The sequence below is a fragment of the Leucobacter sp. cx-328 genome (assembly GCF_014530035.1).
GTDB lineage: Bacteria > Actinomycetota > Actinomycetes > Actinomycetales > Microbacteriaceae > Leucobacter.
The window spans coordinates 344,569-389,847 of record NZ_JACVMX010000003.1 but is presented as its reverse complement, the minus strand read 5'-3'; the positions used below and the strand labels follow the sequence as shown (position 1 = coordinate 389,847).

Here is a 45,279-nt window from a genome sequence, read left to right as displayed (position 1 = left end):
GAGATCTCCGTAGACTTCGGTCTGTGAGGCTCCCAGTAGATGACTGGGTTGATAGGCCAGATGTGGAAGCGCGGTAACGTGTGGAGCTGACTGGTACTAATAAGCCGATGACTTGATATTCTCCCTCATTAAGTTGAGGGGCATGGATTTCGGGATTCTTAAACGATATTGTTCGCGTTCACTTTGTGGTTCTTGATGTACGAGAAGCCACGCCAGACAGCATGTCTGATTCGCTCTTGAGTGGGTGGGTTGGGTATTCTGGTGTGGTTGATATGTTCATAGAGTTACGGTGGTTATAGCGTCAGGGAAACGCCCGGTTGCATTCCGAACCCGGAAGCTAAGACTGACAGCGCCGATGGTACTGCACTCGGGAGGGTGTGGGAGAGTAGGTCACCGCCGGACACCTTTTGGTGGGTGAGAGGGGATAGCCTTTCAGCAATGATTGCTGGGGTTGTTCCCTTTCGCTATTTTGTAGGGGGGTTCGCTTCCTGGGGTAGGCTTTCGGGTCTGTTCTAGGGGGCGGGCCCCCCTTTTTTTGTGCCCTAAATCCGGGCACCTAACCAGGGAGGTGTGAGGCACTGCGTGCGATGACAAGGGGACGGGCTTGAGTGAGCTCCACGAATGTTCCTGCAGCGTTCTGTTCGCTCGTGCCCCTGTGTGGCCTGTTCGGCCTCTTAATCTGCGACGGTGATGCCAAGATGATCAGCGAAGGCTGTGGTCATGTACATGAGCTGCTCGTGCGAGAGAACTGCTCCACGCAAGCCTTCGAATCCCTCGAAAGCTTCGAAGTCGAGACCTCGGAGATCGAGGTTCTTTGCCTGTGCTCGGTTGAGAGTGAGCTTTCTCGTGCGGCAGTTCTCGAACTGTACGCGGTCGACTTTCGCTCCGCCGAGGTCGACTTCGTCGAGCGTGCAATTGCGGAAAATGACGTCGCGAACGTTCGCGCCACGAAGATTGACCCAACCGAGCTTCGAATCAACAATGAGCACACGTCGAACCTCTGCATCAGGTACGTCCACTGCGCCCAGGCGCGAAGCCGTTATCTCGACGTCACGCCAAGTGCTGCCTGCGGCTGCGAGACCGGGTGCTGCGAGGCGATTGAGGTGCGTCTGGATCATCCGTCCACCACGAAGCTGTAATCGCTCCACAGCGCAATCTACGAGCTCGCAGTCGAGGAAAGAGGCGCCCGAAAGGTCAGCGGGAAGCTCCTCCTTCGAGAACTGGAGGCCATCAAGATCGCAGCCGGGCTCTAAGTCGCCGGCATAGCCTTCCGCGAGGTGTGGAAGTTGAAGTGGGCTGACCTGTGGAGTTGTGTCTTTCGCGAGCTTTGGCATGGGTTTACCCTAGCGGTAGCCTCCGACACTGCTGAACGCTGTGTGGGTTGGGAGATCCGCTCAGAGAAACCAAATGGCCCTGGCAGTCGCCTGCATCGTAAGTGATGCGGCGGCCGCCAGGGCCATTGTGGGCTGTACCGGTATTACGCCTGGGGCGGGTACTGGTACGGGGCCTGCTGTGCAACCGGCTGCCCGTAGCTGAGGTCTCGGTCAAAGCGGCGTCCTGCTGCCTTCGACGGCAAGATGAAGAACACGATCAGCGCAATGCTTGCGATGTAGCCCAGGTACGGGATGAATCCGGCAAGACCGATGAGCCAAAGAGTTCCGGGGAAGTTGCCATCGTGCAGACGGCGCCACGAAATCGCGATCTGGGGCACGAGGGTGCCGAGCCAGAGCACGAGAAGCATAATTCCGCCGACGACCATCATGAGCACACCACCCGCGCTCGGTACGCCCATGTACGGGTTGCCGTAGCCATTACCGTAGCCGTAGTCATAGCTGTAGTAATCCATGTACGACAGTGCTGGCAGCACCATGAACATGCCGATGGTGAAAATGATCGTCGGGATGATCGCAAGCAACGATACGAACAGGTACGACCACCAGTACTCGCTGCGCGATGCGCGGCCCGAGAACTTGGCGTAGGACTTGAAGTAACGCTTGATTGCCTGACCGAAGGTCGCGCCATACAGTGGGCGGCTGAGGTCCATAGGGTCAATCGCGCCGTCGAAGGGTTCACCGGGGCCGGGAACGCCAGCGCCCTGCGGCTGCTGATACGGGTAACCGGGAGCAGCCTGCTGGTACGCAGGTGCGCCATAAGCGGGAGCTGCAGGAGCACCGTAAGTCGGTGCTGCGGGTGCTGCAGGTGCTGCGGGTGCTGCATTAGCCGCGGGGTAGACAGCCGGTGCCGTGTAGCCAGCATCTGCCGGAGGCGCGCCGTAGGCCGGTGCTGCCGGTGCTGCCGGTGCGGCCGGAGCCGCAGGCGCATCGTTGGCCGGAACCGCGGGTGCAACTGGTGCGGCCGGTGCAGCCGGGGCTGCAGGTGCGGTTGGAGCCTCGGGCGCAGTCTGGTCAGTCGCGGGAACTTCGGGAGCTGCAGGAGCGGCCGGTGCCGCGGGAGCCGCCTCGGGGGTGACCTCGGGTGCGTTCTCGTCAGGGTTCTGCGGGCCCTCGGGTGGCAGGTTCGTCATGGTGCTTCTTCTCCTTGAGTGAGAGCGCGTGCATGGACAGCCCGCACGAAGCCGGCTGATACTTCAAGCGTACGCATGTTTCTGTCATCTGTATGGGAATCCTTTGCGTGCGCCGTCAATTGAGTGATTTCTCTTGGGAATCCACAGGCGCGCTGCACTTGTCGGTGGTCGTAGATAGACTCATCCACATGCGCCTCGGAGTCATCGATGTCGGATCAAATACTGTCCACCTGCTCGTGGTCGACGCCCACCCGGGCGCGAGCCCCAACCCGTACCAGAGTGAGCGCACCACGCTACGTCTCATGCGGTACCTCGATGCTGAGGGTGCAATTACGGGGGAGGGCGTGCAGCTGCTCGTTGACGCGATCCGCAACGCAGTTCGCGTTGTGCGTGAGATCGGCGTCGACGACCTGATTGCTACTGCGACGAGCGCGATCCGCGAGGCGGCCAACGGTCCAGAGGTGCTTGCTCGCATCGAGCGGGAGACCGGTATCCCCTTGCAGGTCTTGTCTGGCGAAGACGAAGCGCGGATCACGATGCTCGCGGTACGTCGTTGGCTCGGCTGGTCCGCAGGGGAGATCCTGCTTTTTGATATTGGTGGCGGCTCATTCGAGATCGCGCAGGGCGTTGACGAGTATCCCGAAGTGCAGGTTTCGCTGCCGCTGGGTGCTGGCCGCACGACTATTAACTACTTGCGGGAAGATCCGCCCTCACGAGAGGCAGTGTCGGCGTTGCGCGCCCATGCGCGCGCAGAGTTCACGAAGGTGCGTGATGAGCTCTTCGCAGACCGTCCCAATCCGAAGCGCGTCGTTGGTACATCGAAGACGATTCGATCACTGGCGCGACTCGTTGGCGGGCCGCCCGATCCGGTCACCGGTGACCTTGCTCAGTTGCACTATGCGGGCCTGCGTGAGTGGGAGCCGACGCTGCGTCAGATGCCAGGTTCGGTGCGCGAGTACCTGCCGGGTATCACTCCTGAGCGCGGCTATCAGATCATTGCTGGTGCGGTGGTGCTGCGCACTGCGATGAAGGTGTTCGGTGTTGAGACGCTGACCATCTCGCCCTGGGCGCTGCGCGAGGGTATCGTGCTGCGCTACATCGATGCGCTCGATGGCCGCGGCGCTGATCCGGTCACTGAAAGCTTCCGTGGCGTGCAGTCATGACCGAAGGCGCCCCTGACCTCTTCGATCAGTTGTACGCAGCAGCCGTGAGTGCGCGCGTTGATGCCTATGCGCCATATTCAAACTTCACCGTGGGTGCTGCAGCGCTCGTTTTCGGTGGTTCTGGTCATGGACTCGGCGTCCCACGCATCGTGACCGGGTGCAACGTTGAAAACGCGTCATACGGGCTGACCCTGTGTGCCGAGTGCGGCGTTGTGTCAGAGCTCCACGCCTCGGGCGGTGGCGAGCTCGCCGCGCTCATTTGCGTGGGTGGTGATGCTGGCGCTGATCCGCGCATCGTGATGCCGTGTGGTCGGTGCCGTCAGCTGATTTCTGAGCACGCGGCTGCGAGCTTTGTCTTGCAGGGTCTAGATCGCGAGTACTCAATGGAAGAACTCCTGCCAGCGGCATTCAGTGCAGACGAGGTGCGTCCCGGCTAGCTCCGGTGCGCGTGACCACAAGAGACACAGAACGAGAGAAGGACAAACTTCATGCTTGAACCGTTTGATGCAGTTGATGTGATCCGTGTAAAGCGTGATGGCGGCGCCGTGCCTGAGGCGGAGCTGCGCTGGCTAGTTGACGCGTACACCCGTGGGTATGTCTCGGATCCACAAATGGCGGCGTTTGCAATGGCGGTGTTTCTCAACGGGATGGCACGTGAGGAGATCCGCGTACTCACTGACGCAATGATCGCGTCGGGGGAGCGGATGTCGTTTGGTGCGCTGTCAAAGGTGACCGTCGATAAGCACTCAACGGGTGGCGTTGGCGACAAGATCACGTTGCCCCTCGCGCCGCTCGTTGCTTCGTTTGGAGTTGCTGTGCCGCAGCTGTCCGGTCGCGGACTTGGTCACACGGGTGGCACGCTCGACAAACTCGAGTCGATCCCCGGCTGGCGTGCGGCGCTGACGAACGAGGAGCTGTTCGCGCAGCTCGAAGACGTCGGGGCAGTGATCTGCGCTGCCGGCTCCGGCCTCGCGCCCGCAGACAAGAAGCTGTATGCGCTGCGCGACGTGACGGGTACGGTGAACTCGATCCCGCTTATCGCCTCGAGCATCATGTCGAAGAAGATCGCCGAGGGCACTGACTCGCTCGTGCTCGACGTAAAGTTCGGTTCAGGCGCGTTCATGCAGGACTACGCGCTCGCGCGTGAGCTTGCCGAGACCATGGTGGCGCTCGGCGTCGACTCCGGTGTGCGCACGACAGCGTTGCTCACAGATATGAATACCCCGCTTGGTCGCGCAATTGGCAACGCGAATGAGGTGCGGGAATCGGTCGAAGTGCTCGCCGGTGGCGGTCCAGCCGACGTCCGTGAACTCACGGTAACCCTTGCTCGGGAGATGCTTGCGCTCGCGGGGCAGCCAGACGCTGACGTCGAAACGGCACTCGACGATGGACGTGCGATGGATGCGTGGCGGCGGATGATCCGCGCCCAGGGTGGTGACCCAGATGCCGCGCTGCCGATCCCGCGCGAGACCCACACCATCGTCGCGCCGATGACAGGCGTGCTCACAAGGCTCGATGCACTTGCTGTCGGAGTAGCCGCATGGCGACTCGGGGCAGGTCGAGCCCGCGCGGAAGACGCCGTCGTGTTCGCTGCAGGAATCGATCTGCACGCAAAACCGGGCGACCTGGTGACGGCCGGTCAGCCGCTGATGACCCTATCTGCTGATGACGGTGGTCGCTTTGCGCGTGCGATCGAGGCACTTGAAGGCGCATGGGACATCGATTCTGGCGCGGATCTGCAAAGCGTTGCCCATTCCCCGCTCGTGCGCGACCGTATAAGTGAGTAGGGCGTCCCCGCCAAATCGTTGAGAATTCAACGCAACGCGCGCGGGAAACGCGCAGAAGGGGCCTCGATTTTGCCGACAGGCGTTCCAGTGGGTAAAGTTATATCTCGTTGGAGCGGTTCGAAAGAGCTTCTGAAAGACAACAATCCACATTGGGATATGGTGTAATTGGCAACACTACGGTTTCTGGTACCGTCATTCTAGGTTCGAGTCCTGGTATCCCAGCCACATACGAGTTTGTCGAACCATGGTCAAATGGACTGGTCAAGCTCGTTACGGTTTGAGAGCCCTTCGAATTCGTTCGAGGGGCTCTCGTCTTGCTCAGAACTGGTTGTTTGCCCGTTGTTTCTAGGTTCTGGAGGCTGTGTACGAGCCTAGTCGCCTCATTTTGCTGGGGGATCGCTTCGACAATGCCCTCATCTGCGTCGATGAAGATCTCGCTATAGAGAGCAATCAACACATCCCGACGTACGTCGTCAGGCGCATTGGCGTAGATGGTGCCAGTGTCTCCAAGTAGGTCGAGGTAAGCCACCGTCATTTCGACGCCGTACTGCAGTCGCTCGGCGGTGTTTTTGAGCTTCTCCGCGACCGCCGCTTTCTGAAGAGACACCTTCTCGAGCTGTGTGTGTACTTTTTCAATGGCAGCTGTCCCTGTTGCTGCGAGATTGATTAACCGTTCCTCCTGCGCCTCGAGCTTGGTGAGTTGTTTGCGCAGGTGAGCTTTCGCTTCCTTATCGGACATGAGGATGCTATTCACTGCATCGACAACCAGCTGTTTGAGCTGATCAATATTGCTGGGCGCGAACCCCTCGGAGATGATCGCTTCTTTGACGGCTCGTTCAACAACTTCAATGCGCAGCCATGGCATATCGCAGAGGCGACGCTGCTTGGCTGTGCAGACGAAGTATTCATATACCCCACCGTTGCCCGCTGCTTGGCTATAAAGCAACCTGCTGCGGCGACCGTTCTTTTCGCAGCGGGCGCAGTAGATGATTCCTTTGAAGTAATGAAAATGCGTGACGTCTTTGTCCCCACGTTGTGATCGCTGATCCAGCAAGGTTTGAGCTTTGAGAAAAACTTCCTTAGAGATCAGCGGTTCGTGTCGCCCGGCGTAGAGTTTGCCCTTGTATCGGTTAACTCCCGTGTAATAGGGGTCGCGAAGAATCCCCGCCAGACGACTATGGCTGACGGGCCGCTCTGCCCTTGCGGGGGATGCCCGAGTCGTGAGGCCTTGCTCCTCCATGATGTCTCGAAGTTGGGCTACTGAGTAGTTGCCGGTTGCATACTGCTCGAACGCCCACGCAATTAGTGGGCCTCGGATCGGGTCAACATCGATTGTGTTCACGAGTCGGCCACTGAAGTCCTTTCGGACGTTGAGATAGCCGAGCTTGGCGCGACCGACCGAGCCGCCTTGTTCGACTTTGTGAGCCATCTTGACTTTGACGTCCTCGCCGTTCATCCTGACTTGGACTTCATTCATGACGTCCGTGATGGCTTCCATCGCGTCGGCCATGTACCCCTCGCCGAACTCCTCTTTCGCGGAGATCAGGCGCACGCCTTTTTCGAGGAGCTGTCGCTTTGTGATTGCCGCGTCGGTGAAGTTACGAAACACACGTGAACGCATATAGATCACGACGAACTTCACCTCGGGATGTTCGTCGAGATAGCGCAGCAGCTTCTTAAACTCGGCGCGCTTGCTGATCGTCTGAGCGGACTGACCGGGTTCAATGAATTCCCTACTTACAGTTGCACGGAGTTCGCGTACCTTCCGCATCGCCTCGACCCGTTGAGTGGCGATACTGTTGCCGTCCTCGTCGAGGTCAGCGGCCGTGTGAAGTTGACGCGGCGTCGAGACGCGAAGGTAAAGCACGGCTTGAGAGGTCATCGTATTTGCGCTTGTGCTCGGCTCGTCGCTCCATGCTGTCGCAAGGTGTTCCAGGCCGGTGATGGAATTCACTATCGGTTTCGTGGTGGCACCCTCACTGCCTAGTGGGGCTTCTAGATCTTCGAACATTTGCAGGCTCCTTTCCTCTTATGACTCTTCGCATTGACGCTCGATCTGGGCAAGAAGTCCAGTCCAGCTACCTATTCCAAGGCAAACTCATCGGGTTCACCCCCGAAGGCTCCACGATGTATCTTTTACCTCGGCCTATGGCCAAAAGTGCCGTCATCATCTGCTGGAGATATGTTCTCCTGAGTGTCAAACTCGCTGCGCCGACCCCGCTCGTGCGCTGCAAGATTCAGTAGCGCTCGGGCAAGCAAGCGAATATCCGGTTTTTTCTTTCTGACCAGGGTCGCCCGGGCTACACGCTTTGTTCGTGTAGAGGCGTCGAGCTGTGGCGGAGACTTATCCAGACGCCGTCTATTTGCTGAAGACATAGACCCTGCCCTCTTCCTCAACGAAGTCGTATCCCTCACGGGCTTCGTCAATGAGTGCTTCGAAGTCGGGCTGAATCGTGTCGAAGAACAAGTGCCGTTCGCTGGCGTACTCAGTGACCTCACGTTCACGCTCATCGACCTCGGCCAGCTCGTGCACGGCGTCCTCAATGTCGCGGTATGTTCTGACGTAGTGCTCGTCAAAGTCCTCCATGATTCTGCCGCTCATGGCATTCACGTCAGGCAGGGAGAGAAAGGCACGGAGCCCGGCGTCTTCGTGAGCTTGCAGCTCCAGAAGGGTTTCGCCAAGGTCTGCGATAGCGCTGCTGCCGTAGTTGCCGGGCACATGAGTGACGACCGCCCGGTCATCAACAACCATAACGGTCGGGACGAGGAGCTTTTCGAGTGTGAACGGGCGTTGCTCCCAGTGGTCGGTAGTCTGCGCGTTTGGGAAGTCGCGGTGGATGAGGAATGTGCCGAGCCAGTCGATCTGCTCCCTGGCCCAGGCTGGTGCATCAGGGTCTTGGTAGAGGGTGAGGTATTCGTCGCGGATGCGTTCGTAGTCACCGTCGCCGGTGCGACCGAAATCAGCCAGTGCGCTCATCCGTCCGATACCACGGCCGAGGACATGTGCGATCGTGCGAGCCGTACCCTTCTCGATATCGGTGCGCTGCTCCACTGCCTTGGCAATACCGCCCGCGATGAAGTCGCCAAACCGGTGTGAAGCGACCTCGATCCGACGCCAGTCAGTAGTATCTGACTCCACCGCTGGACGTGGTAAGTACTCGCCACTCCGGGTGAATTGTTCGGGGGTGTTCATGACTGGCCTCCCTTCGTGAAGAGGATGTGTCTGGCGAGGGCATCGACCCAGGCTTCCTGCTCGAATGGCACACGTACATCGTTCAGTTCATCGAGCACGGACTCGGCATCGAGGTTTCCGGTTGCGGCGAAGCGTTCGAGTGCGGTGCCAGGGCCGTCGTGCAGAGTAGCTGCGATGATCCTGGCGACCGCAATCCCCTGGGCTTCGGGTTCGAGGAGAAGCGCCAGCTTAATGATCTGGGTGGCTTTCTCGCTCTGGTCTGGTGCGCTGATTTGCGTTGACGGAGTTGTGGTGGTTGATGGTGATGAGTTCATGGTGTTTCTCCTTCCTCATACAGTTGGTGAATACGGGGCGACAATGGGGAGCGTCGTTGTGCTGGTGCCGGTGCGGAATAGGCCTGGCGTGAGGGTCTGATCCTTCGAGATGACCTGCTGGATTTTGCTCGCCCGCACCTCATCTGGGGTCACCCAGACAATGCCCGGGTAGAGGCCGTCGTGTTCGGCTTGCACGGCACCGCTTTGGAAGTGCTGCTGGTAGAGACGGCACTTGCGAATGATCGCCGGGAGATGCTCAGTGTCGAGGTCGATCTCCACGAAGCTGTGCGTCTCGGACTCACTGTCTGCGGTGACGACATACAGGTCAGGCTTGAGGGTTTGTGCGCCGCCGTGCGCGGCATGAAACTGCTGCCACGTTGCCGGTTCGGCCTGTAGCTCGAGAATCTCGAAGCTGCCACTTCTCGCCTCTTCAATGAGGCATGCGGCGAACCGGGCGACCGCCAAGGTGTGGGTTTGGAAGCCGTGGGAGGGGTCGACGTAACGGCGACGGCCACGCACGCCCCGGAGGGCGCGTAGGAGCCGTTCTCCGGTACTGCCGAGGTGCCATACGGTTTGGGTTGAGCCGTGCCCGACACCGCCCACACGTCGCCCGACGCGGGAGGCTAGGCCGTGCCCCTCCAGCCGCGTAAGTACCCGAAGCGCCGTCCGCGTGGCGGAGCCCTGGGTACGGTGTGGGCCACCCTCGTACGCAGGGAACTCCAGCCGCTGCACCAGCCGGGTGTCAAGCAGCCGGAAACGTTCCAGTGCTTCGAGCACGCGCAGGTCACGGTCAGTGAGCTGAGCACGCAACTCGGTGATCTTATAGGGGGATCGTTCTGGGGCCATCTCGGCACCTCCTTTCAATGAGCGTCAGTTATGAATTGTCAAAGAACAGCAAGTCACTCAGGTCTGAACTACGGCACCCCTTCTCGCCTCCCAGCTCGGCTCCTTGGTCGCGCCCACTGGTGGCCCCGCGCCCCGCTCATCTGAGCGGGAGTCCCATCCCTGTTCGGCCATCGGTCGGCGGAAGTATGGGAATAATTGGCTGCTGTCGAGGGAGTGGCTGGAAGTGTGATCGGAATAGCGCCGACACTTCTCGCTGTCGCGAGATTTACCACGGTTCTGCGAGTGTGCGCATTCATGGTCGCCTCCGTTTCCGCTGGTTCCCAGGCGGTGCAGCAGCGGCGGAATCTGTCCTCGGGGTCTGTAGCGTACCCTCCGTATTCCCTGCCGGTTGTCGTTTTGACGACTGCTGCGGGGACGCTGGGTCGGCCCCGAACGCTGCACGGTAGGCAGCACGAATCTTCTTCCCTTGCCCGGTCAGTTTTCTTGGTGGCAAGGTACGGGCGGAGAACCAACCTGCCGGTGCGCCGTCGACCACGAGATTCGCGTAGATCTCAAAGCGTCCAAGACTCTGGAAATCTTCACGGGTGAGCTTGGTAGTGGTCTTCGCGAGCGCGGTCGCGTCGTTGGGGCTGGCCGCGAAAGTGATCTGGTTACGGGCATTCAGCTCCAACGCGAATGCCAGTGTCTTGGGGAGCTGCGATCGCCCCTGAGCGGCAAGATGCCATCCAACACCATAGGAGCGGCTCGTTGCCAAGGCATCATCGATCGAGGTCGGCAAATGGAGATAGCGCTGCACTTCATCGACAAATACCATCCCTGGGCGCTTCTGCGGATGCTTCTCGAGGGCACGTTCCTGGGTGGCGAGCCAGAGCTCGGAGACGATCAGCCCGCCAAGAAGCTGCGCGGCACCCGGCCCAATGAGGGCATCATTGAGCGGCACCAAGACAGCAAGGTTGCTTTTCCAAATGTCTCGGAGCCGAAGCTTGGGTCGGGGCTGCCCGAGGATCGCGGCGATGTTCTTTCGCAGGACATATTTGCGCAGCTTATTGAGCGGCGCAGCTGTGATGGAGGCACGGTGCGCAGGACTGAGCCCGTTGAAGGTCGCCCAGTAGGTAGCGAGCGTCGGATCATCGGCGACAGCCCCGATAACGCTGCGTCGGTAGCCGTCATCCGAGATCAGTGGCAGGAGGTCGAGGAGCGTATGAGGTTTCCCGCGCCGCATTCCGCTAGCACACAATGAGTGCAGGGCAACATGCAGCAGATCCTCCGTTCGGGGACCCCATCCGTCAGCGAAGACCGTCTTGAACACCTCGAGGATGCCGTCAACCACCGGGCCAGGATCTCGGTCACCGATATCAAGCGGGTTGAACCCGACAGGACGATCATCTGCCGCATCGATCACTACGATTCTGCCGATCGCTTCCTTGGATGCGCGGGCAACGATTGCGTCGACCAACTGCCGCTTCGGCTCAATCAACACGAGCGGCCTCTCCGCTGTAATATCTGCGAGGGAGAGCAGCGCAAAGATTTGGCTTTTGCCTGATCCGGTGCCGCCAGTAATAGCGAGATGCTGCAACCGCGATGCCGAGGTCAGCCCAACCTGTTTGTCAATTCCTGGTGCTGTAGTGACGGCGAACACTGATTCATCCGTTGTCACGCCTTTGGGCGGCGGAAGAAGCTTCGGGTGCTGTGGTGGCAGCCCCGGTAACGGGAGCCCATCAACTGGCCAGCACAGTAGTGGCGTGAGTACCGCAGCACTCATCGGGATACCCCAGAAGGCTGGACGAGCCGTCACCCACTTATTTGGAGGTTCGGGTGTCAGCGAGAGCTTCGTACCTGGGGCTTCCAACTGCGCGAGCGCCCCAAGCAGCTGACCGCGAAGCATGCGACGACGCTCGGGCGTCGCCGCACTCACCCCGACTCGGACGGTCACCTCGATTCTCGGTGCTGCCGCATGCGCAGAAACACGCTTCCGAGTCTCCGTCGGTGCCGTGCTGCCCCCGCGCAGAAGCAGTTGGGCTAGAGACGGTGCCGGGTCTGCGATCTTGGCAGGCACCGTCATTGGCCGGTATCCGCGGCCAAAGACGACCTGGAGAGCGATTGTCTCGCCGTTACGACGCCCTGCCAACGCGCCATAGAGGGCATGCAGCGTGGCTTCGAGTGCACTGTCGCTGAGGGGTATCGCCCGTGGGGATGCTTTGAGCCTTGCGACGCGATCCGGCGGAGTGGGTCGTTTGGTGCGCAGTAGCAGTGAACCAGGCAGCTGGGCACGAATGAGGGTGCGTAGCGGGGCCTTGCCTGAAGCGTCGCGACCAATGAAATGACGGATACCATCGTCGCCGGCGTAGGCTTCAAAGACCAGCGGACGGGGTGTTCCGGCAGGGCTCAAGAGATCGAGCAGCCGATACACCTCTGCCGACGTGGCTTCGGGGGTCGGCAGAAGCCGGATGAATGAAATGGGGTCACGCATGGCACACCTTCTTCCGGAGAATCTCCGGCTGACGATTACGTACGGTCGGTGTAGGTCGTGCGGTGAGCCCCATGAGCGGGGTCCGGCCAGTTATGAACGATTCCACGGGGTCTGTCAAGCGTCGTTGTGTATTCCACAACGACATGACAGAGGCGAACATGGTCATGCTTCTCACCAGCCGCCCCGCCGCCACCGCCACACGAGAATCCCCAGCCAGGTCGCGAAGATGACGAGTCCAGCGGCGACGATCCCTACCCAGAACTGGGCGAGCAGACAGAACGCGAGATACAGCACGATGATGCCTGCGAGCACAGCAAGACAGAACTTCAGGAACTTCATCCCCACTGGACTCATCTCCCTTTCGATGGACTTGGACGTTGAGTTGTAAGGCATTAGTCATCACGAGGCCCTCCACCGCCGGCCTCAGGCAGTTGCGTGAATTTCGCGTCACTGGGTACCGGGTATCCCGGCAGCATGAAATCGGAGTCAACCTCGTTGCCCCACACCAGCCACTGCGAGCGGGAATTCGGACGGCGTCGGGCAAAGAGTTCCGCGTAGGGTCCGTCGAGAATCCGCTCGATAAGGGGAATCATCTCGTCGGGCTTCCTGCTGTGCTCAGTGCGCGGGAACAGCAGCGTAGAGCGCTGCGCCCGGTACTTGAATGGTGCTTTGCCGCGCACTCCGTGCAGCAAGGTTTCGTGACTCGAACGAAAATACGTGCCGAGTCCCATGTAGTACTTATCCCACGCTGCGTGAGATTTAAACTCGAAGCCCCAATCGCGGAGCACGTCGAGCCCGGCCGGAAGGGCCGCGTTCGTCACCCACATGAGCAGCGTCGCGTTCTCGTCACTGAGTTCTTGGATGAGCGGTCCCATCTGTTTGATGCGCTCCAAGGTCATCAGGTCGTAGTGCTGGATCGCGCCGCGCTTCCCTTTTTGGGCGATATCCCAGGGCGGATCGACGTACCAGACACGGATCTTGGTGTCGGTGCCAAAGCGGGCCAGTCGTGCGCAGCGCTCTGTGTCGGCAGATGAACTGGTGGTGTGGGTGGTGGTCATGTGAATGTGCTCCTTTCAAGGCCCTCACGCTGTGTAGCGTGGGCGGCTTGCAGATGAGTTATGGATGAGCGGCGCGGAGGGGTCAATGTTCGGACCGGGAACCGCAGCCGACAAGACATGAGCGAGCGGAATACCGAGCCCTGCCCTGCACCGCTGACGCCAAGGTGTAGAGATGGCGGCATTCCCGCATGTTGTGAAATGAACAACGCATGGCCGAACCGAAGTACTGCTAGTCGGCCCGCTTGATAGTGCCGGAGGTGAGATAGGCGGCCCGAGTGAGAGCCCGGGAAGCTTCGTCGCGGTCAACAGCCAGCTGCTCGGCGAGTTCGAGGATCGTGTGCCGAAGCTCTTCTTGCGCATCGTCGAGGTCTTCTTCAATGCGTGCGAGTTTCCGCTGGTGACGAGACTGCCGCCAGTCACCGAAGCCTTCGAGGAACGCTTCAATGCCGAAGACGACAGCACAGCCGATAAGGAAGCTGACACTGCTGGCTGCTGCGATCGTCACGATGAATTCTGCGGGGTGCATCAGAGCAGTCCTCGCTGAGAACGATGGATCGCGCCCTGCGCATACCCGGTGACAATTGCCTCATACAGGTGTGCACCCTCCGGCGTAGTCTTTGCGTGGGACTTGGCCTGCGCCACCAATGCGGCAGTGTTACTGAGCGCAGTCGCTGTGAGATAGGACTGGGCGTGTTCTTCCGCCGCGCGGAGCGTCGCCTGGGAAGCGAGTTCCGCCTGCCGGAGCTGGTGACGCATCGCTACACCAGCGATCGCGACTTGACCTCGTGCCTGCACCTGCTCGACGTCACGGCGCACCTGACGAGTGGTCGGTGGGGAGAACAGTGGGCCGAGCGCCCCGCTGCGCTGCTCCCCAAAAAGAGAGATTTCGTTCGACATGATGAATCCTTTTCTGTTTGAAAATGAGGAGGAAGATTGTGGACTTGGGGTGGACGGCTCGGACCGTCCACCCCGTTCTGGGCTACTGCTTGGCGGGCCAATCCAGCGGATGTTCCTTGAGGTGTACGAGGTAGTCGTACAGTGCGCTCAGCTCCTGCAAAAACGGCTTGGATGCGGCAGCCAATGCTGCGCCGCGCTGGGGTGACACCAGCGACAGATCATCCCTGAGCTTGGTCATGACGTCCAGATACCTGTGCATCTGATCGGCGAGATCACCACTGAACTCGTAGACAAGACGGGTGCGGAACTCGTCTGGGTGGATGCCCTGCTTCTTGGCGAGTGCGGCGAGCCTGGTGAGGGCTTCTGCCTGGTCGGTGGCGAGGGGGTTAGCGTTCATTGGTGTTCCTCCTTGAGTTGCTGAGAGTTCAACAACATCAGCGCGAACGCCGAGAACTGCACATAGGGGATGTAGGGAAAGATAGGGAGCGCTTTTGAATGACAGAATGAGAGCATGACGATCGCCGATGATCTTGTGCCCGGTTCCACCCGATGGATGAGCAGTGTCAATCAGATGCAACGATTGCTACTGGGGGTGGTAGATCGCCCTGCGGAAGGAAACGCAACCTACCAGCTTGCTACGGGAATGGGGCGATGGGCGGAACTCCACGACACGCTGTCGGAATATGCGCACTTTCGACTCGGCCCTAACGAAAAATGGTCAGTTGAACGCAGCTGGGAGTTACTCCTTAGCGTCATCGACGATGCAACTCCCACCATCGATTCTCGAGACTTCTTCGCCGCTCGAGTGCTTCTCAACCTTGTTAACGCCCCAGATGAGAACGAACCTATCCCTGGCACTCCACCAAAACATGGAGAAACATTGGCGCAGCTTCGTACACACGCTGGGGTCGCGAAAAAGTCCAGCTTTTCGCAGGCTGTCACGGTTCGTAAAGCGTATTTGCTGGGTCTCTTCGAGCTCGAGGCTGTCCGTAGTTTCAGCTTGAATCAGGGGCCGATGCCGGACATCGCCGCAACAATCTTTGGGGTAATGCTCGCTGAAATTGATCGTATCCATGATGAGCGAGCGCAGGCACACTTGCTCGACGTGCCTGGTGCCACGGTCATGGGAGGTTGGGGTCCGCATCGCGAGATGTTTTCATACAAGGACGGCTCTCCGTATGTGGCGCTCAATAGTTGTAGTGACAACCCCCATATCGGAGATGAGCGCTGCTTCGTGGCGCTCAGGCAGGTACCTATTCCAGGCTGGGAGGTGCCGAATGTGTGGAACAGCGACGTTTGGGCACGTAAGGATCAGGAGTATTTCGTTCGTATTTACGTGAGAAATTGCTGTGACACGGACGCGAGTGATGGCCCGGCAACGTGGGCGTATGGGGTTCGTGTACGTGTGTTTCTTATTATGGAGCGCGACCGAGCGGCAGTGTTCGCCGTCGTTGGCTCTGATAATGCAACCAAGATTTGGGATGGTGCGACGGTGCACTTCGATCCGGGAATCATCCCGCAGTTCGTAGCGGGGAGTGCAAAGCTCGAGAATAACGCTCACCCGAATGGTGGCCGTATACTTGGAGAAGAGATCTTCTCACCTAGCGGGACTCAGATTGGGTACGAGCAGATGAACGGCATTCTCCCCGCTGGATTTCCTTACGCTGGCTACATCACGGTCAGGTTCAAAATGGTCAAGGGAACGGTGACTTCCGAGGGGTCCGGCGAATAGGAAAAGCCTGCTCCGGATGGAGCAGGCTGGTGGTATGTTTGGTGGCTCCTACTTACTTGTTGGTGCGCAGTTCTTGGAATTGCTCGAACTGTCCCTGACTATGGGCCATAAGCACGATTCATTCACGAGGTAGCGCGTCGTAGTTTTTACAACGTCCCGAACCGAATATTGACTCCCTGCCTTGCTGCGCCATACTCAGGGGACCTCGTTCCTGTCCAGCGGCTACGACATGATCTACACCGGATCGTGGGCCGCAAGCATGAAGGAGGTGCTCGCTATGAGCGAAAGCATCAACGGGCAGGGCGCTGCCTATAAGGTACTCACCGTCCGCACCAGCGAGGACACTCGGGCGCAGCTCGAAGTCCTTGCTCTGCTCAACGAGCGTAGCGTCACAGAAGAGACGAGGCTCGCGCTGGAGCACTGGGTCGAGAAATCCAAGTCCGACCCTGCTGTACTCAGGCGCGCCGAGCAGGTGCGTGACGAGATTGAGCGCGAGGCAGAGACTAAGCGCAACGCTATTGCGGCAGTGCTTGGCAAGGACAAAGGAAAGGCCCCTGCTCGGTCACCCAAGCAGGTTTCTCCGGAAGCCTGAACATGCAGCGGCAGCCTTGCTCGGAGTAGATGATCAAAGGGTCGTCCTCCGGGTGGGCTGCCGCGTCTCACATTATTAGTGGTAACTTTCGTAGCCCGCGACAGACGCCCCGGAGGATAACTGCTGCGCTGTGATTCTTGACGGTTTCGTTGGTGTACATCGTAGACGGCAAGAACCAATGCTTGGGGTCTATATCACCGGGTCACCCGGAACCCGACGGATCCGTTCGAGTTCGAGAGTGCGGTGCTCAGAGCGAGTGCCAGCACACCTGTGCTCGACCCATTGCTCCAGTACCCACCCCGCTGGAACGCACGAGTACCTGTATCAGCGAAATTCGCGTACACCTGGCCGATTCCCTTCGATGCATTCCAGCTAGTGATGCTCGAGAGTTCAGCTGTCGCTCCAAGTGCAACTGAACAAGACACCCTTGATCCACTCACCCCCCCCCCGAACAGCTACTTCCAGACGAGCCCGGGCCGAAACCCGTTGACTTGAAGCCCTGCCTGGGCGGATTGAGCACCAATGGCCCGAATGGGCGGTAGCCTGCACGGTGAGGCTGCGCTACGGTTACGAAATGGAGATTCATCCGCTCCCGGAAGACCAGAGCTATCGCACCTGCGCGAGTTGTGGTGCAGACTGCGAACCTGAGCCCATGAGCGCTGGAGATGGCACATTGCGGGTTGCGTTCATCTGCCTACGTTGTGGACTTCACTCGGTGGTAGATCCGTTCGAGCATCTCCGGTGAGCGTCACCCCTGCTGTCTGTAGTTGTCAGTACTCTCGGAGAAGTAGGTATCGCGTGAGTAGATGGGAAATTTTGGGTTGATTGATGTTGCAGAGCTCGATTACTCCCTTGTCTGGCCGAGGGAGCTTTTCGAGTGGGAGGCCAGGCGGATCCTAACCTCTAAGGGAAACGCTTCTGCCAAAATTGAAGCGCTCTTCGGTGAGGCATTTGCAGATGTCGACGTTGCCGCTGTGGTTGCGCCTGCGCCTCGGGGGTATGGCGCTGCACCGCCGAGTGATGCAGAAGATCGTGCACTCCTTCAAAGCCTGATCAGCAACGAAAGCCCGGTTCGCCCATACAAGCGGGCACAGTACTGGCTGGAGCGGCAGAAAGACTCAGAGCCAAGAATTCAGCGCAAGCGCTTTAGCGAAGCCTTTCTCGAGCTTATTGATGAAATGCAGGATCTGGGTTACTTCCCGAAAGCTTTGCCTCGAGGGTGTGTCGATGATCGTGGTTCTTGGGGTTTTGACCTTAGCGCGGAGATTAGTAAGGCCATCAAATGCAATATCGTGTGGCCAGACGATCTGAAGCAAGAGTCGTTGTCGTTCCCTGATGATGTTCTCTACTCCGTCATCGAGTATTTCCATGACCAGGCTCAACGCCCGCGAACTCGATCACTGCATGAAACATTTGGGTGTGGATATCACTACGAAAATTTCAGCAAGGCATCGGGTGGAGTTGTGTACAGGTGGAGAGTAAACGAGTTGCTCGACTCCTACGATGTTGGCCTGAGGCTTGGCAACCAGGGAGATGAGACTGGCAAGCTAATTCAACACGCGGCTCTAAACCTCGACGAATTGGGTGATCAAGCCATAGCAGTCGATGCATTTGATCGTGATAGAACTGTCGCCGATGCTATCCAACTCTATCGCAAGCGGGCAGCCACGACTACGGACCGGCGAGCGGCAATTGCGCAGCTTGCCAACTATCTAGAGCTGCGCCGGAGTGAGCTGAAGAAGGTGCAATTCTCGTCGGGTGATGAAAGCGCCTTGTTTCAGATCTTCAATAAGTTCATGATCCGACATGGTGACTCTGCCCAGCGTGGTGACTATGGCGATGAGTATTTGGACTGGATCTTCTGGACTTCGGTGTCGGCGATTCAGCTCGTTCGAGCGCGCACTCAAGTCAGCTGACAGGCTCGTCTTGAACCTCGATCAGAACCTTAACTCTTCACGAAAATACCTGATCATGAGATAATCACAGGAAGATCGCAGTGTCCGGTTGCAGCTCTACCTAGTTCCCGGCTGCATCGACTCGCTCGGCAATGTCGGTAGCCACCGATAATCTGGCCAAGTACGTCCGGTGATCATTTTTTGCTACCGCTATGGCGCGGAGAAAGGAGCACACATGTTTAACGACACAGACCGCATTCGTCCTGTATTAGTATCGCGTGCTCTGGATCGTTCCCAGTTCACCCGTAAGAATAGGTATATCGCGTAGTGGCTGCATATCTAAGTGACTACCAAGCGAAGTACTTCGCTCATGAGCTCCAACGGAGCTATGCCAATGACCACGTTGGCAAGCTCGCCGGCCTTCTATTTGACGCTCAGGTCGAGCCGAAACCCCACCAAATCGATGCTGCGCTGTTTGCCCTGCAGACCCCGTTCTTGCCAGGGGTTATTCTGGCCGACGAGGTTGGCTTGGGTAAGACCATTGAGGCTGGCATCGTCATCTCGCAGTATTGGGCAGAGCGTAAGCGACAGATACTTATCATTGCCCCTTCTAGCCTCCGTCAGCAATGGCAGCAGGAGCTGTATGAAAAGTTCATGATCTCGTCGAAGATCCTTGACGCAAAGTCAAAGGGCAGTTTGCTTGCTCGGTCAGCAGGTCGGTCGACGGATGTGCTCATCTGCTCTTACGAATTCGCACTTCGTCACGAAGCTTCCCTGCTCAAGTCGTGGGATCTGGTAGTTGCCGATGAGGCGCACCGATTGCGCAGTTACTGGAACGGCAAGGCGAAGATGGCTTCCGCTGTTGCAAGTATCGCTCGCAATGCGCACAAGACAGTCCTACTCACCGCGACACCACTTCAGAACAAGCTCGAAGAACTCTACGGACTTGTATCGATCTTCGACCCGGACTACTTTTACTCCCTCGAAGCGTTTCGTGAGCGTTACATCAAGAACCGCGATCTCACGGGGGACGATGACCTCGTCGATCGTGTGGCCACCATTTCAAAGCGCACGCTTCGCAAGGACGCCAGTAAGTACATTCGATTCACAGAACGGATGGCGATCACCGTTGGCTTTACGCCGTCGGCTGATGAGCTTCGGCTGTACGACCTGGTCAACGAGTACTTACAACGCGACGAGCTGTTCGCATTTGCTGGGTCGCAGCGTCATCTCTCCGCACTAATTATCCGCAAGCGGCTTGGATCATCCACATATGCAGTAGCCAGCACCCTCGAGAACATTGCGAACCGTCTGGCCGATGAAGTTGCGGCAGGCAAACGACGTGATAATCGCGGCGGCTTGTTCGTTGCAGATTTCGATGTGGACGACGAAGTTGAAGAAGAGGTAATTGAAGCTGCCGAACAGTCAGTCGAGGATACGCACAATGTCGCGCTCGACGAGGATATTCTCCGGCGCATGCGTGCTGAGGTTGATGAACTTCGTGAATATGCAGCCCTCGCCCGCTCAATCCAGGTGAACCAGAAGGCCGTCAAATTGCTGGATGCGCTCGACATGGGCTTTGAGCGGCTTAGCGAACTCGGGGCGGCTCAGAAAGCAATCATCTTCACTGATTCGACCAAGACTCAAGACTACATTGCGCGCTCCCTCAATGAAGCGGGTCGCGGTGAAGGCGTCGTGCTTTTCAACGGTAAAAATAACTCGCCAGAGCAAACAGAGATCTATAAAGCGTGGCTCGAGAAGAATCGAGACGGAGACCTGATCACAGATATTCAAGCAGTGGATCGGCGGAAGGCGCTCGTGGATTACTTCCGCGATGAAGGCACGATCATGATTGCGACCGAAGCTGCTGCAGAGGGTATTAACCTCCAGTTCTGCTCGATGCTCGTTAACTATGACCTCCCATGGAACCCGCAGCGAGTCGAGCAGCGTATTGGACGTGTGCACCGTTTCGGGCAGCAGCATAACGTCGTTGTAGTTAACCTCTCCAACAAGGGAAACTTGGCGGAGCAGCGCATTCTCGAACTGTTGACGAACAAGTTCCAACTGTTCTCGAGCGTCTTTGGTGCCAGTGATGAGGTACTTGGTGCTATCGAGGATGGTCTGGACTTCGAGAAGCGAATCAGCGACATTCTCACCCGCTGTAAAACATCTGACGAAATTGATTCGGCCTTCAAACAGCTTGAGGAACAGTACGCGGGAGAGATCTCCAAGGAGATGGCCAGCGCGAAGGCAAAGGTCTTCGATAATCTCGATCCCCACGTCCAAGACCGGCTGAAAGCATACGATGCACAGTCGGGCGAGGTCCTGAATAAGTTTGAGCAGCTTCTCCTCACTATTACTCGACATGAACTTCGCGACATGGCAACATTCGAAGAAGATGGCCGGAACTTTGTGCTGAACTATGCGCCTACGGAGGGCACTCCGACAGGCAGATACTTCTTTAAGTCGAAGCCTCAGCCGAATGCGCACCAGTATCGCTACGCAAGTCCACTCGCTGAGTACGTCACCTCCTCTGCGAAGACGCACGACACTCCTCCGCGTGAACTCACCTTCTCGCTCGGAGCGTCTGAGCGTGTCAGCACCGCTGTAAAAGAGCTTGAGGGTAAGTCCGGGGAGCTGACTGTCAATCTTGTGACTTTCAAGATGAGTGCTCGCGACGAGGATATTACCGAGTCGTATATGCTCGCTGGTGGCCATACAGATGAGGGCAAATGGCTCGACGAAGAGTATGTCGCCGACATCCTCGAACTCGCCTGCTTGAACGTCAGTGGTCAGCCGGTCGCTGTAAATACCAGCAAACTTGAACCCCAGCTCAACATCCGCTTGGCCGATATTGAGAAGGAAGTTCAAAGCAGAAACTCCCGGTACTACGACCAGCAGGAAGAACTGCTGTATCGCAATCAGCAAGATCGTAAGGCTGAGCATGAAGCGAAGATTCGTGAGTACCGCGCCAAGGAGAAAGAAGTCCGCAAAGCCTCGAGGCAGGCGGACGATCCAGTCGAGCAGCTCAAGCTAAAGCGCGAGGCTCGCAAATGGGAACGACGAGCCGACGAAGCCGACGACGACTTCCGAGTCGAGCGCAGAAAGCTTCAGTCGGAGATCGACGAGAAGCTAGACCTGATCGAGCAATCGCTCCAAGGTACGCAGTCAAGCGAACACCTCTTCGCAATCCGCTGGCGAATAACCCCGTAAGTCGAACCGACTGCAGCAGATATCAAGCATTTAAGACAACTAAGAAGGCACCCATGAACGACGAAATCTACGAGACACCATCTACAACACCAAATTTCCAAACTGAGCTTGCCGCCCAGCTCGCCGATTTGATGCCTGAAGCAATTGCCGATTGCAAGATCGATGTGGAGAAGCTCAAGGAACTGCTAGGCGGCGACGTTGCCGATACTAGCGAGCGCTTTGGGCTGTTCTGGCCTGGCAAGAAGAGAGCATTGCGTGCGGCTCAGGAGCCAACAGCCGCGACCCTCCGTCCAGATTTTGAGAATTCCAAAGACTGGGACACGACAAAGAACGTCTTCATCGAGGGAGACAATTTAGAGGTGCTGAAAGTGCTTCAGAAGCACTACCACGCCAAAATTAGGGTTATCTATATCGACCCTCCCTACAACACAGGTAAAGATTTCGTTTACCCGGATAACTATCGAGAAGGACTTCAAACCTATCTCGAGTACACTGGCCAACTCGACGAATCGGGTAAGGCAAAAAGCACGAGCGCACGGAACACCGCTGAGAATCCTCAGTACCACTCCGCCTGGTTGAGCATGATGTACCCACGACTCAAGCTCGCACGAAACCTAATGGCAGAAGATGGTGTGATCTTCGTATCTATCGATGACAATGAAGTCGCAAATCTTCGCAGAGTCTTAGACGAGGTGTTCGGGGAATCAAACTTTATCGAGAACTATATCTGGGAAAGCAATTTCCGGCCCGACAACAGCTCTCGTATAGAACGTGAGAATGCGCAGCATGTTCTGTGTTACGCACGTAATAAAAGTCGGGTCGGTGCGCTTGTTGGGGCGCAGAAGGCTACCGAGGGACTCCCATCGCTTACGAAATCATCCATGAAAGAAACGACCCTGAAGTTTGAACCGGACTGGTTAGAACTTCAACTCGCAGATGGCGAGTACCCTGCTGGCGAGCGGAAATCTGGATACACCCTACTGGATGACGTAACGGTAGCAGACGGCCAGGCCACCGCACCCTTTTCACTTCGGGGCAGAGTAATTTGGTCGCAGGACTACCTCGAGAAACAGATCGCAGAGGGAACAAAAATTGTCATCAAAGGCGATGGATTCGTCCCGTACTCCCGAAAGGTCACCACGTCGGCGCTTGCGCCTACAACACTGATTCCACGAGATATAGCAGGGGATGTTCTCGCGGGTAACGCGGAAATCAAAGGCCTGTTCGGTGCAGCAGTGTTTAACCACCCAAAACCAACTGGGTTACTAAAATATTTGATCAGCTCGGTAGTTAGTGATGATAAGAACGCAATTGTTCTAGACTTCTTTGGCGGATCCGGCAGCACGGCGCATGCTTTAATGCGGATGAACGCTGAAGATCAAGGTAGCCGTCGATATATCCTGGTGCAGTTACCTGAACCGACACCAGACGGATCTGCTGCGGATGACGCAGGCTACTCAACAATCTCTGAACTCGCAAGAAAGCGCATTGATCTTGCTGGTGAAGCGCTCGATGCGGGCTTCTCACACTTGGATTTGGGATTCCGATCTTACTCACTTACTGATACCAACTTTTCAAAGTGGAAGCAGTCCAGCGAAGTCGAGCTCAATGAGCTCGAGCAGCACCTTCTGGATCTACGTGAAAGCAGTAGCGCCGATGAGGCCTCGGCAGACGATCTCCTTACTGAGATACTGCTCAAGCAGGGCTACTCGCTGACTGAAGACATCTCCGCGGTCGACATCGCTGGCTTGAACTTGCGCTCCGTTGCCGATGGTGTTGTGCTCGCCTATCTGAACGAAGATGTTAAGCCGACGCTCGACCAGCTCCGTGCGGTTGCAGAAGCAGATCCGATTCGACTCGTGGTCCTTGAAGATGCATTCAAGGGTGATGACGAACTTAAAACTAACGTCGCTCAGCTCTGCAAGAGCAAGGGCATTGAGTTCTGGACGGCGTAATGAGTAGCACTGCATTTCAGTTTGACGACAGCCAGCAGTATCAGCTTGACGCTATCGCCTCCGTGGTTGACCTGCTAGACGGGCAGCCTAAGGACGCCGAGCAGTTCAAAACCACGCTTCGTGGCAAGCTTGCAGTGCCGACCCCGATTGACGACGGACAGGCTGCATTCGAGTTTAGCGAAGACGAGCTTGCTCAAGAGGTCGGTGCGGTCGGTAATAGCCTGGTGCTTGACGAAGACACTGTGCTTGCAAACTTGCAGCGTGTGCAAGATCGCAACGGCCTTGAAGTTGTACCGAAGCTCCGTACCGAGACGCTCGATTTCGACATCGAGATGGAGACCGGTACAGGTAAGACTTATGTCTATCTCCGCACCATCTTTGAACTCGCAGACAAGTACAACTTCACAAAGTTTGTGATCCTTGTTCCGAGTGTCGCTATCCGTGAGGGCGTGAGCGCCAGCATCCGTCAGATGCGAAAGCACTTCGAAGACCTGTACAAGAAGCGTGACATCACGTTCGATTCGATGGTCTACAGCGGTAAGAGCGCTGAAGAAGTCCAATCATTCGCAACCTCCACGAACGTGCAGATCATGATTATGACGATCGACTCCGTGCGTGGTAACTCAAATACTCGAATCATCCACCAGAACCGGGATAAACTGAACGGCCTAAAGCCGATCGACTATCTCCGCGCGACCCACCCGGTCGTCATTATGGATGAGCCGCAGAATATGGAGTCGCTCCTTTCCAAATCTGCCGTCGGCGAGCTTGAGCCTGTTCTCACGCTTCGTTACAGTGCGACCCATAAGACTCTCCGCAATGTTGTCTATCGGCTTGACCCAGTTGACGCGCACGACCTCGGGCTCGTGAAGCAGATCGTTGTCGCTGACGTCCAGCAGCTGGGCGCAGACGCGACCCCATATGTAAAACTTGTCGAGGTTCGCAACGACAAGGGTTGGGGCGCACGTCTCGAGTTATCGTGTCGTAAGGCTGACGGTTCCCTTGAGCGACGCCTCGTCACGGTGAGGCCCAACCAGGAGCTGTCCGATCCTCGCATTACTGACAACCCTGCCTACGAAGGCTGGCGTGTGATGAGCGAGATGAACATCTCCTTTGGCGGAGTTCCCGGGAGTGTCGAACTTAACATGCATGGCGTACTGAGTGAGGGCGAAGCGATCGGTGCTTCGACTGGAGCGATCTACAAGGAGATGATTCGCGAGACGATTCGTGAGCATCTCCGCAAGGAGACACAGCTCCGCTCTAAGGGCATCAAAGTGCTGAGTCTGTTCTTTATCGACAAGGTTGAGAACTTCCTCGGTGACGGCACGAACAATAACGACGCGAATGGCCAGTTTGTTCAGTGGTTCGATGAAGTGTTTCGCGAGGAGCGTGCTCGTTCTGCAGTGTGGCAGGAATTGCTGCCGCAGGATCCGTCTGAACTGCGTCGAGGCTACTTCTCAGTACTCAAAGGCAAGAAGGGTGCTGCGGATACCTTCCAGGACACTACTGGCAAGACCAAAGATGATGACGATGCGTACCAGCTAATCATGCAACAGAAGGAGCGTCTCCTCTCCGAAGAGGAACCAGTTCGCTTTATTTTCAGCCACTCAGCGCTTCGCGAGGGTTGGGACAATCCGAATGTCTTCCAGATCTGTACACTCCGAGAGATCGGCAAGGATACGGAGCGTCGCCAGACTCTTGGCCGTGGGCTCCGCCTTCCGGTAGCACGAAGTGCCGATGGCTATGTCCGTGTCGCAGATCCTGGAATTGCAACCTTGACGGTGATCTCCAACGAGTCGTACAAGCGCTTCGCAGATGAGCTGCAGAGGGACTATAAGGAGGCTGGCGTCGAGATCGGGCGAGTGCGCCGAGCTGAATTCTCGAAGATTCCACTTCGAGATGACGGCGGAATTCTTACAGACGCAGTATTTGGATACGAACGGTCTGTCGCAGTCTGGAATCATCTGCAGGCAAAGGGCTTTATCGATGATGGCGTTGTCACGCCGAAGTTCCAGCCGAATCAGCTGGGCTTCACGCTTGGTCTGCCTGAGGAGTTCGATCCGTATGAACGGGATATTGCAGAACTCATTGCTCGCGCAAACATCGGTAAGTACGTTAAGCAGGCCAGTCGACGTGAACCGCGCAAGCTGAACAAGCAGCTCTTCTCGAACCCAGAGTTTGAGCAGTTCTGGGAGACGATCACACAGCGCACAACATACCGAGTGAATGTCGATCGCGAGAAGCTGATCGATAGCACAGTCGATGCGATGCGTGCGGCACCAACGATTGAGCCGCTTCGCATCCAGGTGACGCGTGCTGGCGTGAAGGTGCTTCGAGGGGGTGCGAAAGGCACGGAGCTTGGTAGTCGCTCGGCTGAGTTGCGCGGCAGTTACGACCTGCCAAACATCATCGGTGAGCTTCAGGAGGCGACTTCCCTCACCCGTCACACCATTGTTGACATCCTGCTGAAGAGTGGCCGCCTTGAGGAGTTCATTCAGAACCCGAATGACTTCATCACAATGGCTAAGCGCATCATGCAGACAGAGCTCGCGAAGATCGTCGTGGACGGGGTTCAGTACCAAAGGATCAACGGTTCTATCTATGAGTTGCGGCAGCTGCTCCAAGATGGCGAGGACGAGAAAGATCGCTTCCTCGATCAGATGTACAAGCTGGAAAATGCTGAGAAGTCGGACTTTGACTACGTCATCTATGAGTCCGAGCCTGAACGTCAGTTCGCTGAACTCCTCGATGGACGCGAAGACATTAAGTTCTTCATGAAGCTGCCGAGCAAGTTCAAGATCGATACACCCGTTGGGCCATATAACCCTGACTGGGCGATCGTGAAGCATGAAGATGGCGAAGTGCGCGTCTACATGATTCGTGAAACGAAGAGTACCGACGACGAAGCGAAACGACGCCCGAGCGAGAATGCGAAGATCAAGGCCGCTATTCAGCACTTTAAAGCGATTGGTGTCGATGACTACGCAGTATCGGTTCCTGGGAGTTGGAAGGTTTAGAGATGTCGGTATCGGAAGACCAACTGAAGACTTGGACGGCGCCCTCAAGCGATGCAGAGCAAGAGAAACAAGATCGCACCGAACGTATGATCAGGGAAGCGATTGACGCTCATCCTGGGTTTGACGGGTACCGGTCGCTTTTCTCTGTCTACGCAAAAGGGTCATACGCCAACAACACGAATGTGAAATTCGACAGTGATGTCGACATTGTTGTCGAATGCTCGGATGTTGAGTACTGGAGAAATGCAGACCGAGATAACCCGGGATACTCCGGAGGTACCCCTTATCAGGGGGTCTGGACTCCGGAGAAGCTCAGAACAGAGATTGGTGCGGCATTACGCAGTAAGTTCCCGGGCTTCGTCTCGGAGGGGAGCACTGCGTTCGAAGTAAATGCAAGCTCGTCTCGGGTAAACGCTGACGTCGTCCCCTCGTTTACATTCAAGCTTTACTACTCGAGTGGAAACTACGCTCGTGGAACCAAGGTATTCAAGAAGGACGGAACCTCAGTCGAGAATTATCCAAACCAGCAGCTTGAGAATGGGCGTAGTAAGAACAGCAATACGAACTTTGCCTACAAGAAGGCGGTCCGGATCTTGAAGCGGCTCGAGAACACCTTGGTTGAGAAGAAGCTTGCTGAGCCGGTGCCATCATTCGTGCTCGAATGCCTGATATATAACTGTCCTGATGAATTCTTTACGCGGGGCAGCTGGCGAGCTGTAATGCGTGCGTGCCTGGCTGAGATTTTTAACCATACTCTGAAGCCCGAAGCAGACAATGACCGATGGCTCGAATCTAACGGCATAAAGTATTTGTTTCACCTGAATCAGAAGTGGACACTTCCGCAGATCCATAAGTTCGCTGACGCCGCTTGGGACTACATGGAGTTTGATTGATGACAAACGGGTTAGCGATTCGGATAACAGTTGCGGTAGTTGCGGCTGTTTTCATGATCGGTTCGTGGGCGAAAACTGGCGACCCACTGGTGAGCCTTCTGAGCTTGTTCTCTGCTGCAGTTTTCGTCGTAAGTTTCGCATTCGCGCTCTGGGACAAATGGTTCTGGAAGATTCCATTGGTTCAGCGCATCCCGACGGTTCCTCGGAACATCTGTGGCACGTGGCGAGGCACCCTCGATTCGATGTGGGTCAACCCCAACACGGGCGAGTCGCCGTCACAGAAGACTGTCTATGTCGTTGTGCGCCAGACCGCAAGTTCGGTCACGGTCACTCTGATATCTGACGAATCAAAGTCCAAGTCGTCACTATCGCAGGTTAAGCATGAAGACGGCGAATGGTTGCTGCATTACATTTACTCCAATGAGCCGCATGTAGCAGTTCGAGGTCGGAGCCCCATTCACCACGGATCGGGCGTCTTAAGCCTGGTGGGAAACCCCGTCGCGAAGATATCTGGAAGCTACTGGACGGACAGAGACTCCAAAGGTTTCATTGAACTCATCGGGCACACCCGCAGAGTAGCAACCGATTTCTCGGAAGCTGAGGCACTCTTCGAAGATCGGAGCTGAACCGTCTCTGCCTCAAAAAGTTGGCCGTGCTTGCAAAGGGCCTCCGCGGGCCGGGAGGGTTGCCAGAGTAAAGCTGTGGCTGATTATCAAGCTGCTGCAGCGAGTCCCTCGCCAGTGGCGACGAAGGATATGTGTGCCGATCGCTGAGTCCGAGACTTTATGACAGTGCTTCCCAAGATCGATACTACCGATTGGCGAGCGCCTTTATTAATCTTTCCGGGCAGTCGGAGGGTCAGAAGATGTTGGATGAAATTAAGGAACGTAGATCCAAGGGGCTATACGTAGCTCCTAGCTGTTCCGTGTGCGTGACTCTTGACGTGTCGGTGGTCGCTGTCATAATCAGGGGCAGATCAAGAAAGTATCAGTGAATGCATAAGCGGATCAAAGGAGACCTGCGGGTAACAAAGCCATGAGACTAGTGAAAGCAGAAATAAATGGATTCGGCAGATTAGCCGAAGGTACCGTGAACCTAGATAGCAAAGTGATTGCGATTGTCGGCCCAAATGAGGCAGGAAAGACGACCCTGCTCAAGGCTCTGGCCTATATAGACAATGAAAAGGTGCTCTCCGTGTCGGAGCGTTCTCGAGGTATGGATGTTGCGGACGATTCAACAGTAGTAAGGGTTCAGTATCTCCTCGATGATGAGGATCGTAAGGCTGTTGAATATCTAGAACTTCAGGAAGCTCCGCGGGTAATGTGGCTCTCCCGCACTGCTGGAGGTGGTGGTCGGCCGAGGGTGACCATTGAACCACAGGTGCTGAAAGCTATTGCTCCGCTGGAGGATGCCGTAAAGAAGCTTCGCGCCAACAGCTCGAAGAAGATGCTTTCGCAGCTTGATTACACAGCTCCCGAACCTGATGAAGATGGAAACGTCGAGCCAGTAGATGACGCCCGGGCTGGATTACGCGAGGCTGTTGAAAGTCCAGTTGCGGCTTTTCTTGAAGCTGCATCGGCCGCCGGAGACCTGAGGTTGGTGATATCCGAACATTCGGATTCTCTGCGTGAAGCTGCTGTTCAGTTGGACCAGTACCAGGTTGCTACTCCGATAATAGAGGCGCTGACTGAGGTTCTTGCCTGGTGGGATCGGGAAGACCCTACTGCCGCTGCCAATGACGCACTCTACGAGCGTTCCCCTGACATACTCCTTTTTGATGAAGCGGACCGCGCGCTTGCTTCGAGCTATCCTCTTTCTGCTGAAGAGGTTGCGAATCCGCCGGTAGCGCTCGGAAATATTGCAAAGATGGCAGAACTCGATCTTCAGGCGCTGTGGCGCGCGTTTGAGACTGGGGATGAGGGAGAGCGGGAGACCCTGATTGATCAGGCGAACCAAACCCTCGCGAGGAAGTTTGCAGCCGCATGGAAGCAATCCGATGTCTCCGTGCATCTAAAAACTGAGAACACAGCACTCTATATACGGATCAAGCAGGACGGGAAGCGGATTACGCAGTTCGATGAGCGTAGCGCCGGTCTAAAGATGTTTGTCGCGCTGGTGGCCTTCCTCGCTGACCGCGATGAGCAGACCCCACCTATCCTGCTCATAGATGAAGCCGAGACTCATCTGCACCTCGATGCTCAAGCTGATCTGGTTAATACTTTTATGACGCAACAGCAGGCTGCGAAGGTCATCTATACGACGCACTCGCCTGCTTGTCTGCCGCCAGATCTTGGCTCAAACATTCGAGCGGTTGTACCTAGTGACGAGCACGAGTATCGCAGCATAATTCAAAGTAGCTTCTGGAATGGCACTGCAGGATTCTCACCACTAATGCTCGCAATGGGGGCTGGTGCTGCGGCATTCTCAACGGCTCGATACGTAGTTCTGGGTGAGGGCGCATGTGAGATGATTCTCCTCCCGAGCTTGATTAAGGCCGCTATTGATGTTCCAGATCTTGAGTACCAAGTAGCGCCGGGCCTTTCCGAGGTTCCCGCAGATCTCTATCCAGACCTGGATCTTCTCGGCGCTCGCGTCGCGTATCTAGTGGATGGTGACAAAGGTGGCCAAGACCGGCGAACTGCGCTTATCGCGGGAGGAGTTCCCGAGGAGAAGATTGTCACCTTAGACGCGTTGACACTTGAAAACCTTCTGGACAAAGCTAGTTACCTCGAGGCTGTCAGGGTTCTTCTGGGGGAGTGCAACCCTAACGCCGTCATTCCCGACCTCCCAGATCTTCCCGCGGCTAATGAAGACGTTTGGCCTTCTGCTCTGAACGAGTGGGCGGTCAATCACAAGCTCAAAATGCCGGGCAAGAGGGTTATTGCCAGCCGACTCATCGAGGAGGGCCTGGCGAATCCAAGCGAATATGGCACTCCGATTCTTCGGCGTCTTCACGACCAACTCGATGCGGTACTGAAAAGGTCTGATAAGGCTGTTACCGAAGCGGGCGAGGTGACTTAGGTCGCATCTCCACCCCAGCATTATGCAGCGCTCGTAGCACTGATCCATGCGAAAGCTGATGCCGATCTTCTAGCTCCGCGACCGTGGCGCCCTCTTCGTATTCCTTGACGAGCAGCGCCTTCGTTTCCGGAGATACGACCTTTCGCCGCACCACTACATTGTTCTCTCGGAGTAGCCGCACGAGTGCTGATGGTGCAACGCCATACTCCTGCGCTAGAGAACGGGCACTTTCCCCTTCTCCATACCTACACAGAATCTCACGCACCTTCTCCTGTCCGAGCCGCTCGCCAATATTGTGAACCTGAAACTGTTGTTCATTCCTGGTCGGCGAAACTGCTGGGTATTCCTGGGCGAGATTCCGCAGCGTAACAGGGGTGAATCCACGGGTAGAGTTTTTCGACAACGCGTCTATTACGCCAGCAAAATAAAACCCCTTGAGTTTCATTGAAGCTCAAGGGGTTTTGCTTTATATAGCTACGTGCCGGCCTACCCTGGCATGTCCTTGATGAGGTTGGTTATGCGCATCGTGCAGCACCGATCGCCGTCTTCGTCAGTCACCACGATTTCGTGCACCGCGATAGTTCGCCCCAGGTGCACTGGTGTGCAGACACCCGTGACGAAGCCGTCCGTGGCAGAACGAGTATGCGTCGCATTGATATCTACTCCCACTGCCAGCCGCCCGGGGCCCGCGTGGAGGTTCGCCGCCATTGAGCCGAGCGATTCGCCGAGGACAACGTAGGCCCCACCGTGCAGGAATCCGACGGTCTGCCGGTTGCCATGCACTGGCATGCGCCCAACCGTGCGTTCGAGGGTGTACTCGGTGAATTCAATGCCCATTCGCTCCATGAGTTCGCCGCCACCGTGAGCGGCTACCCAGTTGTCAGCGGTAGGGTGTGCGGTCTTGGAGAATGTGTCTTCACTCGTCTTCATACGGCTGCCCTCGATGTTCCAGTAAACGTGGGCGTCCGCTTCTCTTGGAACGCTGAGAAGCCCTCACGGTAGTCATCGGTGTCGCACAGGGCAGCCTGTGCCTTGTTCTCGGCTGACATTGCCCGCCAGAGCCCCGTGCGCTCGTCACGGAGCTGGTGTACGAGCAGCTTCGACGCGATGAACGCTTGCGTCGCTCCTTGCGCGGCGATTGCGGCAGCCTGGCGTGTGGCTGCGAGAGCGGTGTCGTCGGGAAAGGCTTGCGAGAATAGTCCAGCGGTGACGGCCTCGGCGCCCGTGAGTAGCCTGCCTGTATAGATCAAATCGAGTGTTCTGTGTGCGCCGAGCCGTTCAAAGAAGAGCGCGTGCCCGCCGGAGTCGAGTGTCGCGCCAAGCTTTGCAAAGGGGCTCCCGATCTTGGCCGATTCCGAGACGTACACGACATCGGTCGCGATGAGTAGGCCGAGACCAACGCCGAGACATGCGCCGTGCGCGAGTGCAAAGGTGGGCGCGGGAAATGCGCTCATTTGTTCGAGCAGAGGCTGCACGCGTTCGGCCAGGTAACCGAGCACATCGTCTTCTCGGGGATCTACTCCCGAGATATCGCGGCCGGCGCAGAACGCGCGCCCCTCACCCCGCAACACGAGTGCCCGCACTCCGTTATCGGCTGCTTCGCGGTACGCGGCAGCGATTGAATCGAGCATCTCGGGGCCGAGGGCGTTGAGCCGGTCGGGTGCATTCAATGTGACTTCAGCGACACCGTCATGAAATGTCAGCAATACATCTTGGGTCATTGTGTGACCTTTCTCACTAGGCGTCGAAGTCGAGCACGAGGCGGTCGGACTGTGGGTGTGACTGACAGGACAAAACATAGCCACGTTCGATTTCGTCCTCCTCGAGCGCATAGTTTTCTGTCATTGACACGGAGCCTTCGATGACGCGTGCCCGGCACGTGCCACAGACACCGCCGGCGCAGGCGAAAGGCACGTCGGGGCGGACACGAAGGGCCGCGTTGAGAACTGACTCGTTTGCCGCCACAGGACTCTCCACGGAGGCTGAGGTGCCGTCGAGTGTGAAATCGATGGTCACCGTCTTTTCGCCTCCGCGAACCTGGACAGGTCGTGCCTGTGGAGTGAACCCAGGTTCTCCAGTTGAGAAGAGCTCGAAGCGTACGTGGGAAGAATCAACCTCATGCTCGGCGAGAAGGTCCCGGCATAGCTGAACGAGTTCGAAAGGGCCGCAAAGAACCCACTCATCGGTCATAGTGACGGGAATGACCTGCTGCAGAATCGTTCGCAGACGATCCTCGTCCAGCCGGCCAGACATGATCGGAGCGGATCGCTGCTCCCGCGAGAGCACATGATGCAAGCCGAAGCGTTGCGGATAACGATCCTTCAGATCGGCGAGTTCTTCCACAAACATGACATCAGTGGATGACCGGTTCGTGAAGACGAGGTCGAACCGCGATGAGTCGCTCTGGCTCAGCACGCGGTGAGCCATCGTGATGATTGGCGTAATCCCTGAGCCGGCAGCGATACCGACTACGTGTCGTCCTGTGAGTTCGTCCAAATTTGAAGTGAATGCGCCCTGCGGGGTCATGACCTGCAGGGTATCCCCGACTCGAAGTTCTTCGTTCACCCATGTGGAGAACACGCCGCCGAAATCACGCTTCACTGCGACCGAGATACGACCCTTCGTAGGCGGACGGCAGATTGAGTAAGAACGCCGTAGATCCGCACCGCCAATTGTGGTGCGAAGTGCGAGATGCTGGCCGGCGAGATAGTGAAAGTCGTCTGCGAGGTCTGGTGGCACCTCAAATGTAACTTCGACGCTCTCCTCGGTAAGAGCTCTGAGTTCAGTGACTCTGAGCTCATGGAATGTCGCACGCTTCTTTGCGGCGAGATTAATGGCAGCCATGATGTTCCTTCCGGCATGCTTAGTGCGTCTTAAAGAAGTCGAAGGGCTCATAACAGGCGAGGCACTCGTAGTGTGCTTTGCAAGCTGTTGAGCCGAAACGAGCCACTTCTCGGGTGCGAATCGAATGGCAGCGGGGACACTTCACTCCGAGCTGGATTCGCACGGGTCCGGTGCCAAGCGCTGAGCGTGGATGGGGGGCGGCAATGCCGTACTCTTCGAGCTTTCGTTTGCCCGAATCGCTCATCCAGTCTGTGGTCCAAGCGGGCGAGAGCGTCGTGGATACATTCACTTCGGTATATCCGGCAGCGCGAAGTCGCGCGGCGACATCGTCCCGCATCTGATCGATCGCTGGGCACCCCGAGTAGGTCGGAGTCAAAACGACTTCAGCGCCGGCATCTGTGAGCGTGACGGCTCGGAGGACGCCGAGATCTTCGATAGTGAGTACCGGGACCTCGGGATCGGGTACCTGTGCGGCAATGTCCCAAGCGCGCGCGGTGGCTGGGTCGGCTGGGCGGATCCCGGTCACCATGATGCACCAGGATGTCGGCGGGGGAGCCACTGCAATTCAGCGATGATGTACCCCATGCGTGTGCTGTGTATCCCAGAACGACCACGTGCTCTGGCGGGCTGCACCTGTGGCACCGTAAGCTCTGCCTCATCGAGTACCGCCGTAACAGCTGCATCGAAGCCAGCCCGCAGCTGGGAGGGGCGTGGTGCAACATTCGCCAGTTGCTCATTCAACGGGTGGTCAGTGAACAGCTCAGCGACGAAAGGCCAAGCGCGGTTGAATCCCTCAATGATGCGCGCTCGTGAGAGGTCAGTGCCTCCAGCGAGACGCAGCACCCACTGTGCAGCGTGGTCGAGATGGTAGGAAACTTCGCGCTCGGCTTTGCCAGCTATGGCCTGCAGTGACGGATCACTGCTCGTGAGGAGCGCCCGGTACACCTGTAGCTGGTACGTCGAGAAGAGGAACAGCCTGGCGATCGTGTCACCGAAACCACCGTTGGGCTGTTCGACGAGCCAACAGCTTCGAAACTCAGGCTCGTCGCGCCAAAACGCGAGGTCATCCTCAGACCTGCCGGTTGCCGTACCGGCATAGTGAAGCAGCGCGCGGGCGTGGCCGAGTAAGTCGAGTGTGATGTTCGAGAGCGCCATGTCTTCTTCAAGCTCGGGCGCGCGCGAAATCCACCAGGCGAGCTGCTGGGACATAATCAGTGAGTCGTCGCCGAGCCACATTGCGTACTCAGCGACATCTGCTGAAGCGGTATGGCCGGCTCCTGGCAGCTCGTCCGCGAGACGTATCTCATCAACCGTGACGTCACCGTGAGCCTCGTGATCCTGACTCATAGGTGCTTCACCCCCTCCGCGATCGAGTAGTACACCGCGTGACGGTAGTTCTTCCCTGCGGGCGATTCAAAGTACGCCCCTTTGGAGTCCGGATCGCTCGTCGTGATCGCTGCGGCCGGTACAACCCAGATCGAGACGCCCTCATTGCGGCGCGTGTACAGATCGCGCGCATTGCGCACAGCCATTGTTGAGTCGGGTGCATGCAAGGAGCCTGCATGCACGTGACTCAGGCCGCGATTTGCGCGAATGAATATCTCCCACAGCGGCCATGACTCAGTGCTGTCTTCTCCTGGTGTTGACATCTTTGTCTCCTTCTTGCTGGTAAGTGACTACGCGGCGAATCGACTGCGCTCGCGCTGCTTCCTTGCGTATTCGACGGCCGCTTCTCGCACCCATGCACCTTCTTCGTGTGCGGCCCTGCGATGATCAAGGCGCTCCGAGTTTGCTGGCCCGCGACCGGCAAGGACCTCGGTAAATTCGTCCCAGTCAATGGGACCTGAAATCCACTTCCCGGTTTCTTCGTCAAACCGCAGATCCTTGTCTGGGCATTCGAGACCGAGAGCTTCGAACTGTGGAACGCACATTCCAACAAAGCGCTGGCGAAGTTCATCATTCGAGAATCTCTTGATCTTCCATGCCATTGACTGTGCTGAGTTTGGCGAGGCGTCATCGCTCGGGCCAAACATCATCAGTGATGGCCAGTACCAACGGTTGATCGCGTCTTGCGCCATTTGCTTCTGCTCGGGAGTGCCGTGCGAGAGCTCGTAGAGGATCTCAAACCCCTGTCGCTGGTGGAACGACTCTTCCTTGCAGATGCGAACCATTGCTCGACCGTATGGCCCGTAGGATGCGCGGCACAGAGGTACCTGGTTGCAAATCGCTGCACCGTCGACGAGCCAGCCGATCGCGCCCATGTCTGCCCACGTTGGGGTGTGGTAATTAAAGATCGAGGAGTAGCGGGCCTTGCCATCCACAAGTTTCTGAGTCATCTCGTCGCGGGTGACGCCAAGCGTCTGCGCTGCGGAGTACAGGTAGAGTCCGTGGCCGGCCTCATCCTGCACCTTTGCGATGAGAATTGCCTTACGTTTGAGGCTCGGGGCGCGTGTGATCCAGTTGGCCTCAGGCTGCATGCCGATGATCTCCGAGTGTGCGTGCTGCGAGATCTGTCGCACGAGTGTGCTGCGGTACTTCTCTGGCATCCAGTCTCGTGGCTCGATGCGGTGGTCTGCTTCGATGATGGCATCAAACTGTGCCTGCTCTTGGGCGTCATCGAGAGTAACTGGCTCGGGTGTTGTTGTCATAACCATCTGCTGCCTCCTTGCATCAGTGCGGTGTATATAACCACTGGCCTCATGTCTTTTGCATAAAGATTTGAAGTGATAGAGTTGCGGTCAGTCAATTACTTACCGAACAATCAGTAAGTATAGTTGTACTACACCATAACCGCAATGGAGCGAAAATGAGTTCACCGTCGAACCCGAATACCACTGAAAGAGCCCCAGAGCGGGCGCCGATCACCGAAGCGGATCTGCCATTTGACCCGGCCTGGACCGCAACTGCAATGTTGCGTACCGACACCGCGAAGAGCGCGCTCGGCATTCAGCTGCTTGAGCTTGAACGGGGACGCGCCGTGCTCTCTATGCTGATCCGCGACGACATGGCCAACGGCTTTGGGATTACCCACGGTGGTATGGTCTTCACACTTGCCGATACGGCGTTTGCCTACGCATGTAACGAGGGAGACATGGCTGTCGTTGCCTCCGGCGCGGATATTTCATTCACACGGGCGAGCTTTGCAGGAGATGTTCTTACTGCGAGTGCCTCACGGCGCTGGCTCGCCGGAAGAAATGGCCTCTATGACATTACAGTGACTGACCAAAACGAAGCGGTGATTGCAGAGTTCCGAGGGCGCTCTTTTGTCACCAACCGATCGCTGCCAGCAGTCTAATCACCCACCAAACTCGGTGTTCATCGTCGCACACCAGAATTGAGACCGCCCATGTTTAGTACCCCCACTACTCTTGAAGACGTTTCTGCTGGCCAACTCACTGAAGAGAACTATGGCCTACACGCAGCTGAGCGGCTCAGCCGCCCTGAGCTTGAAGCACTGCAGCTGGAGCGGCTGCAGTGGACCGTCAAGCACGCGTATGAAAACGTGCCGTTCTATCGGCGCCGTTTTGATGAAGCGCACGTGCGCCCAGAAGACATTCGACAGCTCGCAGATATTGAAAAACTGCCATTCACTACGAAGGCGGATCTGCGTGAGAATTACCCATTTGGGTTGTTTGCGGTGCCAATGGATCAAGTTCGGCGCCTGCACGCATCGTCTGGTACGACAGGGCGCTTGACCGTCGTGGGATACACGCAGAGAGACCTTGATAACTGGGCAGATCTGATTGCCCGTTCACTCTATGCCTCTGGCGTCCGGCCCGGCTGGAAAGTGCACAACGCCTACGGGTATGGCTTGTTTACGGGTGGCCTCGGTGCCCACGCTGGGATCGAACGCCTTGGTTGCACGGTTATTCCGATGTCCGGTGGTCAGACCGAAAAGCAAGTACAACTGATCAATGACTTCCAGCCAGACGCGATCATGTCCACCCCGAGCTACCTCCTGACGATCGCAGACGCTTTTGAAAAGGCTGGTTTGGATCCGCGCGCCTCCAGTCTGAAGGTGGCAATCTGCGGTGCAGAGCCGTGGACGGATGCGATGCGCCATGAGCTCGAAACGCGACTCGATATCAAAGCTGTTGATATTTATGGACTCTCAGAAATGATGGGCCCCGGCGTAGGTAACGAATGCGTTGAGACTCAGGATGGGCCACATATCTGGGAAGACCACTTTCTGCCCGAGGTTGTCGACGAAGAGCTGCGCCAGCTTCCAGACGGCAGCGAGGGCGAACTCGTGTTCACAACGCTGACGAAAGAAGCGTTCCCCATGATTCGATATCGGACGCGTGACCTCACCTCGCTGATGTCAGGAACTTCGCGTCCCGCGCACAGGCGGATCGCGAAGATCACCGGCCGCAACGACGACATGATCATTCTGCGAGGGGTGAACCTGTTCCCGACCCAAATCGAGGAGATCGCGTGCGAGATTGCTGAGCTTACCCCGCACTTTTGCCTTGAGCTGTCGAAGCGCGGACCGCTTGACCACCTCGTGGTCAAGATCGAGCCGTGTGAAGGAGCAAGCGACATGGCTGCCGAAATGGGGCGTCAGCGGCTACAAAAGCTGATCAAAGACCGCGCGGGAACTTCGGTTGGCGTAGAGCTTGTCGCACGAGGGTCGCTGCCGCGTTCTGAAGGAAAGCTGAAGCGACTCTACGATCTACGGTAGCTTTGGATCCAGCCAGGGCGTCTCGCCCTGGCTGGAGATCCGCGTCCCTTGGGGACTCGTCGGGAAGGAACGACCGATGGCTGCGCTTGATGCGGTGCCCGCACCTCGCCGGGGCAGGCCTGGCTATGACCAAAACTCAATGCTTGAGGTCATCGTTCAGCTATTCATGGATCGCGGGTACGATGCCGCATCTCTCGACATGATCGCTAAGCGCCTTGGCCTCTCGAAGTCTGCGGTCTACCACCATTTCACGTCAAAGACGGAAATGCTTGAAATCGCACTCGATCGGGTGCTTGGCGAACTTGAGCGCATCTTTGATGATGCTGCTGCCACCGGCGACGACGCTGGGGAGCAGATTCGACATATCGTGCACGAGGCAGTGCTCGTTGCCTGTGAACGTCGGCAGTACCTCGTGCTGCTGCTTCGACTGCACGGGAATTCAGACGTTGAACTGCGTGCGCTTGAGCGCCGACGTGTGCTCACCACACGATTTAGCAAGCTGTTTGAGCTGGCAAAGGGCGACGGGAAGGTACGAGAAGATATTGATCCTCGCCTTGCCTCGCGTCTCACATTTGGCCTCGTGAATTCACTTGTCGAATGGTATCGACCAGACGGCCCTGACAAGCCAGAGGAGCTCGCAGAGACCGTGCTGTCGTTTGTTCGCTCTGGGCTACGAGCAAACACATAGAACTGTCGAAATACGTGTGAGTGGGTCGGGTGCAGAAGTACCCGACCCACTCACTTGCGTAATGCCTAATTCGCTGGACTTGGCATCTTTGAAACGAGCGTCAGCACGTCGTAACTTGCGACGACTTCTTCGTTCTGGTTGGTGAGCACAGCGTCCCAGTGCACTTCGCCGTAATCATCGGTTTCGCGTGGCACGATCTGCTTCGCGGTGAGTGTGACTCGTACGCGATCTCCGGGGCTGACCGGCGTGATGAAACGAAGACTCTCAAGGCCGTAATTGGCGAGTACGGGTCCGGGGTCTGGCGACACGAAGAGGCCCGCTGCAAACGAGAGCAAGAGGTAGCCGTGCGCAACGCGGCCTGGGAAGAAGGGGTTCGCTGCCGCGGCAGTTTCGTCCGTGTGTGCATAGAACGTGTCGCCCGTAAACTCCGCGAAGTGGGTGATGTCATCGAGCGTGACTTCGCGCTCCTCAGAAACTACCTGATCTCCAACACGGAGATCCTGCAGCGACTTGCGGAAGGGATGCGTGTCAGCACGAGTCTGTGCTCCCGCATGCCATACGCCGGTAATGGCGGTGAGCATCTCAGGACTGCCCTGGATAGCGGTGCGCTGCATGTAGTGGAACACGCTCCGCACGCCGCCAAGCTCTTCGCCGCCGCCCGCGCGGCCTGGCCCACCGTGCACAAGGCTGGGTAGGGGAGAGCCGTGTCCGGTCGAAGCGCGCGAGCTCGTTCGATCCAGGACAAGCACGCGACCATTGCTTGACGCGATATGTCGGGTCAGCGTGGCAACGAAATCGGCATCGGCCGAGGCAACACTGGTGACGAGCGATCCGCCGCCCAATGCAACGAGTTCGGCGGCTTCAGCGGCTGATTCGTAGGTAATGATCGAAGCCACCGGGCCGAACGCCTCGGTATCGTGTACCCGCTCGGCGTAGGAATTCTCAAAGCGCAGTAGGATCGGGTCGACGAAGGCGCTATCACCTCCGGGAGATTGGCCTGCACCCAACAGCACGCGCCCGCCGCCCTCAACGAGTCGATTGACCTGTCGAAGCACTTCCGCACGCTGTTCTGCCGAGGCGAGCGAACCCATGGTGGTCCCGTCGGTGCGCGGATCGCCGACGACTACCTTGGCGACAATGCGCGTCGCTATCGCGGCCGCAACCTCATCTGCCAGCTTGGTCGGCACAATTGCGCGCCGAATGGCTGTGCACTTTTGGCCGGCCTTCGTGGTCATCTCGGCAACGACCTGGCGTACATATCCGTCAAATTCTGGCGTCCCTGCTACGGCATCTGGGCCGAGTACTGATGCATTGATCGAGTCAGTCTCAGCGCCGAAGATGACCCCGCCGGTCTGGACAGCCGGGTGCGTTTTGAGTGCCTTCGCGGTGCTCGCAGAGCCAGTGAAGGAGACGACATCGCCAAGCTTTGCGTGATCGAACACCGCACGGATCGAGCCGCTCACGAGCTGTACCGAACCGGCGGGGAGGAGGCCTGAATCAACCATGATCCGCACCATGTGCTCTGCGAGGTACGCTCCAGGCGTCGCCGGCTTAATAATCGTGGGCATACCAGCAAGGAAAGTGGGCGCGAACTTTTCGAGTGCGCCCCAGATGGGGAAATTGAACGCATTGATCTGAACTGCTACGCCTGGCAACGTTGTTCGAATATGGCGGCCGAGGAACGAACCGTCCTTGGACAGCGGCTCGACTGGCCCGTCAATCTGCACCCGCGCGTTCGGGAGCTCTCGCCGTCCCTTGCCCGAATATGTGAACAGTACGCCGATACCGCCGTCGATATCTACCCACGAGTCTGCCTTCGTTGCACCGGTTCGGGTGGACAATTCGTACAGTTCAGCTTTACGTTCCGTAAGGGCAAGCGCGAGCTGCTTCAGAATTATCGCGCGCTGGTGAAAGGTGAGCGCACTGAGCGACTCCTGGCCAGTAGCTCGTGCGTAATCCATCGCTCCTGCAAGATCCAGGCCGGCGCTTGATACGAGGGCGACGAGGTCTCCGGTTACCGCGTCGCGTACCTCGGCAGGGGGGTGCGCGGTGAGGTCAGTGGGAGCTGGCTGCCACCAGGCGCCCTGCACAAAACTGGGAAGTATCGAGTGAGTCACAGTTGTTCCGTTCATCGGTCGGTGGTGGGTGAATCAGGCCAGGTGTAGAAACCCTGCCCACTCTTGCGGCCGAGCTTTCCAGCGGCAACCATGTCTTGCAGCAGGCGAGGAGGGGCGAAATGGTGCCCGAGGTCACGGTGCAACTGCTCTGCAATTCCGAGACGTACATCGAGGCCAACGATGTCGGTAGTGCGCAGCGGTCCGACCGGGTGGCGGTAGCCGAGCTCCATAGCGAGGTCGATGTCGGCTGCCGAAGCAACGCCCTGTTCGACCATGCGAATCGCCTCAAGTGCGAGGGCGACGCCGAGGCGGCTTGAGGCAAACCCAGGCGCATCGTTCACAGTGATGGGGGTCTTCCCGAGCGCGCGAACCCAGCTGCGAGCCTTCGCTGGGAGCTCGTCACTTGTCTGCTTGCACAAGACAATCTCGATGAGTGTCGAGGCGGGCACTGGATTAAAGAAGTGGAGGCCGATAAACCGTGACGGTTGGGTTAACGCCTCAGCAAGTTGGCCAAGCGGTATCGATGAGGTGTTCGACGCGATAGTGGCAGATGTTGCGAGTTGGGTCTCAATCGCTCGCAGGGCTACGCGCTTTAACTCGAGCGATTCTGGCACTGCCTCGACGACCAATTCGGCTCCTTGGAAAGCCGTCGCGCTTGTGGCTACGGTGAGGGAGGCATTGAGCGTGGCCGCGTCGGCGTGGAAACCGCGATCGATGGAAGCTGAGATGCTGCGTTCGATGCGCGCCCGCGCATCCTGCGCGACAGCCTGGTCGCGTTCCACGACCGTGACTGAGGCTCCTGCGAGCAAGAACGCGTGTGCGATTCCCGAGCCCATGCGTCCGCCACCGAGCACTCCAACGACCTGCGGTACAACGTCGTTTGGTGAGGTCGAAGCTTTCGTTTCAGCCATTATTTCTTCTTCCGCTCAAGGAACTCCGACATGCGTCGCATCTTCTCCGGGCTTTCGAAGAGGCTCGCCTGTTCTGCGAGGTCAATTGCTGGGTGAGATTCACGCGGTGCAAGGAGCACGCGTTTGGTGGCGCGGGTGGCGGCGGGATCAAGCAATGCGATGCGGTGTGCAATTTTCTCTGCCGCGGCAAGCGCGTCTTCTCCGCTGTCGTGTATATGGGTGACGAGGCCAGCGGAAAATGCTTCTGCGCCGGTTAAAATGCGGCCGGACAGGAGCATCTCTGCTGCGAGGGCTTCGCCAACAATTGAGCTGAGACGCCAAGTCGCGCCAGCAGCCGCGATGATTCCGAGACCAGTCTCTGGATTGCCTATGCGGAGTGCTGGGGTGCCAACGCGAATATCAGCTGCATAGGCGAGCTCTGCGCCGCCGCCTAATGCGTAGCCGTCAAGCGCCGCGATCACCGGCATGGGAAGCGCGGCGACACGTGAGAACGCGTGGGTGTTGATCCCGGCTCGTGCATCTTCGGCGCGACGTTCGTGCAGCTGTGCGATGTCGGCACCGGCTGCAAAATTGCCGCCAGAGCCGTGCAGTATGAGGGTGCGCGGGCGTCGTTCGAGCTCTGCGCATAACTCATGCAGTGCGTTGATGAGATCTTGGTCAATCGCGTTTCGCTTCGCCGGCCGGTCGAGTGTCGCGATGATGTAGTCGTCATGGTCATGAACGTGGAGCGCGCCGCCAGGTGCACTGAGGCTCGTGAAGTCGTTCATGCTTCAATCCGTTCAATAATCGTGGCGGTGCCCTGGCCAACGCCGACACACATCGTGGCGAGGCCGTACCGTGAGCCTTCTCGCTCCATGCGACCGAGTAGCGTTACGAGGAGGCGAGAACCTGAAGAGCCGAGGGGGTGGCCAAGCGCGATTGCGCCACCGTCTGCATTGACGAGTTCTGGGTTGAGATCAAGTCGTCGCATGCAGGCGAGCGACTGCGTGGCAAAAGCTTCGTTGAGTTCGATCGAGCCGATGTCGGATATGGTCAGTCCCGCGCGCTTGAGCGCCTTTTCTGTTGCAGGCACCGGTCCTAGCCCCATGATTTCTGGGGGCAAGGCAGCGCTTACGCTCGTGACGATGCGCGCGCGAGGCTTGAGTCCGTACCGTTCAATGGCGTCACCGCTTGCGACAATGAGTGCTGACGCGCCGTCGTTGAGCGAGGAGGCGTTGCCAGCTGTGACCACGTGGCCGTCGTGAACAACTGGGCGAAGCCGTGCGAGGACGTCCATAGTTGTGCCTGGGCGGGGGCCCTCATCAACATCGATGAGGCGAGTCTCACGACCGTGAGGGGCGCTCACCGGAACGATTTCGTCACGGAAGCTCCCCGCTGCCATGGCTGCCAGTGCCCGACGATGGCTTTCGACCGCGAAGGCATCGGCATCTTCGCGAGTGATTCCGCAGGTGCGAGCGACCTCTTCCGCGGTCTCTGGCATGGAGAATGTTGCTTTGTCGCGTGCGGCAAGGGCGGGGTTCGTGAACCGCCAACCGATCGAGGTGTCGAACTGTGCTCCAGGCTTGGCCCATGGGCGGGACGGCTTTTCTTGCACCCAGGGTGCGCGCGTCATTGATTCGACGCCACCCGCAACGATGAGCTGCGCGTCTCCCGCGCGGATTGCCTGTGCAGCGTTTGCAACCGCGGTCATGCCAGAAGCGCAGAGCCGATTGACCGTGTAACCGGGCAAGTCATCGGGCAATCCTGCTAGCAGCGTCGCCATGCGTGCCACATTGCGATTGTCTTCACCAGCCTGGTTAGCTGCACCGAAGACCACCTCATCGATCGCACCTGCAGCGATGGCTTCGGTGCTCAGCGCCGAGCGTTCGACGGCTGCGCGCAACACGATTGCTGCGAGATCGTCGGGCCGAACATATGCGAGCGCGCCACCGTAGCGGCCGACCGGGGTGCGTACCCCTCCTACGAGATATGCCTCTGGCATGGGCTGTGACCTCCTCGTCTAGCCCCGACCGCCCGTCACTCGAATTAGTGACTGATCGTTCGGTAATAAATTCTACAATAGGGTGCCACGCTACGGGAGCGCAAATACCTTGTGGCCTGCAGGAGTTCTCGAGAGCCTCGCGAGCTCTCGCGACAGCTCACACGCGGGAATAGGCAGTCAATGGATGCTCTAGTAGCGCGGTAACTGTCCGCAGGAACCCGGCAGCGTAGCCGCCGTCGCACACTCGGTGATCGAAAACGAGAGAGAGCTGCGCGATACGCCGCGGCACGATTTCGCCTTTGACCACCCACGGGCGCTCCATGATGCGGCCAATGCCAAGAATCGCGACATTCGGGAAGTTAATGATGGCCGCTGAGCCATCAGCGCCGAGCCCGCCATAATTGTTCAGGGTAAACGTTGAATCACGCATCAACTCTGGCGGTGTGCTCCCGTCACGTGCGTTGGTCGCGAGCTGACGAAGTGCAATATCGAGTTCTGCGACAGTGAGGTCGTCGGCGCGTGGGATCATCGGCACCATCAGCCCGCGCGCAGTATCGACCGCAACCCCAAGATTGACTCCGTCGAACTCAACGATCTCGTTACCGTGATCGATACGTGCGGCGAGAAGCGGGAATTGTTCCAGCGCGAGTAGCACGTATCGCGCAAGCAGGGCGGTGATTGATGGTGCCTTCGCGTCCTGTGTTGCCATCTCGGGCCGCAATTCCCATAGCTGGGTCATGTCGATGTCGACCCAAACGGTTGCCTCGGGGATATCGCTTCGGCTCCGGGTGAGCGTGGCGCTGACGGCCTTTCGGAGGGGGGAGAACGGCTCGCGCCGCACCTCCTGCAAGGGGCCTGTGTTCTTGGCTTTCCCGCATATCGGGCGAGTCAATGGAGTGCTCGCGCCCGCGGAATTTGCATGCGCTGCGCGAAGTACATCGGCCCTGGTGACGGCGCCATCGCGGCCAGTTGCCGCAATGGTGCGCGGATCGATACCAAGCTCACGGGCGAGCCTGCGCACAATTGGCGAACGCACTGCGATGGTGCCTGCGGAGGTTGGGCACTGCGGTGTTGCTGTGCTCGTGCCCGAATGTCTGCGGCGCTTGCCTCGTGTCGGGCTTGCTCCAGTTCCGTAGCCGATCAGTACGTTGCCTGATCCGGCCTGTTCCTCGGAGCGGTAGAGCGCCTGCGCAGAGGTGTTGTCTCCTGTGCTGGGGTCGGAATTGAGGCCCGAAGCGGAATCGGAATCTGAATCGGACGCTACCTCGATTACGGGATTTCCGGTTAGGATCGCGCCGCCCTCCTCGCAGTGCAGCGCGAGCACGGTACCTGCATACGGCGACGGAAGCTCGACGATGCTTTTTGCTGTCTCGACCTCGGCAATGACCTGGTCGAGTTCGATCTTGTCGCCAACCGCGACAGCCCAGTTAACGAGTACCGCTTCGGTAAGGCCCTCGCCGAGATCTGGAAGTAGGAACGTCTGTGTG

The 45,279-nt window shown here is 57.7% G+C and carries 38 protein-coding genes, 1 tRNA gene, 2 rRNA genes and 1 pseudogene (1 of these 42 only partly in view); 18 read left to right on the top strand and 24 right to left on the bottom strand.

The window, feature by feature from the left end; all coding sequences use genetic code 11:
- Both ICL81_RS06700 and rrf read left to right on the top strand, forming a co-directional pair.
- Window positions 1-120: ribosomal RNA gene (locus ICL81_RS06700) — 23S ribosomal RNA — on the top strand; the annotation flags it as partial.
- Window positions 121-285: 165 nt separating this feature from the next.
- Window positions 286-402, top strand: a 5S ribosomal RNA gene (gene rrf, locus ICL81_RS06695).
- Window positions 403-674: 272 nt separating this feature from the next.
- Here the strand turns inward: rrf and ICL81_RS06690 are convergent.
- Together ICL81_RS06690 and ICL81_RS06685 are read right to left on the bottom strand one after the other, a co-directional pair.
- The gene (locus ICL81_RS06690; protein WP_188034127.1) at window positions 675-1,334 is read right to left on the bottom strand and encodes a pentapeptide repeat-containing protein; all 660 of its coding nucleotides are present in this window, start codon (window positions 1,332-1,334) and stop codon (window positions 675-677) included.
- Between the two features lie 143 nt (window positions 1,335-1,477).
- Window positions 1,478-2,524 carry a DUF805 domain-containing protein gene (locus tag ICL81_RS06685; RefSeq protein ID WP_188034126.1) on the bottom strand — a complete coding sequence of 349 codons (1,047 nt, stop codon included), beginning with the start codon at window positions 2,522-2,524 and terminating at the stop codon, window positions 1,478-1,480.
- Between the two features lie 188 nt (window positions 2,525-2,712).
- Between ICL81_RS06685 and ICL81_RS06680 the strand changes: the two genes are divergently transcribed.
- The 4 genes from ICL81_RS06680 to ICL81_RS06665 all read left to right on the top strand — a co-directional run bounded on the left by ICL81_RS06680 (window position 2,713) and on the right by ICL81_RS06665 (window position 5,699).
- Window positions 2,713-3,687 carry a Ppx/GppA phosphatase family protein gene (locus ICL81_RS06680; RefSeq protein WP_188034125.1) on the top strand — a complete coding sequence of 325 codons (975 nt, stop codon included), beginning with the start codon at window positions 2,713-2,715 and terminating at the stop codon, window positions 3,685-3,687.
- Complete coding sequence (locus tag ICL81_RS06675) at window positions 3,684-4,124, top strand: cytidine deaminase (protein WP_188034124.1); 441 nt, start codon at window positions 3,684-3,686, stop codon at window positions 4,122-4,124. Before ICL81_RS06680 ends, ICL81_RS06675 begins: the two co-directional genes overlap by 4 nt.
- A 51-nt stretch (window positions 4,125-4,175) precedes the next feature.
- The gene (locus ICL81_RS06670) at window positions 4,176-5,474 is read left to right on the top strand and encodes a thymidine phosphorylase (protein ID WP_188034123.1); all 1,299 of its coding nucleotides are present in this window, start codon (window positions 4,176-4,178) and stop codon (window positions 5,472-5,474) included.
- A gap of 150 nt (window positions 5,475-5,624) precedes the next feature.
- A tRNA-Gln gene (locus ICL81_RS06665) sits at window positions 5,625-5,699 on the top strand.
- A 649-nt stretch (window positions 5,700-6,348) separates the two neighbouring features.
- Here the strand turns inward: ICL81_RS06665 and ICL81_RS12180 are convergent.
- From ICL81_RS12180 to ICL81_RS06610, 10 genes and pseudogenes are all read right to left on the bottom strand, one after another.
- Window positions 6,349-7,356: pseudogene (locus tag ICL81_RS12180) on the bottom strand (recombinase family protein); the annotation flags it as partial.
- 477 nt (window positions 7,357-7,833) lie between these two features.
- Entirely contained in the window at window positions 7,834-8,667 is an 834-nt protein-coding gene (locus tag ICL81_RS06650; protein ID WP_188034122.1) for a hypothetical protein, read from the bottom strand.
- On the bottom strand, window positions 8,664-8,981 hold the full coding sequence (locus ICL81_RS06645) for a hypothetical protein (RefSeq protein ID WP_188034121.1): 318 nt from the start codon (window positions 8,979-8,981) through the stop codon (window positions 8,664-8,666). Before ICL81_RS06645 ends, ICL81_RS06650 begins: the two co-directional genes overlap by 4 nt.
- A gap of 15 nt (window positions 8,982-8,996) precedes the next feature.
- Window positions 8,997-9,827: a replication-relaxation family protein gene (locus ICL81_RS06640; RefSeq protein ID WP_188034120.1), complete on the bottom strand. Its 831-nt coding sequence runs from the start codon at window positions 9,825-9,827 to the stop codon at window positions 8,997-8,999.
- A 292-nt stretch (window positions 9,828-10,119) separates the two neighbouring features.
- The gene (locus ICL81_RS06635) at window positions 10,120-12,297 is read right to left on the bottom strand and encodes a type IV secretory system conjugative DNA transfer family protein (protein ID WP_188034119.1); all 2,178 of its coding nucleotides are present in this window, start codon (window positions 12,295-12,297) and stop codon (window positions 10,120-10,122) included.
- A gap of 171 nt (window positions 12,298-12,468) precedes the next feature.
- Window positions 12,469-12,642 carry a hypothetical protein gene (locus ICL81_RS06630; protein WP_188034118.1) on the bottom strand — a complete coding sequence of 58 codons (174 nt, stop codon included), beginning with the start codon at window positions 12,640-12,642 and terminating at the stop codon, window positions 12,469-12,471.
- A 47-nt stretch (window positions 12,643-12,689) separates the two neighbouring features.
- A complete protein-coding gene (locus ICL81_RS06625) occupies window positions 12,690-13,355 on the bottom strand; it encodes an MT-A70 family methyltransferase (protein ID WP_188034117.1) in 666 nt (221 codons plus the stop codon).
- A gap of 229 nt (window positions 13,356-13,584) precedes the next feature.
- Window positions 13,585-13,881: a hypothetical protein gene (locus ICL81_RS06620; protein WP_188034116.1), complete on the bottom strand. Its 297-nt coding sequence runs from the start codon at window positions 13,879-13,881 to the stop codon at window positions 13,585-13,587.
- The gene (locus tag ICL81_RS06615) at window positions 13,881-14,252 is read right to left on the bottom strand and encodes a hypothetical protein (RefSeq protein ID WP_188034115.1); all 372 of its coding nucleotides are present in this window, start codon (window positions 14,250-14,252) and stop codon (window positions 13,881-13,883) included. The genes ICL81_RS06620 and ICL81_RS06615 overlap by 1 nt, the downstream gene beginning before the upstream one ends.
- Before the next feature lie 82 nt (window positions 14,253-14,334).
- On the bottom strand, window positions 14,335-14,649 hold the full coding sequence (locus ICL81_RS06610; RefSeq protein ID WP_188034114.1) for a hypothetical protein: 315 nt from the start codon (window positions 14,647-14,649) through the stop codon (window positions 14,335-14,337).
- Window positions 14,650-14,763: 114 nt separating this feature from the next.
- Here ICL81_RS06610 and ICL81_RS06605 point away from each other — a divergent pair, with 114 nt between their 5' ends.
- The 9 genes from ICL81_RS06605 (at window position 14,764) to ICL81_RS06565 (ending at window position 30,570) form a co-directional block, all read left to right on the top strand.
- Entirely contained in the window at window positions 14,764-15,984 is a 1,221-nt protein-coding gene (locus ICL81_RS06605) for a hypothetical protein (RefSeq protein ID WP_188034113.1), read from the top strand.
- 277 nt (window positions 15,985-16,261) lie between these two features.
- Window positions 16,262-16,576 (top strand): hypothetical protein, encoded by a 315-nt coding sequence (locus ICL81_RS06600; RefSeq protein ID WP_188034112.1) that lies wholly within the window; start codon window positions 16,262-16,264, stop codon window positions 16,574-16,576.
- Window positions 16,577-17,382: 806 nt separating this feature from the next.
- The gene (locus ICL81_RS06595; protein WP_215394761.1) at window positions 17,383-18,492 is read left to right on the top strand and encodes a hypothetical protein; all 1,110 of its coding nucleotides are present in this window, start codon (window positions 17,383-17,385) and stop codon (window positions 18,490-18,492) included.
- A gap of 306 nt (window positions 18,493-18,798) precedes the next feature.
- On the top strand, window positions 18,799-21,684 hold the full coding sequence (locus ICL81_RS06590; RefSeq protein ID WP_188034110.1) for an SNF2-related protein: 2,886 nt from the start codon (window positions 18,799-18,801) through the stop codon (window positions 21,682-21,684).
- A 53-nt stretch (window positions 21,685-21,737) separates the two neighbouring features.
- The gene (locus tag ICL81_RS06585) at window positions 21,738-23,639 is read left to right on the top strand and encodes a site-specific DNA-methyltransferase (protein ID WP_188034109.1); all 1,902 of its coding nucleotides are present in this window, start codon (window positions 21,738-21,740) and stop codon (window positions 23,637-23,639) included.
- Complete coding sequence (locus ICL81_RS06580) at window positions 23,639-26,656, top strand: DEAD/DEAH box helicase family protein (RefSeq protein WP_188034108.1); 3,018 nt, start codon at window positions 23,639-23,641, stop codon at window positions 26,654-26,656. The genes ICL81_RS06585 and ICL81_RS06580 overlap by 1 nt, the downstream gene beginning before the upstream one ends.
- Before the next feature lie 2 nt (window positions 26,657-26,658).
- Window positions 26,659-27,549, top strand: coding sequence for a nucleotidyltransferase (locus ICL81_RS06575; protein ID WP_188034107.1), 891 nt, complete (start codon window positions 26,659-26,661; stop codon window positions 27,547-27,549).
- Window positions 27,550-27,602: 53 nt separating this feature from the next.
- Window positions 27,603-28,175, top strand: a complete 573-nt coding sequence (locus ICL81_RS06570) for a hypothetical protein (RefSeq protein ID WP_188034106.1) — start codon at window positions 27,603-27,605, stop codon at window positions 28,173-28,175.
- Window positions 28,176-28,584: 409 nt separating this feature from the next.
- Window positions 28,585-30,570: an AAA family ATPase gene (locus ICL81_RS06565; RefSeq protein ID WP_188034105.1), complete on the top strand. Its 1,986-nt coding sequence runs from the start codon at window positions 28,585-28,587 to the stop codon at window positions 30,568-30,570.
- Between the two features lie 486 nt (window positions 30,571-31,056).
- Here ICL81_RS06565 and ICL81_RS06560 read toward each other — a convergent pair whose 3' ends face one another.
- From ICL81_RS06560 to paaA, 7 genes are read right to left on the bottom strand one after another with little or no spacing between them, the layout of a single operon-like run.
- Window positions 31,057-31,500, bottom strand: a complete 444-nt coding sequence (locus tag ICL81_RS06560) for a PaaI family thioesterase (protein WP_188034104.1) — start codon at window positions 31,498-31,500, stop codon at window positions 31,057-31,059.
- Window positions 31,497-32,291 (bottom strand): enoyl-CoA hydratase/isomerase family protein, encoded by a 795-nt coding sequence (locus ICL81_RS06555; protein ID WP_188034103.1) that lies wholly within the window; start codon window positions 32,289-32,291, stop codon window positions 31,497-31,499. Before ICL81_RS06555 ends, ICL81_RS06560 begins: the two co-directional genes overlap by 4 nt.
- A 16-nt stretch (window positions 32,292-32,307) precedes the next feature.
- Window positions 32,308-33,414 (bottom strand): 1,2-phenylacetyl-CoA epoxidase subunit PaaE, encoded by a 1,107-nt coding sequence (gene paaE, locus ICL81_RS06550; protein ID WP_188034102.1) that lies wholly within the window; start codon window positions 33,412-33,414, stop codon window positions 32,308-32,310.
- Between the two features lie 19 nt (window positions 33,415-33,433).
- Complete coding sequence (gene paaD, locus ICL81_RS06545; protein WP_188034101.1) at window positions 33,434-33,943, bottom strand: 1,2-phenylacetyl-CoA epoxidase subunit PaaD; 510 nt, start codon at window positions 33,941-33,943, stop codon at window positions 33,434-33,436.
- Window positions 33,937-34,761 carry a 1,2-phenylacetyl-CoA epoxidase subunit PaaC gene (paaC, locus tag ICL81_RS06540; RefSeq protein WP_188034100.1) on the bottom strand — a complete coding sequence of 275 codons (825 nt, stop codon included), beginning with the start codon at window positions 34,759-34,761 and terminating at the stop codon, window positions 33,937-33,939. Before paaC ends, paaD begins: the two co-directional genes overlap by 7 nt.
- Window positions 34,758-35,063, bottom strand: coding sequence for a 1,2-phenylacetyl-CoA epoxidase subunit PaaB (gene paaB, locus ICL81_RS06535; protein WP_188034099.1), 306 nt, complete (start codon window positions 35,061-35,063; stop codon window positions 34,758-34,760). Before paaB ends, paaC begins: the two co-directional genes overlap by 4 nt.
- A 27-nt stretch (window positions 35,064-35,090) precedes the next feature.
- Window positions 35,091-36,062, bottom strand: a complete 972-nt coding sequence (gene paaA, locus ICL81_RS06530) for a 1,2-phenylacetyl-CoA epoxidase subunit PaaA (RefSeq protein ID WP_188034171.1) — start codon at window positions 36,060-36,062, stop codon at window positions 35,091-35,093.
- A gap of 158 nt (window positions 36,063-36,220) precedes the next feature.
- On the opposite strand from paaA, the gene paaI reads away from it, so the two are divergent.
- The 3 genes from paaI (at window position 36,221) to ICL81_RS06515 (ending at window position 38,783) form a co-directional block, all read left to right on the top strand.
- On the top strand, window positions 36,221-36,709 hold the full coding sequence (paaI, locus tag ICL81_RS06525; RefSeq protein WP_215394760.1) for a hydroxyphenylacetyl-CoA thioesterase PaaI: 489 nt from the start codon (window positions 36,221-36,223) through the stop codon (window positions 36,707-36,709).
- 51 nt (window positions 36,710-36,760) lie between these two features.
- Window positions 36,761-38,095 carry a phenylacetate--CoA ligase PaaK gene (gene paaK, locus ICL81_RS06520; RefSeq protein WP_188034098.1) on the top strand — a complete coding sequence of 445 codons (1,335 nt, stop codon included), beginning with the start codon at window positions 36,761-36,763 and terminating at the stop codon, window positions 38,093-38,095.
- 76 nt (window positions 38,096-38,171) lie between these two features.
- Window positions 38,172-38,783, top strand: coding sequence for a TetR/AcrR family transcriptional regulator (locus tag ICL81_RS06515; RefSeq protein ID WP_188034097.1), 612 nt, complete (start codon window positions 38,172-38,174; stop codon window positions 38,781-38,783).
- A gap of 65 nt (window positions 38,784-38,848) precedes the next feature.
- Here the strand turns inward: ICL81_RS06515 and paaZ are convergent, their stop codons facing one another.
- From paaZ to ICL81_RS06490, 5 genes are all read right to left on the bottom strand, one after another.
- Window positions 38,849-40,915, bottom strand: coding sequence for a phenylacetic acid degradation bifunctional protein PaaZ (gene paaZ, locus ICL81_RS06510; protein WP_188034096.1), 2,067 nt, complete (start codon window positions 40,913-40,915; stop codon window positions 38,849-38,851).
- A complete protein-coding gene (locus ICL81_RS06505; protein ID WP_188034095.1) occupies window positions 40,912-41,811 on the bottom strand; it encodes a 3-hydroxyacyl-CoA dehydrogenase family protein in 900 nt (299 codons plus the stop codon). Before ICL81_RS06505 ends, paaZ begins: the two co-directional genes overlap by 4 nt.
- Window positions 41,811-42,578, bottom strand: a complete 768-nt coding sequence (locus ICL81_RS06500; RefSeq protein WP_188034094.1) for an enoyl-CoA hydratase/isomerase family protein — start codon at window positions 42,576-42,578, stop codon at window positions 41,811-41,813. The genes ICL81_RS06505 and ICL81_RS06500 overlap by 1 nt, the downstream gene beginning before the upstream one ends.
- Entirely contained in the window at window positions 42,575-43,792 is a 1,218-nt protein-coding gene (locus tag ICL81_RS06495) for a thiolase family protein (RefSeq protein WP_188034093.1), read from the bottom strand. Before ICL81_RS06495 ends, ICL81_RS06500 begins: the two co-directional genes overlap by 4 nt.
- A 157-nt stretch (window positions 43,793-43,949) precedes the next feature.
- Window positions 43,950-45,279, bottom strand: partial view of a dihydrolipoamide acetyltransferase family protein gene (locus ICL81_RS06490; protein WP_188034092.1) — the 3' portion only. It continues 5 nt past the right edge of the window; only the last 1,330 of its 1,335 coding nucleotides appear in the window; its start codon lies off the right edge, out of view; its stop codon occupies window positions 43,950-43,952.

Bases quoted from the DNA above. Each gene is read 5' to 3' on its own strand.
- ICL81_RS06690 (WP_188034127.1), bottom strand. From the start codon at position 1,334: ATGCCAAAGCTCGCGAAAGACACAACTCCACAGGTCAGCCCACTTCAA.
- ICL81_RS06685 (WP_188034126.1), bottom strand. From the start codon at position 2,524: ATGACGAACCTGCCACCCGAGGGCCCGCAGAACCCTGACGAGAACGCA.
- ICL81_RS06680 (WP_188034125.1), top strand. From the start codon at position 2,713: ATGCGCCTCGGAGTCATCGATGTCGGATCAAATACTGTCCACCTGCTC.
- ICL81_RS06675 (WP_188034124.1), top strand. From the start codon at position 3,684: ATGACCGAAGGCGCCCCTGACCTCTTCGATCAGTTGTACGCAGCAGCC.
- ICL81_RS06670 (WP_188034123.1), top strand. From the start codon at position 4,176: ATGCTTGAACCGTTTGATGCAGTTGATGTGATCCGTGTAAAGCGTGAT.
- ICL81_RS06650 (WP_188034122.1), bottom strand. From the start codon at position 8,667: ATGAACACCCCCGAACAATTCACCCGGAGTGGCGAGTACTTACCACGT.
- ICL81_RS06645 (WP_188034121.1), bottom strand. From the start codon at position 8,981: ATGAACTCATCACCATCAACCACCACAACTCCGTCAACGCAAATCAGC.
- ICL81_RS06640 (WP_188034120.1), bottom strand. From the start codon at position 9,827: ATGGCCCCAGAACGATCCCCCTATAAGATCACCGAGTTGCGTGCTCAG.
- ICL81_RS06635 (WP_188034119.1), bottom strand. From the start codon at position 12,297: ATGCGTGACCCCATTTCATTCATCCGGCTTCTGCCGACCCCCGAAGCC.
- ICL81_RS06625 (WP_188034117.1), bottom strand. From the start codon at position 13,355: ATGACCACCACCCACACCACCAGTTCATCTGCCGACACAGAGCGCTGC.
- ICL81_RS06620 (WP_188034116.1), bottom strand. From the start codon at position 13,881: ATGCACCCCGCAGAATTCATCGTGACGATCGCAGCAGCCAGCAGTGTC.
- ICL81_RS06615 (WP_188034115.1), bottom strand. From the start codon at position 14,252: ATGTCGAACGAAATCTCTCTTTTTGGGGAGCAGCGCAGCGGGGCGCTC.
- ICL81_RS06610 (WP_188034114.1), bottom strand. From the start codon at position 14,649: ATGAACGCTAACCCCCTCGCCACCGACCAGGCAGAAGCCCTCACCAGG.
- ICL81_RS06605 (WP_188034113.1), top strand. From the start codon at position 14,764: ATGACGATCGCCGATGATCTTGTGCCCGGTTCCACCCGATGGATGAGC.
- ICL81_RS06600 (WP_188034112.1), top strand. From the start codon at position 16,262: ATGAGCGAAAGCATCAACGGGCAGGGCGCTGCCTATAAGGTACTCACC.
- ICL81_RS06595 (WP_215394761.1), top strand. From the start codon at position 17,383: ATGGGAAATTTTGGGTTGATTGATGTTGCAGAGCTCGATTACTCCCTT.
- ICL81_RS06585 (WP_188034109.1), top strand. From the start codon at position 21,738: ATGAACGACGAAATCTACGAGACACCATCTACAACACCAAATTTCCAA.
- ICL81_RS06580 (WP_188034108.1), top strand. From the start codon at position 23,639: ATGAGTAGCACTGCATTTCAGTTTGACGACAGCCAGCAGTATCAGCTT.
- ICL81_RS06575 (WP_188034107.1), top strand. From the start codon at position 26,659: ATGTCGGTATCGGAAGACCAACTGAAGACTTGGACGGCGCCCTCAAGC.
- ICL81_RS06570 (WP_188034106.1), top strand. From the start codon at position 27,603: ATGATCGGTTCGTGGGCGAAAACTGGCGACCCACTGGTGAGCCTTCTG.
- ICL81_RS06565 (WP_188034105.1), top strand. From the start codon at position 28,585: ATGAGACTAGTGAAAGCAGAAATAAATGGATTCGGCAGATTAGCCGAA.
- ICL81_RS06560 (WP_188034104.1), bottom strand. From the start codon at position 31,500: ATGAAGACGAGTGAAGACACATTCTCCAAGACCGCACACCCTACCGCT.
- ICL81_RS06555 (WP_188034103.1), bottom strand. From the start codon at position 32,291: ATGACCCAAGATGTATTGCTGACATTTCATGACGGTGTCGCTGAAGTC.
- paaE (WP_188034102.1), bottom strand. From the start codon at position 33,414: ATGGCTGCCATTAATCTCGCCGCAAAGAAGCGTGCGACATTCCATGAG.
- paaD (WP_188034101.1), bottom strand. From the start codon at position 33,943: ATGGTGACCGGGATCCGCCCAGCCGACCCAGCCACCGCGCGCGCTTGG.
- paaC (WP_188034100.1), bottom strand. From the start codon at position 34,761: ATGAGTCAGGATCACGAGGCTCACGGTGACGTCACGGTTGATGAGATA.
- paaB (WP_188034099.1), bottom strand. From the start codon at position 35,063: ATGTCAACACCAGGAGAAGACAGCACTGAGTCATGGCCGCTGTGGGAG.
- paaA (WP_188034171.1), bottom strand. From the start codon at position 36,062: ATGACAACAACACCCGAGCCAGTTACTCTCGATGACGCCCAAGAGCAG.
- paaI (WP_215394760.1), top strand. From the start codon at position 36,221: ATGAGTTCACCGTCGAACCCGAATACCACTGAAAGAGCCCCAGAGCGG.
- paaK (WP_188034098.1), top strand. From the start codon at position 36,761: ATGTTTAGTACCCCCACTACTCTTGAAGACGTTTCTGCTGGCCAACTC.
- ICL81_RS06515 (WP_188034097.1), top strand. From the start codon at position 38,172: ATGGCTGCGCTTGATGCGGTGCCCGCACCTCGCCGGGGCAGGCCTGGC.
- paaZ (WP_188034096.1), bottom strand. From the start codon at position 40,915: ATGAACGGAACAACTGTGACTCACTCGATACTTCCCAGTTTTGTGCAG.
- ICL81_RS06505 (WP_188034095.1), bottom strand. From the start codon at position 41,811: ATGGCTGAAACGAAAGCTTCGACCTCACCAAACGACGTTGTACCGCAG.
- ICL81_RS06500 (WP_188034094.1), bottom strand. From the start codon at position 42,578: ATGAACGACTTCACGAGCCTCAGTGCACCTGGCGGCGCGCTCCACGTT.
- ICL81_RS06495 (WP_188034093.1), bottom strand. From the start codon at position 43,792: ATGCCAGAGGCATATCTCGTAGGAGGGGTACGCACCCCGGTCGGCCGC.